The organism is Microcoleus sp. LAD1_D5 (assembly GCF_036702115.1).
GTDB lineage: Bacteria > Cyanobacteriota > Cyanobacteriia > Cyanobacteriales > Microcoleaceae > Microcoleus.
Genome location: NZ_JAUBSA010000008.1, coordinates 64558 through 122228 on the forward strand (window position 1 = coordinate 64558; position 57671 = coordinate 122228).

Genomic DNA, 57671 nt, shown 5'->3' on the forward strand with positions numbered 1-57671 from the left:
GATCCAGCCTCGGTGCCACCGGTGCGAGTAACGTTAATCGTCGCCACGCCGCCTTCAGCCACCGTGTAATTTGGTTGAGCGAACTGGAAGATACTTGGAGATGTCGGCGTCGGCGCCGGAGTTGGCGTCGGCGTCGGCGTTGGTGTCGGCGTCGGAGTCGGCGTCACATCAATGCCTTGATATTGAATACTCCGCACTAGGTAGTCGGAACTATCGCTTTTGGGGGAGGTGCTAGTGGCGTAGGCAGGGGTGGGGCTATCGTAGGCTTTGGCGGAGAACCGCAGTTCGTCAAAAGCAACGCTAGTGGAATTTGCTTGTATCTGGAATGTGAAATTGCCATCGGCACTATCGCCAATGAAAGTCACTCCATCTGAAGACACACCGATCGGTTTTTCAGGGGTAGGAGGGGTGAGGCGAGCGATCGTAAAATTGCTGGCCGATACCTCCGTCCCATTATTAAAGAGTTTCAGCAAACCAACTTCATTGCCTTGATCGTTCACTGTAGAACTTGATTTGGGAAGTAATCCACTGAGGCCGATCGTGGCGCTAGTGATGTCTTTGTTATCTGCCCATTTCACCTTCAGCGCTTGAGATAGATTGGTGTTGGGGTCATAGTTGATTTCCGCCCGCAATTTATTGACATCGGTAAACCAACCACTATAAGAGCCTAGGACACCAATACCACCGGTACCGCCGTAGCTCAACCCGCTTTTAGGGGTTTCGTTCGTTGCTAACGTGAGGTTGCTGATGGGAGTAGGGTTAGTGTAGTTCATTTCAAAGCCATCAAAAGCTATCCCAGACAGTTGGATGCCTTGATTCTGGGCGGCAGTAGGCCATTGTGCGATCAGGTCACTAATGCTGCTGTAATTAGTGTCTTGACCCAAAGAACCAGTGATTGAAGTAGCCATAGCTTATGTGTTAATGATGAGTAATTAAGGATTAGAAGTGACTGAAAACGAGAGGTTGGGCTTTCTTGTAGCGATCGGTCACTGCAAGAAAAATTTCCTCATACCTGCAAGTAAATCAAGTAAAAATGCTTGCCCCATAAGCATCTGAAAGCATTATTGCCCCCGATCGAATGTTGAGTGTAAATAATTACACCTACTTAGACCTATTTACATAGAGATGTTTAACTTTCATCATCAATAAGTTTTATCCGGAAAAAGTGCGATCTTTTTTTCAGCCCTATAAAAAGCGGGTTTTCCACATCTGTAGAGGAGAGCTTAAATCCCACATTCCGGGCCCCCCAAGAGGCAGCTTTCAGTGATTCAGCGGGCAAAAGTGAATCAGGAGAGACACTTATGAGTAAAAATACTCAGAACTTTAGATGTCTAAGCATCACCCTGTTGGGAATTTCTAAAAATTGAGGTTCGGGCGTAAGTTAAATCTGATGCCATTAAAAAAGCGATCGGTAAAAAACCAAGTTTATTGGTGATCCGTAATGTGATTGACGATCACTACAAGATGTCAAATGGGTTCTATACTACTGCCCGAGTGACAAAACAGGGTTAATCTGACTAAAGCAGGAATTATGCACTTACCCTCTGATTTGTCAGCGGCAACTCTACAATAAACTCAGTTCCTTCGCCCACCTGACTGACGCAGCTCAGCTTGCCACCGTGAGCTTGAACAATTACCTGATAGCACACTGAAAGTCCCAAACCAGTGCCTTTTCCCACAGGTTTAGTAGTAAAAAATGGGTCAAAAATCTTGTCTTGAATTTCTGCAGGAATTCCAGTTCCGGTGTCGCGGACAGAGATTGTTACCCAGTCCGGCTCGCTTTGCCAACTGCGGATGGTTAATTCCCCCGGTTTGCTCGTTGACTGGAGCGCATCTAAAGCATTGTCAATCAAATTATAAAATACTTGGTTGATTTGACTGGCATGACATTTTACTGGCGGCAAACTGCCGTATTGCTTGTCTATTTTGATATGGGTTTTTAGCTTATTTTGCAGCATCAAGAAACTGCTTTCTAAACCTTCATTCAAATCTACTGGTTTTAATTCAGCGTGGTCTAAACGAGAAAAATTTCGCAGCGTCATCACGATCGAGCGAATCCTCCCGCTTCCTTCCCGCATTGAATTGAGCAGTTTACCAAAGTCTTCTCGAATGTAATCGAGTTCTAGTTCTTCATTGATTCTGACAATTGCCTCCGCTGCTTCGGGGCAGGCATTCCCGACCAGTTCTAGAGCTTCGTTCAAGGCTTTAAAATATTCTTGAGCGTGAAACAAGTTAGCGTGGATGAAATTGTTGGCGTTGTTAATTTCGTGAGCAATTCCCGCTACCATTTGCCCCAAACCTGACATTTTTTCGCTTTGAATCAATTGCTGTTGCGCGGATCGCAATTCTTCTAACGCAGCCTGCAACTGCTGGGTTTGAGCTTGAGATTTTACCGCAGCATCTTGGACTTGGCTGTAAAGTTCTGCTTGCTGAATGGCGATCGCCATTTGGTTGGCTATCTGGGAGAGCAACTCCATTTCTTGCCACTGCCAATTGCGGGTATCCCGGCACTCGTGAGCAATCAGCAAACCCCACAGCCTACCGGGAAATTTAGGATTATAGCTTGCCGCTGTTTCGGGGGAACTTTCTTCAGTTCTCGATGTAACAATCGGCACGATCAGATTAGCTTTTACCTGCAAACGGTCTAAGAAATCAACGTGACAAGGCTCTAAACCAGCATTAAAAATATCATTAATGGCTTTGACTCGCCCTTGCTGGTAAAGATCGGCGTAATCTCCCCGGAAACACTTATCCGCCCCCATATCTCCTAAAATTGAAGGCCAAGGGATCACCATATCTTCAACAACAACTTTTCCTTGCCAGTTGTCTTGAAACTGATAAATGATTACTCGATCGCACTGCAACATTTGGCGGACTTCCCTCACCGCTGTTTGTAGGATAGTTTCCAGATCGAGGGTACTGCGAATTTGGTTGCCGATCAGCCGCAGCAGCGATTCTCGTTCGGCTTGGCGCCTGGTTTTGCTATAGAGTTTGGCTTGATTGATTGCGATCGCCAATTGCGATCCTACCCCTTCTAAAAGCTGTCTTTCCCAATCAGTCCATTCCCGTTCGCGATCGCACTGATGCAAGCCAATTATGCCATTCACTTCACCTTGATAGCGAGTAGCTACTGCCAGCATTGACTTAATCTCCAAAGCTTCGGCAATTTTTCGGGTTTGTGGGTTCAATCCCGGAAAATCGAGAAACTTCGTCACTGCTAGGGAATCTTGTTGAGACACGACTGCAGCCAAATGCGGGTTGTCAGTCATCGGTACTTTCATTCCCAGTTGGATCGGATAGTCCCCCGCGTTGTACTCTCCGCGCGTAACTAAAGTTTTTTCTGTATTTGATTCTTTGACTAAAATGCTCACGCGGCTGCACTGTAATGCTTGCCCCAGCAATCTGCAGGCCGATGTCAAAATTTCTTCTATGTCAAGTGTACTGCGAATTTCGTTATTAATTTGGTTCAGCAAGTTTGATAACTGAACTTGCTGCTGCATCTGCACGATTAGGGCTTTTTGTTGGTCTACTTCCGGCAGCGAAAGACTTTCTTCCTGCCTCCAGTTTTCAGATTCAGGCAACCGCGAAGTTACTCTTTGCCAGGGGTTTTCGTGTTCTTGTATTTTTAAAGACATATTTACTCAGGAGTTGTACAGTATTTTGATTGAGTCTGGTTTTTTAAACCTATGCTTACCCCGCCAACAGCCCCATCGCAGCTACCAGGACTTTTGGAATATCTTAAGACATTATAAAGGATGCCGCCTGAGCAAAGCAATTATTTGCTTTACAAATATTTATATTTATCAAGTATGCGCTCGGCAGGGGAGAATACTAATTGGCGCGCCCCATGGAACTTGGTCAGATGTCAAATAGAGTTAACCGCCCAGTTAAGCGAACAAAATGAATCTAAAATCTATCTTTAGTTCAATGTTTGCGCGCGCTCGATCAACATGGAAAACTCAATTACCAACAATTTTCGTTCGCCAGCAACCAGCGACAACATGACTTCGGGATGGAAAGGTAAAGGCCAGATTAAAATAGCTTTGGCGATCGGCAATTCCCGGCTGCACTGGGGATTATTTGTGGGCAAAACCCTGGAGAAAACATGGGATACACAGCATCTCAATGCTGATACTGTTTCCCCGCTCTCCGAGCAGGAAAAGGCCGAATATTTGGTGCAAACAGTAATGAGGTCGATCGAGGAAGTATCTTCTCAAAATCTCCTTTGTCTTCCTGCTACTCCCGCTTTTTCTAATCCTCACACACTTTCTTTAGTGCCACTGCCTCTAATTTTGGCCTCAGTAGTTACCCAGCAAACAGCAATTTGGCAGAGTTATCCTGATGTCCGAATTATTACTTTAGACCAGTTGCCGATCGGGGGACTCTATCCTACCCTGGGAATTGACAGAGCTTTGGCTGTACTGGGCGCTGGCAACCAATTGGGTTGGCCAGTTTTACTTATAGATGCTGGTACAGCTTTAACATTTACTGGGGCTGATGTCAATAGGTATTTAGTTGGGGGCGCCATCTTACCAGGTTTGGGTTTGCAGTTATCGTCGCTAGGTAAAAAAACTGCTGCATTGCCTTTAATCAGTTTACCACAAAATTTGCCGCACCGCTGGGCGCAAGACACTGCTGGGGCAATTCAAAGCGGAGTTGTGTATGCGACGGTGGCAGGAGTTAGGGATTTTATTGAAGATTGGCGGTGTTTGTTTCCTGATAGCAAAATTGCTGTCACGGGGGGCGATCGCGCTATGCTTTTAAAATACCTCACCGCCGCCTTTCCTGATACAGCAGCCGACTTAATTGACGCACCAGAGGCTATTTTTTGGGGAATGAGTTATGAGTTATGAGTTATGAGTTATGAGTTATGGGGATTGGTAATGGGGAATTATTCAGGAGCATCTCATATTTGTAAAAACACTTCTTCTAGCTCCTTCCTTCTTCGTCTTTCCTTCGGTCTCAAAACTCCAATTTCTAGCTGGGCTGCAAAAGTGAGATGCTCCCAATTATTCTTCCTTCTGCCCTCTTTCTTCTTCCTTACCAATTACCAATTCACTTAGCAAACTCGCGAATATACTTAGCAACAACATCCGGGACTTCCTGTGGCAAATTGCTTTCCCCTGGACTAACCAATTGCAGTTCGGCATTAGGAGCTAGAGCAGCATATGATTGACACAGAGACGAAACTGCAGGGGTATCTTCAGAACCGTGCAACAGCAAAACAGGCGCTTTCAGCAAAGGCAAATTCTCATCAACTAACTCCGCTGTAATTTCAGCCCGCCGCCGCCGGAACAGCAACTGCACCGCAACTGGGGAGTGAATCAACTGCTGTCTGAAATTTAGCAGTCCGTCAATCTTGTTTTGACTACCCAGCAACTTAGCAATTGGATAGATCGATCGCAACAACCAAAAAGCGAGGGGTGGTTGGCCAATTAGCCAGCTAGCCGTCTGCCACCGCCCCCGCCGGTTGCCAACCTTGACGCCTTCTGGGGCCAACAAAACCAAACCTTGAACTCGATCGGGATATTTGATAGCATAGCTGGTGGCCACCCAACCCCCCAGAGAGTGAGCGATTAAATAAACCTCTCGCAACTTCAAAGTATCGAGGTATTGGGCGAGACATTCTACTTCCAGGTCGATCGAATAATGAAGATTCCGGCGTTCCGAGTCGCCAAACCCCAGCAAATCCGGTGCGAAGCAGTGGTAGTAGGGGCTCAAATGTTCGATCGTCCTCAGCCACTGACTGCTGTCCTGCCAAGAACCGTGCAAAAATACTAAATTCGGGCCTTGACCGACTTCGTGCCAGAAGATTTGCCCTACAGAGAGTTTTACCCGAGAATTGCGTAGCGGTGAGTACATCCGGTTAAATATTTAGTAATAAAAAGATGATTAATTTAATCTTCAGAGATTGTGAATTAAAGTAGGAAAACATTAAAAATTAATTTCACAGTCATCACAGACAATTTTTGACGGCGAGGTAATTTCCGACTTTTCTCACATTTGGATGCCCCGCCGATTTACGCCAAAGTTGTCAGGCCTTGAAAATAGTCCTGTAAGTGTTGGTCGTTATCGTGGCTGAGGGCGCCCTCCGGCAGTGATTCGGGCAAAAAAGCCTGAACCTCGCTGACTTCAAGCGTATCCTGAACTTGCATATTGCCCTGCACCTCTGCAGCGACCACGATACAAATCGAGTGTAGGCGAGGGTCTCGATCAGCAGCCGAATAAACACCCACCAAGCGGCGGATTTTGACTAAATCGAGTCCTGTTTCCTCTGCTAATTCCCGCCGCACAGTTGTCGGAATATCCTCTCCCCAATCCACCATACCTCCAGGCAGTGCCCAGCGACCGTTGTCGCGGCGGCGAATTAACACAATTCGCCCGTCAGGCAATACAGGAATCACCGCAGTACCAGTCACGGGATGTCGAAAAATCAGTCCCAGCACAGTTTGTACAATTTGCCACAATCGACGCATAAACTCAAAAGCTTGTTTAGGATATAGTAATTTCAGGCCTCCTAGCTTGCAGCTCCGGAGTCTTAATTTTTAATTTTTGATTCACGCTAGAGGTCTGGCAAGTCTGCTAGGATTTCCGCCGCGTGAGTTTCTGGTTTGACTTTCCGATAAACCTTTTCAATCCTACCATCAGGGTCGATCGCGAAGGTCGATCGAGTAATTCCCATAAATTCTTTTCCCATAAATTTTTTGAGTCCGTAACAGCCGTAGGCGGTAGCAACTTCGGCGTTTGAGTCGCACAGCAAGGGAAAAGGCAGTTGATATTTAGCTGCAAACTTGGCGTGGGACCGGGCCCCGTCTGTGCTGACGCCCAGGACTGAAATATTGCGCGACTCGTAGTCTGAGTGAATATCGCGAAAGCCGCAAGCTTCTTTGGTACAGCCTGGGGTATTGTCCCGAGGATAAAAGTAAAGTACAACTCGCCGCCCTCGAAAATCTGCAAGGCTGACGACATTGCCTTGCGCGTCGGGCAGGCTGAAGACAGGAGCTACGTCACCGGGATAAATCGTCATTTGTCGTATTTTGTCAATAGTTTATAGAAATATTCGACAAGAGCGAAAACATTGCGTCCCATCGGGCCCGCATTGCCAGCGACTTGAATCCCGGTGTTCTTTTTTCTGGGTCTTGTACCGTGTGTGCTATGATCGTCATCGGTCTAAAATTGAGTATAACTAGACAACGTAAAAACTTAACTGGATTAGTTGAGTACGTAGTCACACCTAACGGTGTTGCGGTTTAGGAAAGCTAAATTTGAAGAAAACCTAACTACATAAAGAGAAGTGATCGAGTACGGTATGGCATACCGGAATTTACGCTTGGGGAGAGGACACCTATACTTGGGCGGGAGCAATCCTGTCTCCAGTAAGTGGCTTCGGTGAACCAAGAATCTTAGTCACCAAGAGTGCACAGAGTGTCAAACTTAAGAATCCGCGGGCGTGAAAGCCCGGGGACTGTCAATGTTTATTAGTGAGGTCAGAATGGCTAAGCGCCGCAATCTCAAGAAAGAGAAGGCACAACGAAATCAAGCATACGCTCGCAAGTTTCGCAAGCGGAGAAATCAAGATATGTTCTCCAACAAGAGAAGACGATTTGACGGCGGCAACGGCGGTGGCATGGGCGCCATGAGTGGCGGCGGCAGAGACAAAGATATGGCTGCTGCTGAAGATTAAGTGCTGAGGCTATCTGCCGAAGTTAGAACCAGAGTGGAAAACACGATCGTTCTTTCGTAGAGATAGCCAGCCGGAATTTGTCCAATAATTCAACGATGTTTAGGCGAGTCGATCGCGCGCAGCGATAAGTGATTTTCTCACTTGTTCAAACCCGGTACCCCCGTAACTATTGCGAGCCGCCACCACTTGCTGAGGTGCGATCGCGCTGTAAATGTCTGTCTCAAAGGCTGGGTGCAAGTCTTTCCACTCCTCAAGTGTCAAATCTTTGAGGAGTTTGCCCCTCGAAAGGCAAGTTTTGACAACTTTGCCGACAAGATTGTAAGCTTCCCGGAAGGGAACGCCTTTGGTGGCCAAGTAGTCTGCTACGTCTGTAGCGTTAGAAAAGTCTTCCGTAACTGCCACGGCGAGGCGATCGCCATTAAACTCGATTCCTTCGCGCAACAAAATTGTCATTGCTTCCAAGCAACCCTGTACCGTTCTGACGGTATCAAACAAAGCCTCTTTATCTTCTTGCAAATCTTTGTTGTAGGCCAAAGGAAGTCCCTTCACTACTACCAACAAGGCTTGCAAGTTACCGAACACCCGCCCCGCTTTGCCCCGCACCAACTCCGGCACGTCGGGATTTTTTTTCTGGGGCATGATGCTAGATCCCGTAGCGCAGCTATCTTTGAGCGTAATAAATCCAAATTCGTGAGAAGACCACAAAATCATTTCTTCTGACAAGCGGCTCAGGTGTACCATAATCAAGCTCGCGGCGGCGAGAAATTCGATCGCAAAATCTCGATCACTCACTCCATCTAAGCTATTAGCATAAACATTGTCAAACTGCAATAGTTCGGCCGTATAATGTCGGTCAATTGGGAAAGTCGTCCCCGCCAGCGCGCCACAACCCAAAGGCGAAACATTCACCCGCTTGGAGATATCGCCGAGACGTTCCCAATCGCGATCAGTCATTTCAAAATAAGCTAACAGGTAATGAGCCAAACTAATCGGCTGAGCGCGCTGCAAGTGCGTGTAACCGGGGATTAAAGTTTCCACGTTACGATCGGCAAGATCGAGCAAAACCCCTTGAAATTCCCGCAATTGCTCGCGAATTTCTGCTATGCGATCGCGCAAATACAAGCGAGTATCAGTGCCGGCTTGATCGTTGCGCGATCGGGCCGTGTGCAACTTTTTCCCAGCATCACCCACAATCTCCGTCAGCCGCTTCTCTACTGCGAAGTGAACGTCTTCTGCATCAACTCCCGGAACAAAAAGTCCTTGGCGGTATTCGCGGCGGATCTGTTCCAAACCATTGACTAACTGTTCGCCTTCTGCTGCGGAAATAATCCCCGTTTTGGCCAGCATTTTAGCGTGAGCGACAGAACCCGTCAAGTCATACTCAATCAATTCAATATCGAAGCCAATACTAGCATTGAATCGGGCGATCGCCGGGTGCAGCGCCGATTCAAATCTTTGACTCCAAGTTTTTTGTTGTGTTGTCATTGCTCAAGCTAAAACTAGATTATATCTCTGTTGCAGAAGTCTATAAAAACCGATTTGTAGCAAAGACTTTAGTCCTTCCTCCGGTTTGTAGTCAGGACTTTAATCCTCCATTCCCAATTCGGCAAGAAAAAACTCAACTCCTGACTACAAACTTTTTATACATCTTTTGACCACAAAAAACTGAAGTCTGGACTACAAAATTGTGAAACTTTTGCTGCATCAGAAAGAAGTGAAGTTTGGGCTACAAACCTTTTAAATCCGTTACCGATAGCTTTTTCGACAAGAACTCTAACGAAAAATCCCTTTAAAGAACCAGCCAACAAAAATACCTATAAAAAAAGCTCCTATTTGACCAGTCGAAACAAAATTGTTCCAAGCTTTCTGGAAATTAGTAAAAATGTCGTAACTTTGACCCAAAAGCACCGTACTCAAATGAGATTTCAAAACTACCACGTGAGCGACATCGTTCCAAGTAATCGAACTGGTTAATCCAGCAGTAATTTCCGGCATTAAATTAACTATCATGGTGATTTTCTCCTGCTAAAGGTGTTACCCTAAGTACAACCAGTGTCATGTCATCTTCGTTACGATTGCCGATGCCGATAAACTGGTGTACGCGATCGAACAAATAATCCAAAATTTCTTCAGACTGCTGATAATTTTGACAGGCCCACTGAAAAGCCGAGGTCAAGTTATCCTCATCAAACCGATCGCCCCTTTGATTAGAAGCATCGGTAAATCCGTCTGTGTAATAAATAATAGTATCTCCTGGCTGCAATTGCACTTGGGCTTCTTGGTAATGCGAATCAGCATCCAGGCCAATTAACATTCCCTCCAAAGTATCGAGCTGAACAATCGAATTAGTTGCAGCTTGCCACAGCAAAGGCGGGTGGTGAGCTGCATTGCTGTAAGACAAAACGCGAGTTTTCGGGTCATACTCCGAATAAAACAGAGTCACAAAACGGTGGGAATTTTCCAAATCCGCGTGCATAACCCTGTTTAAATGTTGCAAAATTCTCGACGGCGAGTGGCGGTTCAACACCTCCGCCCGCAGCATACCCCGTGTCATCGTCATCAACAGGCCAGCCGGTACTCCCTTGCCCATCACGTCGCCGATCACAATGCTCCAGCGGCCCTTGTCGATTTTGGACTTGAGATTTTTCATTAGGGAGGGGGGGTTTTCCCCCTCATTCTCCTTGCCAATCGGGTCATAGTCAGCGGGAATAAAATCATAATAATCTCCGCCGACTCTGCTAGCAGTTTGGCAGCGGGCGGCCACGTCAAGGCCGGGAATTTTCGGACAACTGCGGGGTTGCAGCCGCAATTGAATTTCCGCCCCGATTTCTAACTCTCTGTCTAAGCGGTCTTTTTCCGCCAACTTAACAGTAAGTTCGTCTTTGCAAATAGCCACAGCGGTTTGATCCGCCACCAACCGAACTAATTTCTGTCTGCTGGGAGTCCAGAGATATTGCGGATCACTGCTAAAAACATAAAGCCGCCCGCGTTCCAAATTGTTGACTAAAATTGGCGCCCCAAACAAATGAACATCCGGGCCCAAATAACGACCGACTTGCAAGTCTAGACTAGAAGTTTGCCCAGAGGTTTCCGAAAACGATCCAGCAGTAGCGCCCGCACCTGCTGTAGCTTGCCTGGTGGCTATTTCCAGCGCTTTTCGCATATCTTGGCACTGCCGTCCTTCCTGACAATGCAACTGCTGGAACCTGACTTGACCGTTGGGTTTGAACAGCACTAAAGCTCCCCCGTCGGCGTCCGTAACGCGAGTCGCCACCAAAGGAACCAACTCCAAAAATTGGTTGAGATTGTTAAAACTTCGCAGGGCAAATCCCAGCGAACCCAACATATCTTGAACGTTGTGCTGATATCGGTGCAAACGCGCCACCAGTTCTTTGAGGGCAAATACTGGCGTCGCGTCGGTGGAATTGCGACCCGAAGGGCGGTCAGCAGGTTGAGGTGAGGGGCGAGGCAAAGGCACAGCAGTCATTTTAAATTTGTGATTTTCGATCTTAGACGGAGTTAATGATTGAGGACTTACGGGCCACTTGAACAGAAACCCGTTTTTTTTTCGAGCAAGTAGTTTGGTTTGATCGAGTAAGTTGGGCACTAGGACATTAGTATCAACTTAAGTCTAAAATTCTTCAGAAATCTCGTTTATAGCTGAGTCTAGATACCCCCCAAATCCACGCCGCTTGCTTTACTTGGGGGGGCCCAAGAGCGCAGCGGCTTCCCTTAAGAACGGGGACTTTAACCATTTGCTGTCGCCCTTCTTAAGGGGAGGGCCACGGGGATCGGGAAGACTGTGCAATCAGACAGCAGACTGATACTAAATTTGAGCTTAATTTGACACACTACTGGCGCTTTGAACCGAACCCAGAAAGAAAAGAGCGAAGGTATTGTTTGTAGGTATTTAGTTTTCACTCGCCACCCGTGGCGGCGCAAGTCCTGCGATGGTAGTTTGAGGTTAAGGATTTGAGAGTTTAAAGCTCTGTATCCGCCTCCAAAAATCGGGACGGCTACAGACGCCTCATCCATCTAAAATCTAAAATCTAAAATCTAAAATCGAGTAGGGCTTCCACAAATTCGTAACTAGAAAACGGGCGCAAGTCTTCGATGCTTTCCCCGACTCCAATAAAGCGGATTGGCAGACCAAGTTGCTGCACTACTGCTAGGGCAACACCACCTTTAGCAGAACCGTCGAGTTTTGTCAATACTACTCCGCTTAATTTTGCCGATTCTGCGAACACTTCTGCCTGTCGCAAACCATTTTGACCCAGTGTGGCATCCAAGACCAGTAGAGATTCTACGGTAGCGCCTGGGGCTTTTTTATCTACAATGCGACGGATTTTACTTAATTCGTCCATCAGATTTTTTTTGTTTTGCAGGCGGCCTGCGGTGTCTACGATCAGCAGTTCTGTGCCTCGGGCGCTAGCGGCGGCGATCGCATCAAACACGACAGCAGCCGGATCGGTATTTTTCCCTGGGTTGGCAATAATTTCGACCCCACTGCGGGAACCCCAAACTTTCACCTGTTCGACGGCGGCGGCGCGGAAAGTGTCGGCAGCAGCAATCAGGGTTTTGTAACCGGATTTTTGGGCAATATGGGCTAGTTTGCCGATCGTCGTAGTTTTGCCCGCACCGTTGACTCCTACAATTAACCAGATGTTGAATGTCTCTTTTTCCGGGGCAAATGTCAGGCTGTAGGCGGGATTGCCGGCGGCGGTTTCGGCACAGGGAGCGTCTAGAATGTCGCGCAGGATGGTTTTCAGGTAAGCCAGAGCCTGTTCTGGCGGCAGCACTTCTTGTGTGAGTCTTTCTTGGAGGCGACTGATAATGATGTCGGTGGCTGCGACTCCGACATCGGCTTGCAGGAGCAAAGTCTCAATTTCGGCTACCGCGTCTTGATTGAGCGGCCCTTGACCAACGATCGCCTTTAGTCGATTAATTAAGCTGCGACGAGTTCTTTCTAAGCCTTTCCGCAGTTTTTGCAGCCAAGTGATTTCTTCAACGGATACTTGGTCTGGGCGGCGACCTTGACTGGCTAAGATTTCTGAGGACCACAGGAAGCCTTCGTCAAAGGCGAAACCGGGAATTTCTTCGATAATTGCCGCTCTCTCGGCGGCGGCTGCAATTACTTCTGGTTCTTCAATTGCGGTTTCTTTGAGGCGTTCGATGCGATCCATGCGATCGGCCTGAGCTCTGGCCCAAAACGGCAGGGCTTCCGCTGCTTCGCCGTCGGATGCCAGTGATTCGGTTTCTACAACCTCAGTTGCAGGTTCGGCAATTTCTATATTTTCTGCTGTAACTTCTAATTGTTGAGCTATAGGTGCAGTGTCGATCGCCCCGGCTGTGGGTTGCAGAGTTTCTGGAATTTCTGCTGGGTTGGCTGCATCGAGTTCTGAAACCTCGGTTGCTTCAACTGTTGCTGGTGCTGCAACTTCTGGAACTTCTGCAACAGTTGGTGCTGTGGATGCGGGTTCAAGTTCGATCGGCTCGGTAGCTTCAATAGTCGCCGGTTCTGCAACTTCTGCAACTGTCGCGATTTCTGCTTCGGCTGCTGGAACATCGGGCGCTGCTGTCTCGGAAACTTCTGTTTCGGGTTTTTGCTGTTTTTGAATATTTTTGTAAGCAGCTTTTGCCCAATTGAGATAATCTTCGGCTACAGCAGGAGAACCTTGCTCTGTTGTATCTGTTTGAGGCTCAACCGGTGCGGATTTTGCCGACTCATCTTGCGGCTGTTCGGGGGTTGCCTCTGTTTCAGAAGATTTGCTTTCGCTGTACTGGCGACGAAACCAATTAAATACCATAGGAAATTGGGAATATAGTTATTAGTCCTTAGTTTAGAGCGGATTGCGGATTGCGGATTGCGGATTGCTAATGACTCTGGGTACGGTTCGCGCCCCGGCCTGCACCCTCCGGGTAAGGTGTCCACCAAGCACCCGGAGGACTGATGACTAAGGGCTACGGACTAACAACTTCTGCGTTGATTTTATCGACTACTCGGCGGAGGACTCCGTTGATGAAGCGATGTCCTTCGTCGCCGCTGTAGCGTTTTGCGAGTTGGACGGCTTCGTTGACGCTGACTTGTTCGGGTAAGCCGAGATATAGCATTTCGGCGATCGCGATTCTCATGATATCTCGATCAATCCGGGCCAACCGTTCTATTTGCCAGTCTACGAGGGCTTCTGAGAGCAATTCGTCAATTTGAGGGCGGTTGGCGCTGACTTTCGTCAGGATTTGCAAAGCATAGGTGCGGACATCTTGCTGGTTGGCTAGCTGGATCAGTTCTGGAAACTCCATTGCTGAACCGAGACGGTTGATGGCGGTTTGGGTGAGTTCGACTGCTTCCCGCACCATTGCTCTAGCACTTTGTATATCGGCAGCGCGGATTTCGCTCGCCAGCAGTTTGTCGCTACTCCGCTGCACTTCAGATGCTGCTGCTTCTAGGGATTCTTGAACTTCTGCTGTCAGGGTACGGATGGCGGCGAGGAGAACATCTTGCAGTTTCTTGGCTTCTAAGAGTTCTGGATTCGCCGGCAGTTGGCTGATGCCGAGGAGTGCGAGTTCGCGTGCTGTTTCGCGGGCTTTTTTCATAGTTTTTAGATAGGAATTGAGAATTTAGGAAGTTTTTCGATCGCGCGCGGACTTGAACTTGAGCAGAAAACTCGACTAAAAGCGGTACAAGACCAGCCGTCTGACTTGCCAGTGGCGGGTAGTTTACAGATACTTCGCTGTCAAACCCAAGATTTATGCTCGAAACCGGGTTTCTGAGTATAGCCTTTCTCGGTTTGGGCTGGTTTTGTCGAAATATTATCTGCTATGGGCAAAGTTTACACGGTCTTACGGGCCACTAAAGATGTCTTGGTTCAATCTTCTTCGACGGGGACAGCCTGGTATCTTGATTCGGATACTAAGGGTTCGAGTGTTTTACCCTTGGTGTTTTCCGGGGTTAGTGCAACTGAGTTGTTGGGGTTGACGATGCCGCCGGAGATGATGACTTTAAAGGCATCTTCGATCGACATTGACAAATTGACTAAATCTGCTTCCGGCACTATAGCGTACCATCCGGTGGTGGGGTTGGGAGTGGTGGGGATGAAAATGCCGATGGGGGTTTCGCCGGACAGGTGAGGCGGAATATCGTTACTCTCGATCGTACCGGTCACAAATGCTAAAGTCCAGATTCCCCGCCGGGGATATTCCACTAACACCACGCGGCGAAATTTATCGTTTGAGTTGAGGATGGTTCCCAGCAGTTGTTTGAGGGTTTTGTAAACCGAACCGGCTAGGGGAATTGCCTGCAACAGCCGTTCGCCAAAGTCTAGTAGCCACTTGCCAAAAATGTTGCGGGCCATTAAACCGATGACTAAAATGCTCAGCAGGGGTACAGCCAACCCTACTAACAGATTTAGCAGATTCACCAAAATCGGGTGGAGTCCGTCAAAAGGGTTGATCTGCTTGGGAATTTTGGTGAGAAAATTGATGACCCAACTGGCGACGGTAATTGTCAGCCAGATGGTGGTAGCTAAGGGTATCACTACCAGTAGACCTGCGATCAGGTCGTTTTTTAAGTCTTGTTTGATGCGTTGGAGCACGGCGGGTCAAATCTCCTCGTAACTGGTTGCCAATAACCTGAATAAACCTGAGACTAAAGCAACTGCACGGGCTTTACTGGAAGTCACCATAGACCATCGTCTTCAATTCTGCTAAACCCTACCCTTTCTGACGGGGAAGAGTTAAGGCTCGCCGGTGCTGTACCTCTATTTTAAAGAATTATTGCAAGTTGGCGCTTGATTTTAATATATGCGGGCTGTGCAGCAGCTCACCGTATTGTATATTTTAAGACACTTTGGCGCGGGATAAATCAATAAGCCGATCGCTCAGAGGCTGCCTGGGAGTCCAGGTGTAGCGAGTCCAGGGGAAATTTTCTGTGATTGGTGTAGGAATTTAATTGGTCGATCGAGCTTTCTCAGATTTTATGCTCGGTGGCACTTCGTTTTACCGAATTCACAGGAATCTCTGCAGGTTGAGTGCAGTGCCTATCCAAAAATAAATCTTTGGATAGATGCAGTATGACTTTTGTTAGTATATATATTTTTTTTGATGGTCTACAGCGCTCAACAAGGCAACAGTTGCCTACCATGCAAGTGTGGCATGTTAGGCAACTCCGGCAAAAAGTAAAGCAGACAGACCAGCAACTTTGACTTATTTTGACAGGATTAATCGATATTCAGGAAATAAGGGCAGAATTCACGCGAATTCGAGTTTGAGAGGAGCGGCAAAGCAATATAGAATTAACTCGGACATCACTACAAAAAAATAATCTGCCAAACGAGGTAGCAGTATTTAGTAGAAGCGAGATAAATTACTATATAGCTAGGTGTTTCTAGTCAGAAGCGCGAAACTATTTGTTCGACAGGGTATAGCTAAACTGCTGAACAGAAGCAAGATTCCAGCCGTGCTTATTCCTTGGAAGCAGACGAAAGTGAAGGAAAAACAAGCGTACTAACCAATCAATTCAGAGCGGTAATTTACCTCGTGGCAAGCAGCAATAGACTTGATTAGAAGTTAGGATTGAGATGTGAATGCTCCACTCAGGAAAACACTTAATTTTTACATTTTTTTAGGCGATTCAAACGCAAGACTTTTTTGGGATTCACTTAACCAGCCGCAGCCCGATCGAATTTGGTGTCCGATAATTAATATTTAAGTAAAAGGAATTTTTGTGAAAACGCTCAGTATCCTCTTAGTAGAAGACAGTCCCCTAGATGCCGAACTGATTGAGGCATATCTAATGGATGGCGGACTCCAATTTTCTCTGGTGTGTGTGGAAAATCGAGAAGACTTTGCCACGGCGCTGGAAAAACAACGTTTTGACATTATTTTGGCAGATTATATGCTGCCTTGTTTTAACGGGATAGCTGCACTGGAAATCGCCCACACTACTTGTCCGGGAGTGCCGTTTATTTTTGTTTCGGCTACTTTGGGCGAGGAAGTGGCGATCGAAACTTTGAAAAGTGGCGCTACTGATTATGTTCTCAAACGCCGTTTGATGCGCCTGGTGCCGTCGATTCAGCGGGCCCTGCGGGAAGTTCAAGAACGGAACGATCGCAAGCTTGCCGAAGCACAGCAGCAGGAAAGTGAAGCTCGATTTCGGATTATGGCAGATACCGCGCCGGTGATGATTTGGATGTCGGACACTGACCAACTTGGCGATTACTTTAACAAAGTTTGGCTGGAGTTTACCGGTAGAACTTTGGCGCAAGAAATGGGCACGGGTTGGATGGAAAACTTGCACCCAGATGACTTGCCAGAATGTCTGGATATTTACCAAAAAGCCTTCGATGCTGGCAGCGAGTACCGGATTGAATGCCGTCTGAGACGCTATGACGGGGAATACCGCTGGGTTTTGGGTACGGGCGTACCCCGGTACAGGCCCGATAGCACTTTTGCAGGTTACATCGGTTCTTACATCGATATTAGCGATCGAAAACTGGCAGAACAAGAACGCGCTGCCGCTTTGTCCCGCGAACAAGCAGCGAGGTTGGAAGCAGAAGAAACAGCTAAAGCGCTGCAATCGGCAAACGATCGAATTACTAACATTCTCGAAAGCATTACTGATGCTTTTATCGCGGTAGATTTAAATTGGAACTATACCTATGTCAACTACCAAGCTATTGAGCTGTTAGGTCGAGCAAAAGCAGAACTGATTGGAAAAAAAATTTGGGATATATTTCCCTGGGCGGTCGATTTACCGTTTTACGAAATGGCGGCCAAAGCATTAGCAGAAAAGGTAACGATCGAGTATGAAGAATTCGTACCGTTATGGAATAAGTGGTTGAAGATCCGTTTTTATCCTTCCGATTCGGGTTTGTCGGCTTACATCCAAGACGTTAGCGATCGCAAGCAAGCAGAAGCTGCACTCAAAGCTAGCGAAGAAAAGCTGAAAATGTTGGCAGAAGCTAACTTGATAGGAATTATCTTCGGGGATGTTAACGGCGGCATCATGGAGGCTAACGACGAATTTTTGCGGATGGTTGGCTACAGACGGGAACAGTTGCAGCGCGGGGAATTAAACTGCATTGACATTACGCCGCCGGAGTACCGGTCTCTCGACGAAAAGGGGATTGCAGAGGCACAAGCAACGGGAGTTTGCACTCCCTACGAAAAGGAATACCGGAGGCAAGACGGCAGCCGGATTCCGGTGCTGATCGGATATGTTTTGCTGGGGGAAAAGCGTCAAGAATTTGTGGCTTTTATTCTCGATTTGACGGTTGGCAAGGAGTTGGAAAGAGAACTACACGATCGAGCCCAGGAATTGGCGCGGGCGAACCGGATTAAAGACGAGTTTCTGGGAACTTTGTCCCACGAATTGCGGACGCCGCTGAATGCGATGCTGGGATGGGCGCAACTGCTGCGAAACCGCAAGTTTGACGAAAAAACGACTGTTCGGGCTCTGGAAACGATCGACCGCAATACACGATCGCTGGCAACTCTGATCGAGGATTTGTTGGACGTGTCGCAGATTATTACCGGGAAACTGTCGCTGAATTTGCGGTGGGTGGATGTGATTTCGACTGTTGAGGCTGCGATAAAGACTCTCGTACCCGCGATTGGGGCAAAAAATATTGAAGTGGTGACGGATTTCGACCCAACTGTGGGGCGGATTTTTGCCGATTCTGGTCGCTTGCAGCAGGTAGCCTGGAATTTGCTGTCGAATGCGATTAAGTTTACTCCCGATGGCGGACAGGTAAAGGTGGAGGTGCGAAAGATGGAGAGGACTTTGGCCCATGAGGAATCCGCTTGCTGTAAAAATTTGTCGCCCGCTAGTGTGGAAATTGAGGTTAGCGACACGGGACAAGGGATTTCAGAAGAGTTTTTGCCGCACGTTTTCGAGCGGTTCAGCCAAGCTGACAGCTCTATAAGGCGATCGTACAACGGATTGGGTTTGGGTCTGGCCCTAGTGCGGCATTTTGTGGAAATGCACGGGGGGACTGTGCAAGCGGAATCGGCCGGGAAGGGAAAAGGAGCGAGGTTTTTAGTGAGATTGCCAATTCAACAGCATCATTGCGACGGCGGATTTTCTGTTGCCGCACTCGGGGAGTTTGCGATTCCTCAAAGCAAGGCGCGAGTCCCTGTAAAGGAGTCTTTTGTCAGCAGCAATCTTTCTGGAGTGCGGGTATTGGTGGTAGATATCGACGCGGATTCCCTCGATTTTGCCTGTACCGTGCTCGAAGATTGCGGGGCCGAGGTGGAGACTGCTAGCTCTGGAATGGGTGCCTTGGAGGCGATTGAAAGGCTGAATCCAGATGTGTTGGCGATCGATATTGAGATGCAGGCCCCTGATGGAGAGGCTTTGCTGCGGCAAGTGCGATCGCGGATGGTGGACAGGGAAATTCCGGCGTTGGCGTTCACGGCGGTTGGTAGGGTAGATGAACGGGTACGGGCGCTGCAACAAGGTTTTCAAATTTACGTGCCCAAGCCGATCGAGCCTGCTGAGTTGGTAGCGGTGGTGGCAAGTTTGGTGGCGCGATCGAACGATTTTAGATTTTAGATTTTAGATTTAATGCGTTTGCAAACTTGAAGGACAGATGTCCTAACTACAAACTAATTTTCTTGCATTCGAGCGATCGTAGCATCCGGTAAGAGTTTCCCAAAAGAATGCAACTGTTGATAAGTTCCAAACCCCGATAATCCTCAGTAGTTCCACTTCTTCGATTCTTTAATCTAAAATCTTTAATCTAAAATCTAAAATTGTATGAGGTGCAGGGACGATCGCCTTTAACAGTATATCCTCAAATATCAAGTTCAGAAAATCTGTTGTTCATTAGGTCTGAGTTTTAATTACAATTAAACCTAATTTGTCAAGCCCCAAAAGTTATAAATTTAATTTAAGTCAAAGTTTGTAGCTTTCGATCACAGGTGCAGGGAAGATAGCCCTTAACAGTATATCCTCAAATATCAAGTTCAGCAAATCGGTGCTTCACTTGAAAAATACCGTGCCGCGGTCAATGCTTATAGCACTCCTCTATTTCCCGCCCAGCAAGGATTTTGTGTCGCTCTTTGATTTTTCCAGGCGGCCAGGTTCCAACTATCAACGACTAGATACCAATTGCACCCGGCCGGCATCCATTTCATCCATTAATAACTCTAAAGCCTCATAATCAATATCCGATATGTACCCCAAACGGGTGAGCTCGTAGTTGATTTCGTTTTCAATGTCAGGCGTTAACTGCTTAATGTAGAGGGCTTTTTCTACAAGATGACGAATAGCATAGGTTGCTTGCATAGTAGCTCGGAGAACGTCCGTACAATTTAATTATTATCTGAACAGTCGATCGCGCGCGTGATCTAAATCAGAACTAACAAGTGATTTCAATTACATTATTCAGTTTTATCTAACAGCCAGGGGATAGTCGATCTCAATTTTTAGAATTCTCAAGACTCAACCTGCTGGCATAAATAAAAAATAGTATAGTACCTTACGTTTCCTACCCAAATCTTACGCAAAATTTCATAAAAAAGAGTCAATAAATAAAGATTCAGTAAAACTACTGAAAAAACTGGTCGATTTCCCTCAAAGCAAGTTAGCCTCAGAGTTATCAAGTAGGTTTAGGCTTACACCTGTCCAGCACAGTAGTTGAAAATACGTAGCAACCATAGGTTTGACATATGCAGACACTTCTTGCCCATAAACCAATTACGGTGATTCGACCCCTAGACCACCTGAATGCAGCCACCTCCGGAGAATTCGGACGGCAACTAATTACAGCAATTGCAGCCCCCGGAGTGGTAGCGGTACTCGTAGATTTGGGCGCAGTAAAATTTATTGACAGTGCCGGTTTGATGGCATTGGTTTCGGGCCTTAAGCAGGCGAAAAAAATGGGGCGCAGGTTTAGTATTTGCTCGCTATCCCCCGGAATTGCGATGATTCTGGAACTCAGCCAACTCGATCGAGTGTTTGAGATATTTGAAAATGTCGATAGCTTTGAAGCCGAAAACTCCTGCGTAAACCAGCACTGGTAGAGGTGCCTCCTCGGCGAAAACAAGCAACAAAACCCAGTAAATTCGGTTAAATGCCCGAAAAGACAGAGGACTGTCGTTGGCGTGTTGGCAGATTTTAAGGTAGGCTGCTTAAGAGTCGCAAATATGAGAGCGAGTCGAGCCGTGGCAGTAAAAGTCGAAGAATTACTTACAGCAGACATTAATCAGCCTGCTCGTTATCTGGGAAACGAATTGGGGGCTGCACACAAGCCTTGGGACGCGGCTTCTGTGCGCTGGGTGCTCACTTACCCAGAAGTGTATGAAGTTGGTGCTTCCAATCTGGGACACATCATCCTTTACAACATTTTGAACGCAGGGCCGAGACAGTTGTGCGATCGAGCTTATTTGCCCGCACCAGACTTGGCAGCAAAACTGCGATCGACCAAAACTCCCCTGTTTGCAGTAGAATCAAGGCGATCACTCACAGAATTTGATATTCTAGGCTTCAGCCTCAGCTACGAACTCGGAGCCACAAACATTCTGGAAATGCTGGATTTAGCCGGCATTCCCCTAACTTGGCAAGAAAGAGCGACCAATCGCCAAAACGGTCAAATGCCACTGATTTTTGCTGGCGGGCAAACAGCAACTTCCAATCCCGAACCCTACGCTGACTTTTTTGACTTCATCGCTTTGGGAGATGGAGAAGAATTGCTCCCAGAAATTGGCTTGATTTTGGCAGAAGGCAAAACAAATAATTTGAGCCGAGAAGCATTGCTGCTGGATTTAGCGCAAATTCCCGGTGTCTACGTCCCGCAATTCTACGATATGGCGGCCGACGGTTCTGTTCATCCCAACCGCCCGCAAGTTCCAGAACGAATTCTGCGCCGCGTGGCAACTCCGATACCAGCTTATTCGATCGGCCTGGTTCCCTACGTCCAGACAGTACACGACAGACTGACAGTAGAAATCCGCCGGGGATGCACCCGCGGCTGTCGCTTCTGTCAGCCGGGAATGCTGACTCGCCCCGCGCGCGATGTCGAACCACAGCAAGTCGTAGAGGCGATGGAACAGGGAATGCAAGCCACCGGGCACAGCGAGTTTTCCCTGCTTTCCCTCAGTTGTTCCGATTATCTGGCACTCCCCGCAGTCGGGATGGAAATCAAAAATCGCCTGAAAGATAAAAATATTTCTCTGTCTCTACCCAGTCAGCGGGTTGACAGATTTGACGATAATATTGCCGACATTCTCGGCGGTACGCGACAAGGTGGTTTGACTTTTGCGCCGGAAGCTGGTACTCAGCGGATGCGGGACATCGTTAACAAAGGTTTGACAAACGAAGAATTGCTTCGGGGTGTCAAAACTGCAGTTGATCGGGGCTGGGATAAAATCAAGCTGTATTTTATGATCGGTTTGCCTGGGGAAACAGATTTTGATGTTCTGGGCATCGCCGAAACAGTCCGCTGGCTGCACCGGGAATGCAGGCTCGATGGCCGACGGGGACTGAATTTTAACTTGACAATTTCTAATTTTACGCCTAAGCCTCACACTCCTTTTCAGTGGCACTCGGTTTCTACTGCTGAGTTTTCCCGCAAGCAAAAACTTCTGAAGGGAGAATTTCGGGGAATGCGGGGCGTCAAAGTCAATTACACTGATGTGCGGATTTCGGCAATGGAGGATTTTGTCGGACGGGGCGATCGACGTTTGGCTGCTGTAGTCCGCCGCGCTTGGGAACTTGGCGCGGGTATGGATGCGTGGTGGGAAAGCTTGGATCAGGCTTACAAAGCTTGGACTCAGGCGATCGATGAATCGGGCCTTACCTGGAAATACCGCCAAGTCGAAAGCGGCGAGTGGAATCTTTTTGACAAGGAAGAAGGAAGAAGGAAGAAGGAAGAAAGAAGTTCGGCAACGGATTCTGTAACGGATGTAACGGATGTAACGGATGTCAGTCCGATGTCCGTCGGAAGAAGGGAGAAGGAAGAAGGAAGAAGGAAGAAGGAAGAAGGAAGAGAAATCAAGGAAGATTTTCCCAATTCTCCGGATCTCCCCCTCTCCCCCTCCCCCACTCTCCCTCTCTCTCTCGATCAAGCCCTGCCTTGGGATCACTTAGATACGGGTATCGACAAAAACTGGCTGAAAATTGACTTGCAAAAGGCTTTAGAAGCAGCGACGGTTCCCGACTGTTCCTTTGAAGGCTGTTCGCGCTGCGGGGTGTGTGGCACCGATTTCGGACACAATGTGGTTGTGGATGCGCTGCCAATTCCAGAGTTTGCTGGGGAGTTCGTGCCGAATACGGAGCGGAAACAGCGTTTGCGGGTTTGGTTCGGGAAGGTGGGCGATATGGCTTTGGTTGGTCATTTGGATTTGATCCGATTGTTCGATCGAGTAGTCCGCAGAGCCGATTTGCCGATTTCGTTTACCGGCGGGTTTCACCCGAACCCTCGGATTTCTCTGGCAAATGCTCTACCTCTGGGCGTTACCAGCACTGGGGAAATTGCCGACTTTGAGCTCACTGAGTCGATCGATATTGAGAGTTTTCGGGAAAAGTTGGTGGCTAAGCTGCCGGAAAATATTCCGATTTACAAGGTTGAGTCGATCGATCTCAAGGCTCCTTCTGCCAGTCAGTTGTTAGAAGCAGCGGAGTACGTGGTTACTGTAGCTGTAGGGGGTTCGTTGACAGAAAATGGCGAATTAGACCATGAAAATTCTGCTCCTGTCTCCCTGGCTCCTCATGCCAACTGGGAAGCTTGGGTCAAGACGATCGTCGAAACCGAGGCTTTTTGGCGGGTGCATACTACTAAGTCGGGAAAGACTCAGGATGTCAATTTGCGCGATCGACTGCACAAACTAGAACTTGTAGAGCAGAAACCCGACAGCAGCACCTCTGCTAGGAGTGCTACATCCGAAGGTAGAGCCGTCTTGCGCTTTACGGGCAGTTGTCGCAGCGACGGTAACTTGCTCAAGCCAGAACATATTGTGTTCATGCTCGAACAAGTCAGCCAGCAGGAAATTCAGCTTCTACAGGTAGAGCGTAGTCAGCTAATCCTGGGTTATGGTTAAAATAGGGAAGCCGTGGTGGAATATTTCACCTTCGGCTCTCGATCGGGATGTGTCGTTTCACGCTATAATCGCTTGTTATGGAAGCCGCGGTGGCTCGAGCGCTTTAGTCGCTCGCCGCCCTCGTCAACCAGCAACGCGGGCTGGGTGCAAATTGCTTCTGTTCAAGACTTCAAGCCTTTTTGTTGTACATTCACGGGCTAAATCTAGCGCCAAACCTGCAGGAGCGGGGTCTGAACCAAATTTAGCGATTAATTTCGATCGATCGACTGGTTGTCGGTGGTCGGCTTATTCAAAAATCTCACGGTTCAAACCGCAGAGCGGGTATTCAACAATAGATGTTTTTGGCGGGTCAAAAAATGGAGATAAGCCCCCGACTTAAGTCGTGAAGAACCAAAAATTTTAGATTTTAGATTAAAGTTCCAGCTCCCAGATTCATCTATGGAGTAAATCTAAAATCTAAAACCTAAAATCTAAAATCGACTGACCCGTCAAAAAACGGAGATAAGCCCCCGACTTAATTCGTGGAGAACCAAAAATTTTAGATTTTAGACTTTAGTTCAATCTCCCAGATTCATCTGTGGAGTAAATCTAAAATCTAAAATTTAAAATCTAAAATTGACTGACCCGTCAAAAAACGGAGATAAGCCCCCGACTTAATTCGTGGAGAACCAAAATTTTAGATTTTAGACTTTAGTTCAATCTCTAAGATTTATCTGTGGAGTAAATCTAAAATCTAAAATCTAAAATCTAAAATCGACTGACAAGGTTTTAGGGTTGGCAGGGGCGGAGGTTGCAGTCGAATGCCAAACTGGGGTGTGTTGAGTGCGATCGCGCAAGAATTCAACAAAAGTCTAGGCGCTTTCACTCCTACCTACTTTCGCTCAAAACCAGCCCTCAACCACCACGCAAGCGGAGTTATCAGTTCGTAGTGTTAAGTTGTGTGTTAAGAAATTGGTACGGTGTCAATGAATTTATTCGCGCTCGTTCAAAGGAAGAGTTGTAAGTGTTGAATTTTGAGTATTGATTTGGCAATTCTCAACTCAAATCTCAATACGGCTAACTCGATAAAAGCCTCCTTATTTCTATCTCTCAGATTTATCTGCTGAGCATAACTCATAACTCTGTACGGGCGGGTTTAACTACTTTATCTGTAACAGTTAACAGTGAACAGCCAACAGTTAACAGTGAACGGTCAACAGTTAACTTTTCTTCCACCCTGCACCAACTCACAGCTAATAACTCTTCAAGCTACTACTAATTACAGTCTAAGTCAGAGGCACTATGAGTGCGTAAGTGTCTCTAACTTGCTGCCAGTTTTTTGAGGAAATTGAATGACAAAGCAGATAGTTATAGCAGAGCAGCATCGCATTGCTGCCGTCTTTTCAGAAGATCAAATCCAAGAACTTGTGGTAGCCACAGGCAGCCACCAAGTCAGTGACATTTACTTGGGAATTGTTGAAAATGTACTCCCTGGGATAGATGCGGCCTTCGTCAATATTGGCGATCCAGAACGTAACGGGTTTATGCACGTCACAGACCTCGGCCCGCTGCGCCTTAAACGCTCGGCAGGAGCAATTACAGAACTCCTGACCCCCCAGCAGAAAGTGGTGGTACAGGTAATGAAAGAACCGACGGGCAGCAAAGGCCCCCGGCTGACAGGCAACATTACCCTGCCGGGCCGCTATTTGGTACTGATGCCCTACGGCAGGGGAGTCAATCTCTCGCGGCGGATCAAGTCCGAAGCCGAGCGCAACCGCCTCAGAGCCCTGGCTATTTTGGTGAAACCGGCCGGGATGGGGCTGCTGGTACGCACTGAAGCTGAAGGGATGACCGAAGAAGCGATCATGGAAGATTTGGAAGTCCTCCAAAAACAGTGGGAAGCCGTTCAACTTGAAGGCGGTACTTCGCGGGCGCCAGCACTGCTCAACCGGGATGACGATTTTATCCAGCGGGTGCTGCGAGATATGTTCAGCGGTGACGTGAATCGGATTGTGGTGGACTCGCAAAATGGAATTAAGCGGGTGAAGCAGCAGTTGATGAGCTGGAACGGCGGTAAACTTCCTGCGGGAGTTTTGATCGACCACCACCGAGAGCGCGCCTCGATTTTAGAATTTTTCCGGGTAAACGCTGCGATTCGAGAAGCCCTCAGACCGAGGGTGGATTTGCCTTCGGGCGGTTATGTGATTATCGAGCCGACTGAGGCGCTGACGGTGATCGATGTCAACTCTGGCTCGTTTACTCGATCGGCCACGGCTCGGGAAACGGTACTCTGGACAAATTGCGAAGCAGCAACGGAAATTGCTAGACAACTGCGGTTACGCAATATTGCCGGGGTGATTATTGTTGACTTTATCGACATGGAATCCCGCCGCGATCAGTTGCAGGTGCTGGAACATTTCAATAAAGCTCTCAAAGCTGACAAAGCTCGGCCGCAAATCGCTCAACTGTCGGAATTGGGACTGGTAGAACTCACTCGCAAGCGCCAAGGTCAAAATATTTACGAGTTGTTTGGCCACAGTTGCCCTACTTGCAGCGGGCTGGGTCATCTGGTGCAACTCCCCGGAGAAGAAGACTTCGCCGCAGCGGTGCGGGAATCGGGCGATCGCACTGTTGCTACGTCGAACCGCGTTTTGTTGAATTTGCCCGAAGGATTGGAACGCCGCAGCTTGACGCCTGTGGCGGCTGCAACTCCTGCCCCGGTGCGGGAAGAACGCCCCCCCGAACCGGCTCGGGCTGCTTGGGAACCTCCGAGCGAAAGTTTGGATTTTGAGACGGGCAGCAATGCCTCGCCTTTGGACTTGCTCAACCATCCCAGCTATCAGGATTTGGGGAACGGAACCAGACGGCGCCGCCGCCGCCGGATTGGCGAAGAGCCTTTTGCCCTCCCGGTGGAGGAGGAACCGGTACGCAGCAAGTTGCGGCTGCCGAATACTTCGAGCGCGCCTGTAGCGGATACGCGCTCTGAGTATCTGGCACCCCCCGGCATCCGGGCGGCTTCGGAGGGCTTCGGGCTGGTGAATATGGCGACTGTTGGCAGGCGCGAGGATTTCGATCGGGTGCGTCCGGCTAAGTCTGAGTTGATGAAGCCGATGGTGGAGCCTCCGGAGGTGATTTCGGTGGAAATGACGGCGGAGGAGCAGGATGTTTATGCTCTGATGGGGGTTTCTCCTTTGGTGCTTACTGATCGCAGCGTGAAAAATCCTAAGAATGCGATCGTTTCGGTGACTCTCCCCGGAGTGGCCCCGAACAAGCCGCCTTTCGAGCAGCTCGAATTTGAGTTTGAAGCGACGACGCCTGCACAGAATGTTGAGGAACGAGATTATTATCCAGAAATGTCGGTAGTTGAGCCTGTATTTTCTGAGGATGATGATGATCAGGATGATGATGAGGCCCAAATTTATGCCGAGAGTTTGATCGACGAAACTGATGATTTTGATCAGATTGAGGAACCCAACGATGTGATGGACGAATCCTATGAACTGATCGAACTCAATGAGCCGATCGAACTCAATGAGCCGATCGAATCCCATGAGCCGATCGAACTCAATGAGCCGATCGAATCCCATGAGCCGATCGAATCAAGCGAACCCGAGGAGCCTGCTATCAACCGCCGCCGGCGCCGCCGCTCATCTGCCCTTTTGGATGAATAGTTATGAAAGAAGAGGGAAGAGAGAAGAGCGAAGAAAGAAGAAGGAAGAAGGAAGAAGTAGAAATTTTTACTCTCTTCCCATCTTTCCATCTTCCCCTTTCCTCCTCTCCCTCGAACGCTCTGGTAATTGCGGGTGTGGATGAAGTTGGACGAGGCGCTTTGTTCGGGCCGGTGGTGGCTGCAGCCTGCATTTTGCCCGACGAAGTTCTCGATGAATTAGCAAGTTGCGGGGTGCGCGACAGCAAGCAGTTGAGTGCCACAGCCCGGAGTCGGTTAGCTGTGAAAATCCGGGCTGTGGCGGTTGACTGTCAAATTGGTGTGGCTTCGGTGCGGGAGATCGATCGCCTCAATATTTTGCAGGCTTCTTTGTTGGCGATGAAACGGGCAATTTTGAAGTTGAAGGTGACACCGGATTTGTGTTTGGTTGACGGGAATCAAAGAATTCCCAATTTGGCGATCAAGCAAGAGACGATGATTAAGGGTGATGCGCGATCGATTCAGATTGCTGCTGCTAGTATTGTGGCGAAAGTTTGGCGCGATGAATTAATAGTAAGTTTGGCTGTTAAGTATCCTGAATATGACTTGACAAATAACAAAGGATACGGTACGGCTAAACATAAATTGGCTTTGGAACGCTGCGGTGTATCTGTCTTTCACCGACAATCTTTTAGTCCTTGTCAAAAATAGTTAATTGTATCTCACATCTTGCACCATTCTCAACTAGCCCTTGCATTTTCTCCCAAAATGTAAAAGAAAGGGCGTAGAAACCATCAGGTAGGTCAATGTTAACCATTTTTAAACAGTAAGTGCCAGTATTATTAGTCGCTTTCTCAATCATTACCAATGGTCAGTGCGGGCAGTAATTCGAGTTGTGATAAAGGCCAGGGTTTCAGCAATACAGAACATAAGCAAAACTTCTCTATGTATGGCTCCATACCCACGGCACCTTACCGCTTTAGTCAGAGCGAGTTTTATGAGGACTTTAGTCCTCACTAGAAACCGCGACTCGTGATTCCGATGCGATCGCCCCGATCGCACTTTAGGATTGTTTGATCGGTTGTTCGATCGGCAATTCTATGATAAACTCCGCTCCGTGGCCGAGTGCAGATACGCAGCTCAGTTTGCCACCGTGTTCTTGGACAACTTTGTAGGAAATGGAGAGGCCTAAACCGGTGCCTTTGTCGGCGGGTTTGGTGGTAAAAAAAGCCTCGAATAACTGCTGGGAAACTTCTTCTGGCATACCTGGCCCGTTGTCAGAAATCCTAATTACAGCATTGGAGTTTTGGACTTCTGTCCTAATTTTAATCTTGCTGCGGTTAGCTTTGACTTCGGCAACTGAACGCCCTTCGTTGTATTCCTCGATCGCGTCGATCGCATTTCCGATCAAATTCATAAATACCTGATTGACTTTCCCGGCATAACACTCAACCAAAGGCAAATTTCCATAGTCCTTAATTACCGCAATTTCGGGATAGTTACCTCTGGCTTTCAAACGGCTTTGCAGAATCAGCAACGTTCCTTCAATCCCTTCGTGTAGGTTAACTTTGCTCATTTGAGAATCGTCTTTGCGGGAGAAATTTCTGAGAGATCGCACGATTTCCCGAATGCGATCGGCCCCTACTTGCATCGAAGACATCGCTTTCGGCAAATCTTCTAGCAGAAACTCTAATTCGATATCCTTAATTTGATTTTGAATTGCTGCCGGCGGCTGCGGGCAGTGCTGCTGGTACATATCGAGCAAATTCAGCAAATCTTCCGTGTAGTGGCCGACGTGAACGAGATTGCCGCAGACGCTGCTAACAGGATTGTTAATTTCGTGAGCAACACCGGCTACCATTTGACCGAGAGTAGACATTTTTTCAGTATGAATTAATAAGGCTTGAGTTTGCTGCAACTCGTGCAAAGTATTTTCAAGCTGAAGTTTTTGTTGGGTTAACTCTGTTTGCGATCGCCGCAAAGCTTCTTCACTGCGTTTCTGCTCAGAAATATCAGTAATTAACCCTTCCAAAGCTAGCAATTCTCCAGAGTCGGAAAACACTCCCAAACCTTGCTCCCAAACCCATTTTAATTCGCCATTTTTAGAAGTAATTCGGTAATTTAGCTGATAGGGTCGATTTTCTTGCAAGGCAACTTGCACGGCATTCCACAAATTATCGCGATCGTCCGGGTGAGTCAATTCCGATATAGAAATTTGCCGAGTGCCGATAAATTCTTCAGGAGAATAGCCGGCTAACTGATAGCAACCTTCGCTGACAAACTCCATACTGCGATCAGCATCGTTGCGAAAACGGTAGGCCATTCCCGGCAAATTGCTCATCAGCGTCGCCAAGGCCCGCTGGCTTTCCCGTAGGGCTTCTTCGGCGTGTTTGCGATCGGTAATATCCGTCATCACCGCCAGCATACAGAGTTCGCCGTCCAAATTAATCAATTCCGCTGACAGCAAACACACCACCACCGATCCCGACTTCATCCGAAACTCGCACTCTTGATTGCGAACAACACCTTGTTCGTGCAAACTTCGCCTAAAATTAACTCGGTCTTCAGGCCTTACCCAAATATTTAACCCCGGTACTGTATTCCAGGTCGTTTCTTCTAAATCGTAACCCGTCATCAACAGAAAACTATCATTAACTTCAATAAAACGACCCTCAGCAAAAGTAGTAATAATCATCGGATCCGGACTTGAGCGAAAAGCCTTAGAAAACTTTTCTTCCGACAATCTCAACTTTTTAATGGCCTCTTCCAACTGACTTGTCCGCTCTTTAACCCGGCATTCCAATACCTCGTTAGCCTGCTTCAGGGCCTCCTCAGCCTGCACCCGCTCAGTGATATCGCGCACCACGCCTTGCAGCCCCATTTTGCCGCCAATATCCATAGAAGTTAGCAGCACTTCTGCCGGAAACTCAGAACCATCTAAACGGCAGTGTCGCCAGTCAAAACGGCAATTTCCCAATCGCAGAGCCGTATTAATTCGCTCTTGAGAAAGACTCATAGAATCTTGTCCGTCCGCTTGCAACGGCGGGCTGAATTCCGAAGGATGCTTGCCGCAAAACTCCGATTCAGTGCTGCATCCAAATAATTTTAAAGTAGCCGGATTGCAATCCAAACACCCCTCTTCGTCTAGCAGCATTACCGCATCTGTCGTCGATTCGTACAAACTGCGAAACTTTTTTTCAGAGGCCTGCAAAGAAGCAATCAACTGCATTTTTTCTTCTGCCGCTTGCTTTTGCTTGGTAATGTCCTGCATTACTTGAGAAAATCCCTGCAACTTTCCCCTTTCATCGCGCAAAGGAGTAACAATAATATTCGCCCAAAATCGCGATCCGTCTTTGCGAAGCCGCCAGCCTTCATTTTCGTATCTACCTTCTGCCACCGCCTGGAGTAATTTTTCTTGGGGCTTGCCGATTTCAATATCTTCTTTCGTGAAAAAACACTCTGAATTATTTCCGACTATTTCATGAGCTCTGTATCCAAAAATGCGTTCTGCACCAGAATTCCAGCTAGCTACATACCCATCCGTATCTAACATAAATATAGCGTAATCCTTAACGCCTTCAATTATTAAGCGTAAGCGTTCTTCGCTTTCTCGAAGTCCCGATTCTGCTTGCTTACGCTGGGTGATATCTTCTACAAAACCTTCGTAGTAGAGCAATTTCCCCGCCTCATCGCAGACAGCCCGTGCATTTTCAGCGATCCAAATTATTGTTCCGTCTCGGCGATAAATCTGCGACTCAAAATCCGACACCACGCCCTGTTCTTGCAAAGCATAAACAAACTGATCGCGCCGATCGGGATTGACGTAAAGCTGATCGCTGATATCAGTCAGACAGCCCATCAATTCTTCGGCGGAATTATATCCGTAGATGCGAGCCAAAGCTGGGTTAGCGCTGATGTAGCGACCGGATTGGGTTGTTTGAAAAATACCCGACACAGCATTTTCAAACATACTATAATATTTTGCTTCCATTTGGTGCAGTGCCTCCGCGACATTCAGGCATTCTATCGCTTTATTTCCTAATTTTTGATTTCCCACTTGTGAATACCCTGCCCTTGTGTGTGAGTTGAATATTTTGGTCTGCCGCCTGTTAAATTTGAGCGGTTAGTTAGGCTGAAAGATGGGGTGTCGCAGCCGGATACGAGTGTGTTTATTCATCTGTTCTAATGGGGTGTTAGTGGTTAGTAGTTGCTGCTGAAAGTTTAGTTTATCCGGTATTTATTTGAGGCTTGACTGGCTGTTACGATCGCATTGGCATATCGATCGGCCTGCGGTGCAGGTGTTAGAGCAAAACCTGCTCCTTGAAATCTCCCTGAATATATTAGCAGTTGAATACCCTGAAATAAGTTAGTAGCAAGGATGTTGTTACAATAAAAGGCAGCGACTTCTACAACCGCAAAAGCCTATTTTTAGGATTTGGGTGAGAGTACGATCGACTATTACGCGAGGCAACAAACCCGCCTGCAAGAGCTAAAAGCTCGCTCTCCTTGCTGTCAGTCGATTTTAGATTTTAGATTTTAGATTAAAGTTGACTCCACAGATGAATCTGCGACTCTCCTAATGTCTAAAATTTTTGCTTTCCACAACTCCTGTCGGAAACTTTTATCGGTCTTTGGGTGCTCTGAGTTACTGTTAAGTATTATTGCTGATAGATAATACAGCAGACTTCTGGCAGTTGTACGATTTGGGGTTTCTATGTAAAGTTGGCACAACAATAGGGTAATTGTTGTATCAAAAAATTCATATTCTGCTGCTGCGGGCAGAAAAATTCTGTAGCGGTGCTGGCATTTGGGCAAAAATCTGGATCCGGGCGTGCAAAATTTGGTCGGCAAGTCTGGTAAAATCCCGATCGATTCTCGGTTTGGCCGCAAAGCTCGATCAAGCTAAATTTGACTAGAACGAACTAATAAATGACAGATTCTCCTCTCCTAGCAACGCCAGAGTTATCCCCTCCTTCAACCCAGACGGCGGATTCTCCTGTGTGGTCAGCCCTCCTGCAACAACTATTAGACAGACAATCTCTCTCACGCGCCCAAGCAGCCGACTTGATGCAGGGATGGCTGGCAGAAGCTATTCCCCCCGTCCTCTCAGGAGCAATTTTAGCGGCCATCCAAGCCAAAGGCATCTCTGCCCAAGAATTGGTAGGAATGGCTCAGGTATTGGATTCTCAGTCGCTTGCAGGTGAGTCGGAGAGCGTTTTCAATTCCCAATCTCCAATCTCCAATCTCAAATTAATTGATACTTGTGGCACCGGCGGCGACGGCGCTTCCACGTTTAACATTTCCACTGCTGTCGCTTTTGTGGCCGCCGCCGGCAAAGTTCGAGTCGCGAAACACGGAAATCGCTCCGCATCAAGCAAAGTGGGTTCTGCTGACGTGTTGGAAGCACTCGGAGTCAACCTCAACGCCGATGCCGCGAAGGTAAAAGCTGCGGTAGACGCAGTAGGCATCACCTTTTTATTTGCGCCTGGGTGGCATCCCGCACTTAAGGCTGTAGCGTCGCTCCGGCGCACTTTGAAGGTGCGGACTGTTTTTAACCTTTTAGGGCCCCTTGTCAATCCTATGCGCCCTACAGGGCAGGTAATTGGGGTGTTCGATCCTAGTCTGGTATCAACTATTGCTCAAGCTTTGGGCGAGTTGGGGACTGAGTTAGCTGTAGTCGTTCACGGTAGAGAAAAATTGGACGAGGCGGGTTTGGGAGATGTGACTGATTTGGCGGTTTTGTCGGATGGCAAAGTGGAACTCACTACTTTAGACCCCCAAAAGGTAGGATTGACACCAAGTGCGATCGGCTCGTTAAAAGGCGGAAATGTTGAGGAAAACGCCGAGATTTTGCGGAACGTTTTGCAAGGCAAAGGTACGCCCGCACAAATGGATGTTGTAGCTTTGAATGCCTCTTTGGCTTTTCAGGTGGGAGGTGCAATTCCTATGGGTTCCCACGCAGCAGGAGTTACTATGGCGAAGGAGATTTTATTGAGCGGTGAATCTTGGTTGAAGTTGCAGCAGTTGATCGAGTTTTTGAAATGAAGGAAGAGGGAAGTTCGGCAACGGATTTTGTAACGGATGTAACGGATGGAAGAAGGGTGAAGGAAGAAGGAATTTTTTGTTTTAACTAACCAACAAGAAAAATTATTGAATTTTCAATTTTTCTTTACTTCTTCCCTCGGACTTCTTCGTTTTTTTTAAGAGCGCGATCGAAATTCAATCACATCTTGCTTAATCGTTATGTCTTTATTACCAAAAAAATCGTGACCCAATAGTCCGATATCTAGGGACGGCGAGACTGCGACAACTACATTGTTAACTGCCAGACCACCTGCTTCCATAGAAGTCAAACGACCGAGGGGAAAAGTAGCCACTCCGTTGGGAGTTTGTGCTTGCACCGAACCCTGGAGAACAACGCCCAAGGCTTTAGCCATTGCTGGTGTAATTACTGTGCCGCTGGCTCCAGAATCTACCATCATCTCGAACTTTTGTTTGCCGTTAAATGTGACTTCTATGACCGGGATATTAGCCTCTCGGCGTTTGATTTTTGCCTGAAATACTCCCGACTTCGCGGAGGGCGAAGTAGCGGGATTCAATGCTTCGGGGAGAAAACCGCAGACTGATTGGCTGAGGTTAAGGGTTCGGCCTGACGAGCTCCGCATGAAGCATCCCTCACTTTCTTGAGCCACTGCTCGCGAGGAGTTGGCAACAGTCCCTACTAAAATTGAACTGCTCACAGAAATAACTGTTGTTACAACCAGTAACGGTTTGCACAGTTTTTGAGAGTTCTGTAGAGGCTTGTATAAGTTTGAGAGTAAAGGCAAGGGAAATTTACTAGCCATAGTTTCGTTAAACGCTGTAGCTCGATCGTAACAGCGACAACTGCCTTTTGGTATAGATTTAGACTTTGGGCCCTTCTAAGCTGCTGGCAGATAAATTTATGGCCCAGGGGGAGATGAAGAATTTGCACTTGTTGCTGCTTTTTGATTACCTGTGGCATAAGTGCCTCCGGCATGGGGCTTCCGGCATAAGTGCCTTGCTTTTCCGAACCCTGGCACAAATTAAAATAATATCTGTATATTGCCGACTAGCATCAAATCGCTGGCAGTGGTAAGAATTAAACCAAACGAAAGTAATTAAGGATGCCATGTCACTTTCAACTGCACAACCCGCTCTCCTAGTCTTGGCTGACGGTACTGCTTACCGCGGCTGGTCGTTTGGCGCTGACGCCACCGTCGTTGGCGAGGTAGTATTTAATACGGGAATGACGGGCTACCAAGAAGTATTGACCGATCCCAGCTATTGCGGTCAAATTGTAACTTTTACTTATCCAGAATTGGGCAACACCGGGGTAAATCTCGAAGACGAAGAATCCTCGCGCCCGCAAGTTCGAGGTGCGATCGCCCGCAACGTCTGCAGCCGCCCCAGCAACTGGCGCTGCTCGCAATCTCTGCAAGACTACCTAAAACAGTACGATATCCCCGGAATTTACGGGATCGACACCCGCGCCCTCACTCGCAAAATTCGCACGGTGGGAGCGATCAACGGTGGCATTTCGACCACGATTCTCGACCAGGCGGAACTTTTGGAGCAAGTACAAGATGCCCCCAGCATGGACGGGCTGAATCTGGTCCAGGAAGTCACCACTCGTGAGGTTTACGAGTGGTCTGAAGCCACGGACTCGGTTTGGGAGTTCAGTCCCACAGTCAAACCTGCTAACGGCAAAATGTGGACGGTGGTAGCGCTAGACTTTGGGATCAAGCGCAACATCCTGCGGCGTTTGGCGAGTTACGGGTGTCGGGTCATCGTTGTCCCCGCTGACACGTCGCCGGAGGAAATCCTCAAATACAACCCGGACGGCATTTTTCTGTCCAACGGCCCTGGAGATCCGGCGGCGGTAACGGAAGGGATCGCGACTGCGAAAGCTTTGTTAAAGTCGGACAAACCCGTATTCGGCATCTGCATGGGACACCAAATTTTGGGACTTTCCTTGGGTGCAGAAACTTTTAAACTTAAGTTCGGCCATCGGGGATTGAATCATCCAGCGGGTTTAACTGAGCAAATAGAAATTACTAGCCAAAATCATGGTTTTGCGATCGACCCCGATTCCCTAGCCCCCGAAGTAGAGATTACTCATCTCAATTTGAACGATCGCACCGTAGCCGGATTGAAGCATAAAACTCTGCCACTGTTCTCAGTGCAGTACCACCCAGAAGCCAGTCCGGGCCCGCACGACGCCGATTATTTATTCGATCGATTCGTGCAGTCAATGCGAGACAATCAGAAAGTAGCCAGCAGTAAGTAGTCAGCAGTCAGCAGTCAGCAGTCATTAGTCAGTAGTCCTCAGAGGCTGTTTGTGTCGATCGCTTCTGACTAAGGACTAATGACTAATGACTAATAACTAAAAAACTGTAGACAAAAGACCAAAAAACTCCTATAATGAAGCCTCGACTTTAAGCCATATCTAGCTAGGAGGGTGTCATTTCTGAGTCATTGACCCTGACCGTTAGCCTCAGAGGCACTCGCGAAGTCAGGAATAACTGTCAGTTATTTCGCCTGACGGGCCTGCTGGACGCTTTTTCTGAGGCCACTTTTCGGAAGGTAATAAGCAAATGTATTGACGAGGGCCCAAAACACGTAATTTTGGACTTGTCTCAGATAGACTTTGTGGATAGTTCAGGCTTGGGCGCACTTGTGCAACTTGTCAAAAAAGCCCAAACCTTGGAAGGGACATTGCAAATTGTCTCAAATCCCCGCGTAACTCAGACTGTTAAACTGGTTCGCTTAGAGAAATTTTTGTCTTTGCAGCCTTCGGTTGATGAGGCGGTAAAAAACGTCAAGGATGCTTGACGCCAAAGTGGATTAAATTAGCTATCCGGTTCTCAATGCTGGATAGCAAATTTTTATTTTTGTGCTGGTAAAACAATACCAATTTTCCCAGAATCTGCGACACGCGCCAGCCGCTATTTCCCCGATGCTTAGAGTTTCGGTGGAGGGGCAGTAAAATATGTGTGGCAAATACGCGGAAAAATGGTATAAAAATTAGAGCATCCCGATTTGGTAAAAAGCCTTTTTTAGGAGTGCGATCGTCGCGCCAAGCTTTGCCTATATATCTCGCTTCGTGATCTGACAGCGAACACTCCTGGGAAAGCTATAATTACTGAAGTAGCGAAAGACGCAATAAGTAAGTGACTAGAAAAACCAAGCTGTGCGGAAGTTTTATTTAAAAAAGTATGTCGCCGATCGCAGATGACGGGCTCAAACTGAGTCTGACGGATATCAGTTTAAATCGAGTGCATCCTGCGAGGGCTACACCAGCAGAAATAGAAAGAATTTCGCCCGCAGCCTGGGCCTATTTGGGAGATGCAGTGTACGAACTCTACGTTCGCAGTTCGTACTTAGTCCCACCCAGAAGATTGCAAGCTTATCACGAATTGGTGGTGGGGCAAGTACGAGCCGAAACTCAAGCGCGTCACTTGCGATCGCTCTCTCCTTACTTGAACAGTACAGAATTAGCAATTGTCAAGCGCGGCCGCAATGCTGCAGCGGGCCGTTCTAAGCGAGCAGATCCAGAGATATACCAACAAGCCAGCAGCTTAGAAACCTTGGTCGGATATTTGTATCTCACCGATCCCGAAAGATTGACCGAACTTCTGGCACTTTTAGATCTTGAGACTTAAAGGATTTAGCAGTTAAGAGTTGGGAATGGGGAGGGATTAATTAACCATCCTGGCACGGCTAACATAAAACCGCAAAAATCTCGATCGGCAAAACAGGATTTATCAGTTATTAACTAGCAATTTGAACACAGCAAAATCCTTGCTCCCTCCCTAGAATATCTGAAATCTCAAAGCCCCAAGATTGCTCCCTCAATCAAGAATCTTAAATCTACAATCTACAATCCATTAACCTTCAGCCAAAACGTTTTGACCACCAGAAACCAATGAGAAAATTTACCAGACCAAACTCCTCGCGCTCAAATTCCGACAGCAAGCCATTCAAAAGCGAAGGCCGCCGTCAGGACTCACAACCATCCTCTCCCCGCTTTGAACGCAAGCCCCGTCCCGACACTCGCGGAGTAGACGCGCCTCAAAAGCGATCGACCTTCGCCCCGCAATCGCGAGAAATGCCCGTGAGAGCAATTTTCAAACGGAGAGTTGATGCCGACGGCCAACCGGAAATTCGCAGAAATAATCATTTCAAAGACAGAGACAGCAGCCCGCAGGAATCCCGCGGCAATTATTACCAAGACAGAGACAGAGATAGCAGCCCGCAGCCGGCCCGCAACAATTTCCGAGACAGAGACAGAGATAGCAGCCCGCAGCCGGTCCGCAACAATTTCCGAGACAGAGACAGAGACAGAGACAGAGACAGCAGCCCGCAGCCGGCCCGCAACAATTTCCGAGACAGAGACAGAGACAGCAGCCCGCAGCCGGCCCGCAACAATTTCCGAGACAGAAACAGAGACAGCAGCCCACAGGAATCCAGGGGCAATTATTACAAAGACAGAGATAAAGACAATAGCCCGCAGGAATTCCGGGGCAACCATTTCAGAGACAGAGACAAAGACAGAGACACTCGCCCTGTTGACACTGCCTCAAATACAGTCGTGCAACCAGACGCAGACACAGACGACATGATTTACGGCCGCCATGCGGTGCAAGCAGCTTTAGAAACAAACCAAGTCCTCAACCGGATCTGGGTTGTGCCGCACCTGCGCTACGATCCCCGCTTTCATAGCTTGCTAACCGAAGCCAAAGCCAACGGCAGCATCATTGACGAAGTTGACGATTTGCGCCTCGACTACATCACGCGCAAAGCAAACCACCAAGGCGTAGCCGCTCAAGTATCAGCCTACGAATACCTGGATTTGAGCGAACTGATCGCAAAGGCTAAGTCGGCTTGCGAAGATCCAGTAATTGTGGTAGCAGAAGGACTCAACGACCCGCACAATCTAGGGGCGATTATTCGCACCGCAGAAGCATTGGGAGCTCAGGGCATGGTGATTCCGCAGCGGCGGGCTGTTGGGATTACCTCGGCAGTGAGAAAAGTGGCAGCAGGGGCATTGGAAAGCCTGCCAGTGGCGAGGGTTGTCAATCTTAACCGGGCGCTGGAAGAATTAAAAGAGGCTGGATTCTGGATTTATGGCACTGCAGCAGGCGTGGGTGACTCGGTAGAGACAGTCAAGTTCTCTGGGCCTACTGTTTTAGTGGTGGGCGGTGAAGCTGACGGTTTGAGCCTTTTGATACAGCGCGGATGTGACGGATTAGTTTCAATTCCTTTAAGGGGCCATACTCCTAGCCTGAATGTCTCCGTAGCAACGGGGATGGCTTTATACGAAATTTACCGCCAGCGTGGGCCCAAAAAGTTTCATGTACACGGATCGTAAAGGTGGTTGAAAAAAAGAGTACAACAGAGTAGTTTATTGTGAATGCCACCCAGAATGGAGTGGCACCACACCCTGAACAAGTAAGGATAGCCGATCGACTGTCGTTACTTGTTCAGGCGAAAGTAGAAGGGGTATTGCCCCTACGTTCAAACAGGAATTCGACACAAATCTATATTAGATATCAGCTTTAAATAGGTTTGGATCGGTTCTTGGTAGCAGTCAGCCACGTGTAAATAACAAAAGCCTAGGCGTGTTCGCAGCACCCTGAAAACACCATCAAATACATTAGAAAAGCAGATGAAAGAATTCTTGATTAGCTTGCTCAACTTCTTCGGATTGGCTTGGTGGGTAGAAGTTAAAACTTCAGCGCCGCGGTGCATTTACTATTTTGGCCCGTTCTTAACCGATGGAGAGGCGGAAGCTGCAAAAGCAGGATATGTAGAAGACATAGAAAATGAAGGGGCAGAAGGTGTTAGTGTTTCGATTCACCGCTGCAAACCAATTACTTTGACTGTTGCAGAAGATTTGGGAAAGCTTGGTGATGGAGGGCTGTGGCCGGTTTTGAGCGGTCAGTAGAAGCAGAGGAAATTTTGATTTTCGAGTTTTGAGTTTTAGGTGGTAAATCCAAAACTCTTCACTGTTGGGTGATAAATTGCTTGTGACAAACTCAAAACTCAACACTAGCAATTACCAACTGCTTGAGGGAAATTCTCAATCCAACAATCGATGTCTGCGAGTACCCGATCGGGAATTTCCCAGGGGAACAAGTGGGCTGTATTTGGATAGCACTGCCACTGACAATCGTGGAGGTGGCGGGCGGTTTCTAAACTAGAAGCTGAGGTGATGTGCCGATCGGCCTCTCCGGCCAACGCCAAGCAGGGACATCTAATGTCGCCCAGGTGGATCAGTCGATCGTATCCAGCCCTCAGAGCGGTATTTAACGCATTGGTGGCCGTGTTGGAAGTCTTGAGGTAGGCGGGGGTACCTGCCTGTGCTAAGTAGCGGTAAGGGGTGGGGTTATGCTGCTGTATCAAGTAGCGAAAGAGCGATCGCCTCGCAAAAGTATCAATATTCCACTGCCAACCGGGTATCGCCCAATTGATAATTCCGGCTAAACCGGTGTAAAGGTTATCTTGCCAAGAGATGGGAGGGTGGCTTCCTCGCGGTTTGGCTGCGGATGCCAGTAGAATCAAACCGGTGACTCGTTGGGGATATTTCATGGCTAATTCCAGGGCTAAAATCCCTCCCAAAGACCATCCGATAACCAAACATTTATCGACTGCCAATCGGTCTAAAAGTGCTTCTAAATCGAGGAGGTGGTCGGTCATTTCAAAGAAAGTTGAGGTGCGGCTGTTGCCGTATCCGCGCAAGTCTGGGGCGATCGTTTGGAAGCGTTTTGATAGGTGTTCTGTAAATACCGACATACAATCGCCGGAACCTGGATGGCCGTGCAAGCAGAGAATCGGAAACCCTTTGCCTTTGACGGAAACACTGAGTTGTTGATGCGGCATTTTCTGATTGCTCGATCGAGGGAATTAAATAAAATTGGCCAATTTTCAAACTTATCAAAAATTATTAAAGTTTAATAAATGTTCTTCACCGAATTACTAGATTTAAATTTAATTATAACTCCTTATCCTTACTATGCAACACTACCGAGAATTAAATCAATCAAAAAGGAGTTCAATCGCACTTTAAACCAGCCGCTGCCGCTGTCGGATACTTGACGGGAACAAAAGCGAGGCCGAACTGCTCTTTTGGACACTCTACAATATGCACTAAATCGCTGGGAGGATTTTTGCGATCGCCATTGTTCGGGGATTCAAACTGAATGGTTCCTGTTGCTCCATAAGCCCTAAAATTGGGTTCGGAAATAGTTTTTTGCATTCCTTCACGACTGGGTTTTGGCTGCATCTCCAATGCTTTTATGAGTGCGCGCGCTGCATCGTAAGCTAAAGCTGTACGGGTATTTACCTCTCCTCCCCACAGCGATCGAGTGGATTGAGGAAATTTTTTATTAGGACTGTTTAACGGATGCCAGCCGACAGAAAAGACTAATTTCTTAAAATGGTGTTGCTGCGATGCAAGTTCTAAAGTTTGCGGCCGCATCAGCGTCCAGGCCCCGACAATCCAATTGCGATCGCGGTTAAGTTTCATTATTTCAACAGCGTTGTTTAGGGAGTTCGTAACTTGAGCGTCTGGAACTAACGCGATCGCAGTTTCTCCCTTTGCCTCGATTTCCTTTATTGCTCTTTGAGCGTTAAAGTCTTTTTTAGATAAATCGAAATCGCGAATCTTGGCGATTGTTCCTCTTCTGCTGTCTTGAAAATCTTTGGTAAATTCTTGCCTAAAATACGCGCCGAAAGGACTGGCCGGATTGTATAAAACTACTGCTTTTTTTTGACTTTTTTCGCTCAGGTACTCCGCTAAATTTTTAGCCATTAACTTGCTCGTATAGGGAGTCCGAAAAAAATATTTTCTAGGATATTCTGTCAGTTCTTCCGTGGAAGTTCCGGGAGACATTAAAACCAGGTTATTTCGATTGTAAATATCTACAGCGTGCATCGTCATGTCGCTGTTATTGTGACCGATAACCGCTAAAATATCTGGTTGCTTCACCAGTGATTTGGCTCTTTCTTCAGCCTCTGACTTGCTATTGGCATCGTCAGCAATAACTACTTTTAGTCCTTTGCGGTTAATGGCTTTACCTTGTAAAAAACCTTGACCTGGAAAGTCCTTACTGCTAAAATCGACTAAGCCTAAATTCACTTCAGTTTGCGCTTGAGCTACGCCTCGCAGAACTTCTTTTGCCTGGTCTGCAAGCATAGCAGAACTGTCTGGATTTCTCCGACGAATGGGAAGGGCAACAGCAATTGTGTAAGAAGAAACATTTCTCGCCTCTAGAAAGGCATTATTCATGTAAATTAAAGTTTCTGGATCTTTGCCGTCTTCTTTATTCCACGATTCTTTGAATAAATTAAAAGCTGACTGAGACTTTGAATATGCAAATTCGTCCACTCCTTTTTGTTTGAACCGAGGACTAGAACTTGTAAAGAGAATTTCTTCTCCCGCACTTAAGCCATCTCCGAAGACTAAGCGAGTTTTTGATGAGAAAAGGCTGTAATAAATCGCGATCACTCCTCCGGCCGCAACGAGGGCGATCGCGGACAGCCGGACTCTCAATTTTTGGGAGAACAAGCCGAAAGCCTGTGAAACAGTTTGATTATCGGTTGTGGAACAGAGCTCTTCTGACAGACAAGATGGCTGTGGCACAGTTTGATTATTTGTTGTGGCACAGGCAAGATAGCTGTTCCCAATATTGGTGTCGGAGCCCAATTCCACTGAAGGCAGTTGAACGGGCGACGGTGAGTGCAATGCTGTTACCGATCGCAAATCCTGCAAAACATCAGCAGCGGAGTGATAGCGATCGCAGTATGGAAAGCGTACCATTCTGTTTAAAACTCCTCTCAAACTGTCGCTAATCTGCGGGAGCTCTCTATCGGGTGTCGAGTAGTGCCATAGAAGTTCGCAACTCTGGGGATCTCGCGGCAGATTGTTAGGATGTACATGTGTGAGCGCTTGGACTGCGATCGCCCCGATAGCGTAGATATCGTTGTAGGGCTGAGGGTTCCAGGGCATCAACAGTTGTTCGGCTGGCATATAACCGCGGATGCCAATTGCCTGCGTTGTTGTGATCTCGCCTGAATGGGTAACACCCAAGGTGCTGATTTCTCTAACTGCCCCAAAATCTATCAACACAATCGAACCGTCGCACGAACGTTTGATTAAGTTGCCAGGATGAATGTCTCGGTGAACCATTCCCTGTCCGTGGACGAACTCTATAACGGAGAGAATTTCCTGCAACAAGACAATTACTTGTTTTTCCGTCCATCGCGTACCTGTAGTTAATTCCTCGCTCAGCGACTGTCCATAAATGTATTCTAGGATTAAGTAAAATTTTCCATTTTCCTCAAAGCTATCTATTAAGTTTGGAATGCGCGGGTGCTGCTGACCAAGGCGGTGCAAAGCTTCTGCTTCTATTTCAAATTGAGCGTTTGCCCTCTGCAAAACCTCCGGAACTGTAGATTGAGGGTGTCGAATTTCCTTGACGACACAAGGAGAATTGTTGGGTTGGTCTTGATCGTTAGCCGTATAGGTTCTGGCAAACCCTCCCTCCCCTAATAGAGCGATAATTTGATAGCGAGCACGCAAAATATCCCCTGGATACAGGCACATAGATTTTTTACAATTTTTCACATTTTTAAAAGCTGGGATCCTTACTAATGTAATCGGCAATTTTAGAAATAGACTGGCGCATTTGTAGCTCGCCGCTGCGGCTGTCAATCACAGTAATCACATAGGCCTCGTCGTCAATGCTCATCGCTAAAGTTGTGCCTAGTACGCGGGAATTTTGGCCGGTTTTTTCGCCCAACCACTGAGCTTTGGTTCCTTGTAACGCGGCAAATCCCAAAGCATGATCGTACTGCCGGTTGAGAGTTTCTATTAATAGTTTAGCACCGGGTGTTTCGCCGTTGTAAATTTGCACCATCATTTCGGTGAGTTCGTTAGCAGTCAGGCGGTTGCGACCCGAACCGGGGTTGGAGGGCATAATTCTTTCGCCCATTAATTTGAAGTTGACGCGGGTGACTTCGTAGCCGCTATTATCTAAATATTGATTGATGTAATCCGAACCCAAATAATCTATCAGTTGATTGGTGGCGATATTGCTGCTGCGATAGATCATTTCTTCTAACAGTAGCTGTAGCGGGTAAGTGCGATTGGACCTAATCTTTGCCGATGCGTCTTCGGTGAAATTACCGCGATTGACGAATACTTCCTGGTTTAGACTAATTTTTTCTTTTTCGACTTTTTGCATCAGGGCGACAGCAATCGGCAATTTAATTAAGCTGGCCGGACTGACAGGAGGTACATCGCCCCGGAGGTTTACGCATTCTCTAGAAAGGTTGCAAATGCCGATCGAAGCTTGAGCCGACAAACCGCTTTCCCGGGCAAGCGCACCCAAAAAATCAGATTTTGCTTGCTGCACTTGAAAGGTTGCTGCTGTTAAATTTTCCCGGTATTCTTGAGTTTTTGAGGCAGTGAGCGAAGCTAAAAATGAATTTTGAGGAACTTCCTGCAAGTTGTTGAGGGCCTGATGCCATAAAAATTGAGTTTGCTGCGAAGATGCGATCGACTGATTTGGCTGCCGTTTAGTTTCTACAGCTCGGTTGGCTAAACGGACTGCTTGCTGTAAGTCGTCCTTAGCCCTCTGTTCTACTAATATTTGAGCTTCCACCGCTTGCAACTGCTGTAGCAGTTGTTCTTGAGGATTGGCTGCGAAGGGAACTAAGCCGGAGAGGATGGTTGGTTCTGGCGAGGGAGAGGAGGGTTGTTCTAATTCGGTGATCAGCCGATCGCGAATTTTGTAGAGTTCGTCTAAGGAACGCGGGTTAGATGATTGAGAGAATGAACTTGCGATGGTTAACATCTGAACCAGTCCGATGCCGGCTACTACTGCCGCCATCTTGTTGGCGATCGACAAAAAACACCTTATATTTCGCATATTTAACATCCTCAACACCACCACATTCAATATAAGCAGCTATTGTTACATCAGTCAAACGGTTTGAGATTGTAGATGGGAGATTTTAGATTGAAGAACAAATCTAAAATCTAAAATCTAAAATCTAAAATCTAAAATGGTTTTGATCGCGCCAATGTGGCAAAATAACCAAAATAAAGGGAGCGATCGCACCAAAGCAATCAACCCCCTTTAAATATTGCGAACTATCTACTTTTTGCGCCGCCGTCGCCAGTCGGCACCCAACCGCTTGAGGTAATCCCAGCCGCGTTGGGGCCAGACATGATCGCTACCGATTTTTTCGGCAATCCAGCGAGCTACTTTGGGGCCTGTCCAGTCTCCGCCGTCGGGGGCCGGGCCTTGCAGCGCTTGTCGCAGTTCTTCTTGCTCTTCAGGATTCAGCAAGGATTTCGCAGGAGGGGGCTGGCGGTCTCCGCTGCGATTTCTCACAGAGTTAGGCCCTTCTCGGTTGTAGCGCTGGACAATTTCTTTGGCATAGTCGTAGTTGAGGCCTACGACTTGGGCTGCTTGTTTGATAGTCCAATTTCTGGAAACTAACAGCAGCAAGTGCCAGCGGCGCGACTCTGTGGTGTTTTGTGCCTGCCGGTAGCGAATTTTGAGTTCCTCTGCCGTCAGGTGGGATTCTAAGTGAGCTTTAGGTGGCATTCCTCCAACGGGGCATCGGGAACTTCTTACCATATATCTTTGGTTTTGGGGATAATTCCGGATGAAATTATTTTCCTGGGGATCGTTGGGGCAAATAAGTAGCTTTTTTTACCCCAGATGCACGCAGCTAGTCACACTTGAGGAAGGACTGCTGGTTTTTTGCAAGTGCGCGCAACAGGAGGCGTCCGCGTGGCGGTGAGCGTTTCGAGCTTTTTTGTGAACCCCAGATTTCTGACAGGCTTTTTGACCTCTGGCACAATGGGCGCGGATGGGAAAAGGTCGATCACTATTTTCTTCGATCGCGCAGCCGGCATTAATTCACTCGGATGACTGATAACTTTCAGTCATTTTTGACTAAAAAAGTGAGCTTCATAATCGGGTTATAATTATTAGGGAAGGTGCAGCCCTAGTCTAATATTTTCTTTATCATAATTTTCTATTTTCAGTTTATTTTTTTCTAAATAGTCAGGAGACGAGTAATCTCGTCCAAAATTAGCTTCAGATGCTTCAATATATGTTTTTAACAATAAATTATATCTAACAAGAATGGTAATTATTTGTCAGAAAGTATTAAAATATTTTCTGAAAAACTTTCCAAAACAAAGCAGTCACAATAAGGAATTAGTTTATTTCTTATGCCTTTTTTTATACCATAAATCCTGGGTTGCGTTGAAGAGAATCTGGCTTCTCATATTTTATAATTTAGATGACAGAATTGGGAATGACTAATTTCCTAATGATTGTGATTGTGCATACACATTCTTGGACACCGAACCTAATTATGTAGGGGCCGCATTGCACACCTTACCCCTTACTCATATAAATGTCGCGTCTAACCACTATTTGCATCAGTCGTGATACAGTTGCATTCTTGGTTTGTTAAAAGATTAGGTAAAAAACTCTATCGCTATTTTTTGTCCGGTGCAATTTTGGGAACTTAATCTATTGTATCTAAAATGACCGATCGCGCGTTAGCGGAACCCTCTTTGAGGCTCGAACTTTCGCCACAAAAATAGCGGACTTTGCCTTCGGGCTGTAAGCAGGTACAATTGCCAGCTATATTAACTGTATTGTCTCAAAGTAGAAATGATAAAGGTACGAGCATGGCATCCATCCGCGAGTTGCACCGACAACTGGTCAATAAAGAACGCTCTGCTGTGGAAATTACTCAAGAAACATTAGACCGAATTACCCAGCTAGAGCCGAAGTTGAAAAGCTTTCTGTGCGTGACGGCAGACAGCGCATTGGCGCAGGCCCATAAAGTGGATGCCCAAATCGCAGCCGGAGAGCAAATTGGCCTGTTGGCCGGCATCCCGATCGCCGTTAAAGATAATATGTGTACCGAGGGCGTTCCCACAACCTGCGCCTCTCGGATTTTGGAGAATTTTGTGCCTCCCTACGATGCAACCGTCGTCTCCAAACTCCAAGCAGCCGGTGCGGTGATTGTGGGTAAGGCGAATATGGACGAGTTTGCAATGGGGAGCTCGACGGAAACTTCTGCCTATCAAGTTACCGCGAATCCTTGGGACTTGGAGCGTGTGCCCGGAGGGTCTTCTGGCGGTTCTGCCGCAGCAGTGGCCGCTGGAGAATGCGTCGTGAGTTTGGGTTCGGATACTGGGGGCTCAATCCGCCAACCTGCTGCTTTTTGCGGGTTGGTGGGGCTGAAACCCACTTATGGGTTGGTTTCTCGCTACGGTTTGGTGGCCTATGCTTCTTCTCTCGATCAAATCGGGCCCTTTGGCCGGACTGTTGAGGATTCGGCGATTTTGTTGGGGGCGATCGCCGGTTACGATCCGAGAGATTCCACGAGTCTTAATGTCCCAATTCCTGACTACGCTCAAGCTTTAAGACCCAGTTTGCGACCGAAGGGTCAGATTAGAATTGGTGTAATTAAAGAAACTTTTGGTGTAGGGCTCGACTCTGGGGTTAAAGACGCTGTTACTAAGGCGATCGAGCAATTTCAACAATTGGGCGCAGAAATTCAAGTCATTTCTTGTCCCCGCTTCCGCTACGGTTTGCCCACTTACTACATCATTGCTCCCTCGGAAGCTTCGGCAAATTTGGCGCGATATGATGGAGTCAAGTATGGTTTCCGGTCTCCCGACTCCGATAATCTTTTGGATATGTATGCCAAAACTCGCTCTCAAGGGTTCGGTGCGGAAGTTAAACGCCGGATTGCGATCGGCACTTACGTATTGTCGGCTGGATATTACGATGCCTATTATCTAAAAGCTCAAAAAGTTCGGACTTTGATTAAAGAAGACTTTGAAAAAGCTTTTTCTCAAGTTGATGTTTTAGTCTGTCCCACAGCTCCTACTACCGCATTTAAGGCAGGCGAAAAATTCAATGACCCCCTGAGTATGTATTTGTCAGATTTGATGACTATTCCCGTGAATCTTGCTGGTTTGCCAGCTTTGAGTTTGCCCTGCGGATTTGATGATAAAGGACTGCCCGTGGGTATACAACTGATTGGTAATGTTTTGCAAGAATCTCGGTTGTTTCAAGTGGCTCACGCTTACGAACAGTCTACGAATTGGCACTTACACCACCCGGAATTGGATTAATTTTTGAAACTCGGCGGAATGCTGCGGCGGAAGTTAGTAATCGATCTTGGCTAATTGTCTGAATTAATCATTTGCCATTAGCTTTTGAGCGATCTCTAATTTCCCGCGTGCTCTATCTATGAACAAGTTGCTAGTATTCCTTTTGTCTAAATCGCTAATAGCTTTTGGGATAGTTTTGGCCGTTGCTTATTCTGCTGCTTGTGTATTCCTATTTGTAGCGCAAGGTAAGTTTATCTTTTTTCCTGCGCGAGCGATCGAAACTACGCCCGATGATTTTCAGTTGAAATATCAAGATGTTTGGCTGCCAATTTCAACTAAAACAGGCGCGGTGGAAAGCGTGCACGGGTGGTGGATTCCTGCCTCGGAAAATCCCCCCAGCCCCCCCTTAGCAAGGGGTGGAGCAAGAAAGGGGGAGTCGTTTCTGGCTACGCCGCACAGTGACAAACGGGCCATCGCTGCGGTTCCCGCCCTTAACAAGGGGGGGTTAGGGGGGGTAGTTTTGTACCTGCACGGCAATGCTTCAAATGTGGGAGCAAATGTCGAACACGCTTATCGATTTCATCGATTAGGTTTGTCGGTATTTGTGATGGATTATCGTGGTTATGGCAAAAGCCAGGGCGATTTTCCGAGTGAATCTCAGGTTTATGAGGATGCTCAACTTGCTTGGGATTATTTGGTGAACCAGCGGGGGATTAACCCGAATCAAATTTATATCTACGGTCATTCTTTGGGAGGGGCGATCGCGATCGATCTAGCCGTGCGTCACCCGGAGGCGGCCGGGTTAATTGTAGAGGGCTCTTTTACTTCGACGCGGGCGATGGTGGAGTTCCAAAAAGGCTTGTTTTGGATGTTTCCGATCGATTTTTTGCTGACACAGCGGTTTGATTCTCTTTCAAAAGTCGATCGCCTGCAAATGCCTGTGCTGTTTATTCACGGGGCTGCTGACAATGTAGTTCCAGTGGAAATGAGCAAAAAAATGTTTGAGGCAGCACCTGAGCCCAAACAGCTTTACATAGTTCCTGATGGAGGTCACACTAATGTGGCACATATCGGGGGCGCAGAATATCTGCAAATATTGAGCCAATTTTTAGGTTCTTCAAAGTAGATAAAAGCTCTTGGCGGTAACAGGTTAAGTGTGATATCTGTACCGCCTACTCGCACTTCTAACAGTACATATTAAACAAAGTAGTGATGACGATTATACTGCTTAGTAGAACCTTAATACATTCAGCCACCAGTCATTCAAAGCATAGCAGTAATTGCAGTAATTGTTCGTGCTTATAACTTGTTCTTTCTTAACTTCGCAGCCTCGCCGAGAGGTTTTTTTGTCCGGCATCCGGGCGCCGCAGAGATTGGCATCTGTGAGATTAGCTTTGTTCAATCTCGCATCCCTCAAGTCGGCAGATCTAAGGTCGGCACCGCTGAGATTTGCACCGCTTAAATCGGCTTCTTGGAGGTCGGCACCGATGAGATTTGCACCGCTTAAATCAGCATTTCTCAGGTCGGTTCTATTTAGTTTGGCGGCGCTCAAATTACTGCATTTTAAGTTAGCCAACTGGAGGGATGCGCCTCGCAGAAAACTCTCGCTGAGGTTGGCATTTTCTAAGTTGGCTCCCCTGATGTCGGCCCTGCTCATGTCGGCTTTGCTGAGGTCGGCGTCAGCCAAAAAGGCGTTTCTCATGTTGGCGTGGTTTAAATTAGCTTCCATTAAATCAGCTGCAGTCAAGTCGGCATCAACTAAGTCGGCCCTGCTGAGAGTGGCGCGGCTCAAGGAAGCGCCAAACAAATCTGCACGGCTCAAGGAAGCGCCAAATAAGTCGCATCCGGGACATCCTCTGGTTTCTAGCAGCCGCTTGACTAGAGACAGATTTTGAGCTTGCAAGGGAAGTGCGGCGCAAAATGGGAGTAGCATTATCGCTGCAGTCAGAATTTTCAGTTTGATTTTGGTCATAGTCTTGGTAAGTCCTGTAACTGCCTTTCATCACCGATTTGTCTGCTGGACTTACGTGCGGGGGACCAAAAACCCGGTTTCCTCGTTAATTCCTCGCTGTCAAACCCAATATTCTAAGCAGAAACTGGGTTTTTTGCGTAAGTCCTAGTCTAGTAGATGGACGCGACTCGACTGCGTAAGGTTCGATCGCGCTCACCGATATTACTTACGCCTTGGGGATGAAAGCCCGCACATCAAGGCTCCCTGGCAGCGAACGGCGATCGGCCGGAGGCGCTAAATGCCAGGGATTCTGGATCTGGCGACGGCTGCGGCAAGTGGCAGACTCCGACAACGGATAAGTATTTGTAATCGATGCAGTTGGATTTTGCTGCCGAGGGCGATCGTTCTCCGTACAGGCGATCGGTAAATAAGCCAATTGGCTTAGACTCTTAAGACATATTGCTGATGCGCTGCCTTCTATAAAAAAGATAGCATTTTTGTGTGATCCCCGAAATAATACCGAGCAAGCAAGTATAAAAAAGATACCGGGTGTCTCGGCGGGTGGGAAAATTGGGTACAGCTAATACTTTCAGACGAGGAAAATAGATGTCTAACAGCATAGATCAACTTGCAGAAGGCGGCAGGGGGATCAAACTCATGTGGCAGATTGCAGACGAGCTCAGTTACACCCGGACTCTCGACAATCGAAATTGTTTGTCGCTGACCAAAACTTACGAAGTAGAAGGTCGCAATCGATCCCAAAATATAAAAAAGGCTAGTGTTTTAGATGGGTTAATGAATTTATTAAACACCTGGGATTGGCAGACTGAAACAGAGCAGGAAGAAGAGCTGCATGAAACTTGTGTTCAACATCTTAGCCTGCAAGTCAACACAGATGTGAATGCTTTAACTCAAGTTTTTTGGTGGTTTGAGCAGTTGAAAGATTTATCGCTCCCCAATGAGGTTTGGTGGAAGTTTCAGTTGGCATTGGCTGAAGGTTTCACTAATGCAGTTCGCCACGCTCACAAAAATCTGCCAGTAGAAACTCCTGTTCAACTGGAAATTAGGGTATTTAAAGGACGGTTGGAACTCAAAGTTTGGGATTGCGGCCCGTGTTTTGATTTTGATGCTAAGCTGAAGGAAATTCTGGCAGCCGATAGAAATAACGGCTTGGATTTAGAAGTTTTGAACGATGCTTGCTTGATGCCGAGCAGACAGAAAGGTTTGGCACCGTCTCTATTTCTAATTGCTGGGTAGCTTTGGAGAGAGGGACAATTAACCGACTGGCACGGTTAAAAATGGGTTATGCTAAAAACGGTGTTAGGGGAAAAGTTACGGGTTTTGTCTCTGCTTGGGTGAGGGGTTTTGAATACTGCCGACCTGCTGCGGCTTAGTTTAAGAGCTATGGTCTTGAGTGACTCTATAGCAGTTCGATAGAAAGGGACGCATCTGTCTAATTAAATATTAAAAACTAAACATCAAAATTTAAAAATTATTCACACTAATTTTTGAGCTTTTAATTTATCATAGTATCTGGTCGCTCACCAATTACTAATGATTTCCAAAGAAACTTTATTTGTTCTGTCTTTATTTCCCTACTTGGGATTTCTCTGGTTTTTGACTCGATCGGGAAAAACACCCCGTTTAGCTCTGATGGGATTTTACGGCACTCTCGTTTTTGTGGCGGTGACGATTCCCGCCGCGATTTACGCAAAAGTTGTTTACAACGAGTCACTAGCCAATGTCGATTGGCTGCACGGTTCTGCAGAAGTATTCTTAACAATTGCCAATATTTTATTAGTTTTAGGCTTTAGAGAAGCGGTGATTAAAGCCAAAGAATCCTCGCCAGAATAAACTTGAGAGGGTAGTTGGGATTAATGCGAAACTTTCATTTAGCTAGCGTCTGTTTAATTGGGCGAGATAATTGAGATACTGGTGAATGCGATCGGTGTCAGTGTCAAGTAAACGACTGGCCCAAGAATGGACATTAAGTTGCGATCGCATTTCTCGAAACACCGCAGCATCCCCGCGATTCTCTAGAGGAAAAACCCAAGCATCAAATCCAGCCGACTTGAGACGGCTAACAGTTCCCTCGCCATCTTGCACCCACAATTGAGGGTTAATGCGAAGGGGTTGACAGGAATATTCACCGACAACAATTCCCCCCACCGACACGCTAGCATCTTGTCCCCGATTGGAAAGTTCTTGCAAAATAGCTTTCAGGGAATTAAGTTTTTTCCCGTCTTGTACTTGCTGCGGTGTCAGCTTAACAATCACCATTTCTAAAACTTCCACAGGTTTTGTCGATCGTACAACGTTGACTGGTTCCGCCGGCCAAGAGTTGTTTATTTCCGGTTCCGCCCTCTCTATTTCCTCTGTAACCTGTACTGTTTCAACCGGCTTTGCAGTGTCTACAATTATCTGAATTTCCTCCCCATCTTTCTCAATTTTTCCACTAATCTGTAAGATAGCATTCTCTACAATGTAAGGTTTCACTTGTTCATAAGCCTTGGGGAACACAACAGCTTTTATTTGATGTGTCAAATCTTCTAATTGCAAAATTGCCATCGCATCGCCTTTTTTGGTCACTACAAGTTTGATAGCGCTGAGCATGACAATAACTGATACTTTACCCTTTTTATCTGCTAACTGTTCGAGAGTCACTACATCGGGGTCTGGGTTTACTTGCAGGAGAAACTTTAGGGGATGTTCTGATACATAAAAGCCCAGCAATTCTTTTTCTAAACGCAATTTATCCTGTTTGTCCAAATCTTTTACAGGCTTTGATTTGGGAGCAGAGTCATAGGTACTTGCCGACTTTCCGAAGCTCGTACCCAACAAATCAAATAGATTGCCTTGGCCACTTTCTCGATCTCTTTTGCGGTCTTGCGCCCATTTAATGACCCCTTCCAGGTCGTTTATTAATTGATTACGGTTGGTGTCAATTTTGTCAAAAGCACCGCATTGAATTAAAGCTTCTAGAGCGCGGCGGTTGACAGAATGGAGATTTACGCGATCGCACAAATCAGCCAGCGATTTAAACTTACCCCCTTCCTGCCGCGCCGCCAAAATATTTTCAATTGCTCCCTCCCCCACATTTTTTACCGCCGAAACCCCAAACAAAATTTTATCTTTTGCACATCCAGTCATCTGTTTAGGCAGCGGTGTAAAAGTAAGTTCAGAGCTATTAACATCTGGGGGATCAACATCAATACCCAGCTTGAGACAATTGGCAATATATTTCTGTACTTTCTCCTGATCGCCCCTGTTAGCAGTCAGCAGTGCAGCCATGTATTCTAGAGGATAATTTGCCTTTAAATAGGCAGTTTGATAAGTGATATAGGCATAAGCCATTGAATGGGATTTATTAAAACAATATTCCGCGAATTGCAGCATCTGCGCGAACAACTTTTCAGCAATTCTTTGGCTAACTCCATTCTTAGTTGCCCCGTCGATAAACGTTTCCTTTTGCTTCTGCATTTCATCAGCTTTCTTCTTGCCCATTGCGCGCCGCAGCAAGTCAGCTTGACCCAAAGAATAGCCCGCCAAATCTTGAGCCATCCGCATAATTTGCTCTTGAAAGCACAGCGTTCCGTAAGTCTCTTTTAAAATTGGCTCTAATAGGGGATGATCGTACTCAACTGTTTTACCGTGCTTGCAGTCAATAAACTGAGGAATCAAACCTGCATCCAGCGGGCCGGGTCGGTAAAGTGCCAAAATAGAAGAAATATCATCCAGACAGGAAGGTTTTAGTTTTTTCACTACATCCAGCATTCCAGAGGATTCTAACTGAAAAATACCTTCTAAATCTCCCCTTTCTAAAAGTCTATAAGTTTTATCTACATCATCCGGTAACTTTTTGATTCTGCCAAAAGTCTCTTGAGCTCTTCGCTCAATATCAGAAGGTAGCATTTCTGGATCAACAATTAGATTTTGGGTTTGCTTGATATAATCAACAGTTTTTTGGAGAGTTGTCAAATTTTTCAATCCCAAAAAATCCATTTTCAGAAGACCTAGTGCTTCCAAATCTTCCATATAATACTGCGTAATCACAGCACCGTCGTTATTCTTTTGTAGCGGTACAATTTCATCTAGCGGGTCTGAAGAAATCACTACACCAGCCGCATGAACACCAAAGGTTTTGTTGGTTCCTTCAATCCGAATTGCCATGTCAATCCACTGACGAACAGGGACTTCTGTACCTGTCTCTTCATTGATGCAAATTGTATTTTCGTAGTTGTCTTTAAATTCCTGTGCAGGTGTTTCACCGGAAATCATCACTTTAAGTTTTTCCGGTTTTCCCCGCGATACGGGAATTAATTTAGCCATCTCGTCTGCTTTTTTGTAGGGAATGCCTAACACTCTGGCAACATCTTTCAAAACAGCTTTTGATGTCATTCTGTTGAAAGTAATAATTTGCGCTACGCGCTCTTCGCCATACTTTTCAGTAACGTATTTAATCATATCGTCCCGTCTTTCTATGCAGAAATCGCTATCGATATCTGGCATTGATTTGCGTTCGGGATTGAGGAATCGCTCGAATAGCAGTCCGTGATGTACGGGGTCAATATTGGTAATTTTTAAGACGTAGGCAACTAAAGAACCTGCGGCGGAACCGCGTCCTGGCCCTACGGGAATGTGGTTGTCCCTGGCATATTTCATGTAGTCCCAAACTACTAAAAAGTAGGTGGAAAAACCCATCTGCTGAATCATTTTTAGTTCGTATTCCAGCCGTTCTTTGTATACGGCGGGAATTTCATTGCGGCTTCTAGCTCTGAGGCGTTCTAAGAGTCCTTTCCATGATATTTCTTCGACATAAGTGTCGGCCGTGTGTTCTGGGGGAATTGGATAGTTGGGAATGCGGGATTCCCCCATGATGTCGTAAGATTTTATTTTATTTGCGACTTCTAAAGTGGTGTCGATCGCCTCTTTGATTGTTTCATCATCCAAATGGTCTCGAAACAGTTGCGCCATCTCCATAGCAGACTTAAGATATTCAGTACCGCTGTAGCGCATCCGCTTGTCTTCTTCAATCAGTTTGTTTGTGTTAATGCACAGCAAAGCATCGTGTGCTTCTACGTCGTTGCAGGAAATATAGTGAGAATCATTGGTGGCAATTATTTTAATGTTGAGTTCGCGGGCAATTTTGACAATTTCAACATTAACCATTCGGTCTTCTGGGGAACCGTGGTCTTGAATTTCTATATAGTAATCTTCCCCAAATACTTCTTTATACCATGTGGCTACTTCACGGGCAGCATCTAGCTTGTTTTGCAGAATCATTTGGGGAACTTCCCCACCCAAACAAGCACTGGTGACAATTAAACCTTCGGAGTATTGTTTGAGCAGTTCCTTGTTGATGCAAGGTCGGGCAAAAATACCTCTTTCCGGCATTCCTTTTAAATGGGAAATTGTGGTTAGTTTGACGAGGTTTTTATAACCTTGGGTATTTTTAGCTAAAACAACTTGATGGTATTTTCTTCTACCTCGAACTTTTACTTCTATGTCGCCGTTGACGACATACATTTCATTGCCAATAATCGGCTTGATATTTTTATTTCGGCAAACTTTGATTAGCTCGATCGCCCCGTACATCACCCCGTGGTCTGTAAGGGCGATCGCGGGCATCCCCAATTCCACCGCCCGTTCTGCGAGCTGTTGTAGCTGAGAAGCCCCATCTAGTAAGCTATAATCGCTGTGAATGTGCAAACCAACAAAGGACATAGGGATTTAAAATATAAGATTTGAGAATTTAGATTTTACACCATCGGCGTGTCAAAGGGTAAAATAAAAAACAAAGCTTTATATCACTCTTGAGCTGGTTTGTGCTGGGGCTTCTAAAAGTGCAAAAGATGAGGTTGTTGCGGTATTAATGGTGGAATGGGTAAATTATTCTCCCTGGCGATCGAATTTTTACAAATTTGCTTGTTTCAAATAACCTTCCAAATCTTTAATCCGTTCTTGCGTCACTCTGGCCCTGCAATAACCGTAGGTAGAAGCAGCCAAAGAACCGCCTTCAAACTGTCCTTTTGCATAATCACAATTTTCATCTCGAAATTTAATCCAAGTACGCTGTGCCACCGTCAATCTCTGCTTTTGTCTACTGCTGATTTTTGCTTGCAGTTGCTGATAGACTTGATTGAGCTTTCGGTCGGCTGCCTGAAACTCTTGACTGGAACAGACATTCATCTCTACCGTGGTTTGAGGACTTTTGCAGTTAGGCTGTTGGGCGACTTGTACGGGAATGTTACTGGCTTGGCTGGGAAGCAAAAATCCCGCTGTCAACAAAAGCAAACTTGCCGCAAATTTTACCCCAATAGTGCTATTTTTCACTTAGTTTCTCCTGTTTTTAATCTTTAATTTTCTCTGCTGGCTGAACCGATCGCCAAATCCACCAAGCCGCCGCCCATAGAGTAAAATTGCCGAAGAGAGTCATCGCCGCTTGCAGGGTAACGATCCATTCTAGGGCGGGAGAGTTGTCAAAATAGTGCCATGTACAGGCACACATAGCACTGACGAGAGCGGGCAGCATTCCGGCGGAAAGGGCCCACCAAGCTCGGTTTTGAGTGACTTCGCCGTAAGTCCAAATTAACCAGATGGCGGCAATCCACTCGACGACGCTAGAGACGTGAATAATCCAGGTGGGAATTGACAAAGCGTGCATTTTTTGTATTTTGAACGAAGATGAAAGATTTATCGATCGGGACTTACGCAACTGTCATATTAAAGTATGATGCGTCATACAATTTGAGATTAGCGATTTGAGATTTTATTAGATTTGCGATTTGACCTGACTGATGACGTAAAGCGTTGAAGCTTGCTGAGAGTAGCATTTTTTTGGGTAGTAGTATTATCAAATTTCAAATCTCAAAAAAATCTAAAATCCAAAATCTAAAATAGTTAGATTCCCCATCACAAACAAAGAAAAGAGTAGAAATGCGAGCAATTTTGTGCGGCTATTACGGTAAAGGCAACGGCGGCGACGAGGCGCTGTTGGCATCGCTACTGCAAATGTTACCAGATGAGGTGACGCCGATCGTCCTGTCTGGCAATCCTGTCGAGACAAATCAGCGGTACGGGGTAGCTGCGCGCGATCGCATGAATGCCTTTCAAGTTCTCGAAACACTCCGCACATCCGACGCCCTAATCTGGGGCGGCGGCAGTTTAATCCAAGACGCTACTAGCATTGCGAGCCCTTTCTATTATGGCGGTTTGATGGGATTAGCGCAGCGGATGGGCTTAAAAACTATTGCTTGGGCTCAGGGAATTGGGCCTTTGAAGCGCGAAATGACTCGCAAGTTATCTCAGCGCTGTTTTGCTGGATGCACCGCAGTCAGCGTGCGGGATAAAGGTTCAGCTACTTTACTTGCAGATTGGCAAATTCCCTTTACTTTAGCGCCCGATCCCGTGTGGGCTTTGGAGAATTCTCCCGTGTCGGGTTTGTGGGATTTACCTGCGCCCAGAGTGGCTGTTTGTTTGCGTTCTCACTCTACACTAACTCCCGCCCGTTTGTCAATCTTAACTCAAGCTTTAGTTGACTTTCAAAAAGCAACTCGCACCTTAATTTTGCTGCTGCCTTTTCAAGCGTCTCACGACTTAGAAATTGCCCAACATTTGCACGAAGCCCTGCCGAAAAGAAGCTGCATCCTCAGTTTAGACGACCCCAGAAAGTTGAAAGGAGTGTTCCGGGGAGTCGAAATGGCGATCGGGATGCGCTACCACAGTTTAATTATGGCAGCATCCGAAGAATGTCGCTGTTTTGCCCTCAGCTACGATCCCAAAGTCAGCCAGTTAATGGAAGAGCTAGAAATGCCGGGATACTTATTATCAGAATTGCCAGACGATCCTTATTTAATCAGCAAAACCTGGATCGAACACTATGCTAACGGCGACGCCTTATCGCCAGACAGGATAAAATTCATAGTAGAGCGATCGCTCTTTCATCGCGAAGTATTGCGAGCCGCGCTCCAGTAATCTCATTCAGAGGTGAAATACAATGACAGTCAGTACAGCCGACTTAAAAATTACCTGGGAAAAATTGCCAGATGATTTCATTTTAGAGGAGCAACTTCTGCAAAATATCGACCAGCCCTTACTCGCTGCCGCCTTGCGAGAAATCTTAGAAATCGCGGGGCTAATTTTGGAGGGAACATTAGTTGCCCCTAATATGGGGATTTGTGCCACCTTAGAT

42 protein-coding genes and 1 pseudogene (1 of these 43 running past the window's edge) are annotated in these 57671 nt (G+C 47.0%); 20 read left to right on the forward strand and 23 right to left on the reverse strand.

Features of this window, described 5'->3' with window-relative positions; all coding sequences use genetic code 11:
- Together QUA70_RS06080 and QUA70_RS06085 are read right to left on the reverse strand one after the other, a co-directional pair.
- Window positions 1-908, reverse strand: a pseudogene (locus tag QUA70_RS06080) (hypothetical protein); the annotation flags it as partial.
- Between the two features lie 621 nt (window positions 909-1529).
- A complete protein-coding gene (locus QUA70_RS06085) occupies window positions 1530-3635 on the reverse strand; it encodes a GAF domain-containing protein (protein ID WP_333345588.1) in 2106 nt (701 codons plus the stop codon).
- A 315-nt stretch (window positions 3636-3950) separates the two neighbouring features.
- Between QUA70_RS06085 and QUA70_RS06090 the strand changes: the two genes are divergently transcribed.
- Window positions 3951-4853, forward strand: a complete 903-nt coding sequence (locus QUA70_RS06090; protein WP_333345590.1) for a pantothenate kinase — start codon at window positions 3951-3953, stop codon at window positions 4851-4853.
- Window positions 4854-5055: 202 nt separating this feature from the next.
- On the opposite strand, the gene QUA70_RS06095 is transcribed toward QUA70_RS06090, so the two are convergent.
- From QUA70_RS06095 to bcp, 3 genes are all read right to left on the reverse strand, one after another.
- Window positions 5056-5862, reverse strand: a complete 807-nt coding sequence (locus QUA70_RS06095; RefSeq protein ID WP_333345592.1) for an alpha/beta hydrolase — start codon at window positions 5860-5862, stop codon at window positions 5056-5058.
- A 158-nt stretch (window positions 5863-6020) separates the two neighbouring features.
- Window positions 6021-6476 (reverse strand): NUDIX hydrolase, encoded by a 456-nt coding sequence (locus QUA70_RS06100; RefSeq protein WP_333327407.1) that lies wholly within the window; start codon window positions 6474-6476, stop codon window positions 6021-6023.
- Between the two features lie 86 nt (window positions 6477-6562).
- A complete protein-coding gene (gene bcp, locus QUA70_RS06105; RefSeq protein WP_333327410.1) occupies window positions 6563-7027 on the reverse strand; it encodes a thioredoxin-dependent thiol peroxidase in 465 nt (154 codons plus the stop codon).
- Window positions 7028-7492: 465 nt separating this feature from the next.
- On the opposite strand from bcp, the gene QUA70_RS06110 reads away from it, so the two are divergent.
- On the forward strand, window positions 7493-7684 hold the full coding sequence (locus tag QUA70_RS06110) for a hypothetical protein (protein WP_190738786.1): 192 nt from the start codon (window positions 7493-7495) through the stop codon (window positions 7682-7684).
- Between the two features lie 99 nt (window positions 7685-7783).
- Here the strand turns inward: QUA70_RS06110 and argH are convergent, their stop codons facing one another.
- The 6 genes from argH to QUA70_RS06140 all read right to left on the reverse strand — a co-directional run bounded on the left by argH (window position 7784) and on the right by QUA70_RS06140 (window position 15276).
- Entirely contained in the window at window positions 7784-9169 is a 1386-nt protein-coding gene (gene argH, locus QUA70_RS06115; protein ID WP_333345595.1) for an argininosuccinate lyase, read from the reverse strand.
- Window positions 9170-9457: 288 nt separating this feature from the next.
- Window positions 9458-9694 carry a hypothetical protein gene (locus QUA70_RS06120; protein WP_333327416.1) on the reverse strand — a complete coding sequence of 79 codons (237 nt, stop codon included), beginning with the start codon at window positions 9692-9694 and terminating at the stop codon, window positions 9458-9460.
- On the reverse strand, window positions 9684-11171 hold the full coding sequence (locus QUA70_RS06125) for a PP2C family protein-serine/threonine phosphatase (protein ID WP_333327419.1): 1488 nt from the start codon (window positions 11169-11171) through the stop codon (window positions 9684-9686). The genes QUA70_RS06120 and QUA70_RS06125 overlap by 11 nt, the downstream gene beginning before the upstream one ends.
- A gap of 562 nt (window positions 11172-11733) precedes the next feature.
- Window positions 11734-13491 (reverse strand): signal recognition particle-docking protein FtsY, encoded by a 1758-nt coding sequence (ftsY, locus tag QUA70_RS06130; protein WP_333345597.1) that lies wholly within the window; start codon window positions 13489-13491, stop codon window positions 11734-11736.
- A 154-nt stretch (window positions 13492-13645) separates the two neighbouring features.
- Entirely contained in the window at window positions 13646-14278 is a 633-nt protein-coding gene (gene nusB, locus QUA70_RS06135; protein ID WP_333327425.1) for a transcription antitermination factor NusB, read from the reverse strand.
- A 272-nt stretch (window positions 14279-14550) separates the two neighbouring features.
- Complete coding sequence (locus QUA70_RS06140) at window positions 14551-15276, reverse strand: DUF502 domain-containing protein (RefSeq protein WP_333327429.1); 726 nt, start codon at window positions 15274-15276, stop codon at window positions 14551-14553.
- A 1130-nt stretch (window positions 15277-16406) separates the two neighbouring features.
- Between QUA70_RS06140 and QUA70_RS06145 the strand changes: the two genes are divergently transcribed.
- A complete protein-coding gene (locus tag QUA70_RS06145; protein ID WP_333345599.1) occupies window positions 16407-19235 on the forward strand; it encodes a PAS domain S-box protein in 2829 nt (942 codons plus the stop codon).
- Between the two features lie 540 nt (window positions 19236-19775).
- Here the strand turns inward: QUA70_RS06145 and QUA70_RS06150 are convergent.
- On the reverse strand, window positions 19776-19970 hold the full coding sequence (locus tag QUA70_RS06150; protein WP_193975465.1) for a hypothetical protein: 195 nt from the start codon (window positions 19968-19970) through the stop codon (window positions 19776-19778).
- A gap of 383 nt (window positions 19971-20353) precedes the next feature.
- Between QUA70_RS06150 and QUA70_RS06155 the strand changes: the two genes are divergently transcribed.
- The 5 genes from QUA70_RS06155 (at window position 20354) to QUA70_RS06175 (ending at window position 28058) form a co-directional block, all read left to right on the forward strand.
- On the forward strand, window positions 20354-20707 hold the full coding sequence (locus QUA70_RS06155; protein WP_333345601.1) for an STAS domain-containing protein: 354 nt from the start codon (window positions 20354-20356) through the stop codon (window positions 20705-20707).
- Window positions 20708-20848: 141 nt separating this feature from the next.
- Entirely contained in the window at window positions 20849-23722 is a 2874-nt protein-coding gene (locus QUA70_RS06160; protein ID WP_333345659.1) for a TIGR03960 family B12-binding radical SAM protein, read from the forward strand.
- An 800-nt stretch (window positions 23723-24522) separates the two neighbouring features.
- On the forward strand, window positions 24523-24651 hold the full coding sequence (locus QUA70_RS06165) for a hypothetical protein (RefSeq protein ID WP_333327438.1): 129 nt from the start codon (window positions 24523-24525) through the stop codon (window positions 24649-24651).
- Window positions 24652-25053: 402 nt separating this feature from the next.
- Window positions 25054-27372: an Rne/Rng family ribonuclease gene (locus QUA70_RS06170; RefSeq protein ID WP_333327441.1), complete on the forward strand. Its 2319-nt coding sequence runs from the start codon at window positions 25054-25056 to the stop codon at window positions 27370-27372.
- 2 nt (window positions 27373-27374) lie between these two features.
- Window positions 27375-28058, forward strand: a complete 684-nt coding sequence (locus QUA70_RS06175) for a ribonuclease HII (protein WP_333345603.1) — start codon at window positions 27375-27377, stop codon at window positions 28056-28058.
- A gap of 352 nt (window positions 28059-28410) precedes the next feature.
- Here the strand turns inward: QUA70_RS06175 and QUA70_RS06180 are convergent, their stop codons facing one another.
- Complete coding sequence (locus tag QUA70_RS06180) at window positions 28411-31404, reverse strand: PAS domain S-box protein (RefSeq protein ID WP_333327446.1); 2994 nt, start codon at window positions 31402-31404, stop codon at window positions 28411-28413.
- Window positions 31405-32276: 872 nt separating this feature from the next.
- Between QUA70_RS06180 and trpD the strand changes: the two genes are divergently transcribed.
- Window positions 32277-33392: an anthranilate phosphoribosyltransferase gene (gene trpD, locus QUA70_RS06185; RefSeq protein ID WP_333327449.1), complete on the forward strand. Its 1116-nt coding sequence runs from the start codon at window positions 32277-32279 to the stop codon at window positions 33390-33392.
- Window positions 33393-33547: 155 nt separating this feature from the next.
- Here trpD and QUA70_RS06190 read toward each other — a convergent pair whose 3' ends face one another.
- A complete protein-coding gene (locus QUA70_RS06190) occupies window positions 33548-34087 on the reverse strand; it encodes a retropepsin-like aspartic protease (RefSeq protein ID WP_333327452.1) in 540 nt (179 codons plus the stop codon).
- A 410-nt stretch (window positions 34088-34497) separates the two neighbouring features.
- Here QUA70_RS06190 and carA point away from each other — a divergent pair, with 410 nt between their 5' ends.
- The 5 genes from carA (at window position 34498) to QUA70_RS06215 (ending at window position 39315) form a co-directional block, all read left to right on the forward strand.
- Complete coding sequence (gene carA / locus QUA70_RS06195) at window positions 34498-35655, forward strand: glutamine-hydrolyzing carbamoyl-phosphate synthase small subunit (protein WP_333327455.1); 1158 nt, start codon at window positions 34498-34500, stop codon at window positions 35653-35655.
- Between the two features lie 188 nt (window positions 35656-35843).
- Entirely contained in the window at window positions 35844-36200 is a 357-nt protein-coding gene (locus QUA70_RS06200) for an STAS domain-containing protein (protein ID WP_015176627.1), read from the forward strand.
- A 383-nt stretch (window positions 36201-36583) separates the two neighbouring features.
- A complete protein-coding gene (locus QUA70_RS06205; protein ID WP_015176626.1) occupies window positions 36584-37030 on the forward strand; it encodes a Mini-ribonuclease 3 in 447 nt (148 codons plus the stop codon).
- Window positions 37031-37293: 263 nt separating this feature from the next.
- Entirely contained in the window at window positions 37294-38739 is a 1446-nt protein-coding gene (gene rlmB, locus QUA70_RS06210) for a 23S rRNA (guanosine(2251)-2'-O)-methyltransferase RlmB (RefSeq protein ID WP_333345607.1), read from the forward strand.
- A 297-nt stretch (window positions 38740-39036) separates the two neighbouring features.
- Window positions 39037-39315, forward strand: coding sequence for a DUF1816 domain-containing protein (locus QUA70_RS06215; RefSeq protein ID WP_333037226.1), 279 nt, complete (start codon window positions 39037-39039; stop codon window positions 39313-39315).
- A 104-nt stretch (window positions 39316-39419) separates the two neighbouring features.
- Here QUA70_RS06215 and QUA70_RS06220 read toward each other — a convergent pair whose 3' ends face one another.
- The 4 genes from QUA70_RS06220 to QUA70_RS06235 all read right to left on the reverse strand — a co-directional run bounded on the left by QUA70_RS06220 (window position 39420) and on the right by QUA70_RS06235 (window position 44986).
- A complete protein-coding gene (locus QUA70_RS06220; RefSeq protein ID WP_333345609.1) occupies window positions 39420-40250 on the reverse strand; it encodes an alpha/beta hydrolase in 831 nt (276 codons plus the stop codon).
- 172 nt (window positions 40251-40422) lie between these two features.
- Window positions 40423-42975 (reverse strand): bifunctional serine/threonine-protein kinase/ABC transporter substrate-binding protein, encoded by a 2553-nt coding sequence (locus tag QUA70_RS06225; protein WP_333327464.1) that lies wholly within the window; start codon window positions 42973-42975, stop codon window positions 40423-40425.
- Between the two features lie 25 nt (window positions 42976-43000).
- Window positions 43001-44302 carry a serine hydrolase gene (locus QUA70_RS06230; RefSeq protein WP_333327467.1) on the reverse strand — a complete coding sequence of 434 codons (1302 nt, stop codon included), beginning with the start codon at window positions 44300-44302 and terminating at the stop codon, window positions 43001-43003.
- A 228-nt stretch (window positions 44303-44530) separates the two neighbouring features.
- Window positions 44531-44986, reverse strand: coding sequence for a helix-turn-helix domain-containing protein (locus QUA70_RS06235; RefSeq protein WP_333044446.1), 456 nt, complete (start codon window positions 44984-44986; stop codon window positions 44531-44533).
- Window positions 44987-46089: 1103 nt separating this feature from the next.
- Between QUA70_RS06235 and gatA the strand changes: the two genes are divergently transcribed.
- Window positions 46090-47550: an Asp-tRNA(Asn)/Glu-tRNA(Gln) amidotransferase subunit GatA gene (gene gatA / locus QUA70_RS06240; protein ID WP_333327474.1), complete on the forward strand. Its 1461-nt coding sequence runs from the start codon at window positions 46090-46092 to the stop codon at window positions 47548-47550.
- Between the two features lie 118 nt (window positions 47551-47668).
- Window positions 47669-48655: an alpha/beta fold hydrolase gene (locus tag QUA70_RS06245; protein WP_333345612.1), complete on the forward strand. Its 987-nt coding sequence runs from the start codon at window positions 47669-47671 to the stop codon at window positions 48653-48655.
- A gap of 102 nt (window positions 48656-48757) precedes the next feature.
- On the opposite strand, the gene QUA70_RS06250 is transcribed toward QUA70_RS06245, so the two are convergent.
- Both QUA70_RS06250 and QUA70_RS06255 read right to left on the reverse strand, forming a co-directional pair.
- Window positions 48758-49501 (reverse strand): pentapeptide repeat-containing protein, encoded by a 744-nt coding sequence (locus tag QUA70_RS06250; RefSeq protein ID WP_333410339.1) that lies wholly within the window; start codon window positions 49499-49501, stop codon window positions 48758-48760.
- Window positions 49502-49706: 205 nt separating this feature from the next.
- Entirely contained in the window at window positions 49707-49916 is a 210-nt protein-coding gene (locus tag QUA70_RS06255) for a hypothetical protein (RefSeq protein WP_333345617.1), read from the reverse strand.
- A 170-nt stretch (window positions 49917-50086) separates the two neighbouring features.
- On the opposite strand from QUA70_RS06255, the gene QUA70_RS06260 reads away from it, so the two are divergent.
- Together QUA70_RS06260 and QUA70_RS06265 are read left to right on the forward strand one after the other, a co-directional pair.
- Window positions 50087-50737: an ATP-binding protein gene (locus QUA70_RS06260; RefSeq protein ID WP_333327484.1), complete on the forward strand. Its 651-nt coding sequence runs from the start codon at window positions 50087-50089 to the stop codon at window positions 50735-50737.
- Window positions 50738-51034: 297 nt separating this feature from the next.
- A complete protein-coding gene (locus tag QUA70_RS06265) occupies window positions 51035-51334 on the forward strand; it encodes a DUF3593 domain-containing protein (RefSeq protein ID WP_333327487.1) in 300 nt (99 codons plus the stop codon).
- Between the two features lie 42 nt (window positions 51335-51376).
- Here the strand turns inward: QUA70_RS06265 and QUA70_RS06270 are convergent, their stop codons facing one another.
- The 3 genes from QUA70_RS06270 to QUA70_RS06280 all read right to left on the reverse strand — a co-directional run bounded on the left by QUA70_RS06270 (window position 51377) and on the right by QUA70_RS06280 (window position 56144).
- Window positions 51377-55204, reverse strand: coding sequence for a DNA polymerase III subunit alpha (locus tag QUA70_RS06270; protein WP_333345620.1), 3828 nt, complete (start codon window positions 55202-55204; stop codon window positions 51377-51379).
- 189 nt (window positions 55205-55393) lie between these two features.
- On the reverse strand, window positions 55394-55813 hold the full coding sequence (locus QUA70_RS06275) for a lysozyme inhibitor LprI family protein (RefSeq protein WP_333327493.1): 420 nt from the start codon (window positions 55811-55813) through the stop codon (window positions 55394-55396).
- A 16-nt stretch (window positions 55814-55829) separates the two neighbouring features.
- Window positions 55830-56144, reverse strand: coding sequence for a DUF2499 domain-containing protein (locus tag QUA70_RS06280; protein ID WP_333327494.1), 315 nt, complete (start codon window positions 56142-56144; stop codon window positions 55830-55832).
- A 272-nt stretch (window positions 56145-56416) separates the two neighbouring features.
- Between QUA70_RS06280 and csaB the strand changes: the two genes are divergently transcribed.
- Together csaB and QUA70_RS06290 are read left to right on the forward strand one after the other, a co-directional pair.
- Window positions 56417-57454, forward strand: a complete 1038-nt coding sequence (gene csaB / locus QUA70_RS06285; protein ID WP_333345622.1) for a polysaccharide pyruvyl transferase CsaB — start codon at window positions 56417-56419, stop codon at window positions 57452-57454.
- A 22-nt stretch (window positions 57455-57476) separates the two neighbouring features.
- On the forward strand, window positions 57477-57671 hold the 5' end (the start) of the coding sequence (locus tag QUA70_RS06290; RefSeq protein ID WP_333345625.1) for a Uma2 family endonuclease. It continues 516 nt past the right edge of the window; only the first 195 of its 711 coding nucleotides appear in the window; the start codon lies at window positions 57477-57479; its stop codon lies beyond the right edge, outside the window.

What these genes read in the sequence shown, in the direction of transcription:
- QUA70_RS06170 (WP_333327441.1), top strand. Translation starts at nt 25,054, where the DNA reads ATGACAAAGCAGATAGTTATAGCAGAGCAGCATCGCATTGCTGCCGTC.
- QUA70_RS06230 (WP_333327467.1), bottom strand. Translation starts at nt 44,302, where the DNA reads ATGCGAAATATAAGGTGTTTTTTGTCGATCGCCAACAAGATGGCGGCA.
- QUA70_RS06280 (WP_333327494.1), bottom strand. Translation starts at nt 56,144, where the DNA reads ATGCACGCTTTGTCAATTCCCACCTGGATTATTCACGTCTCTAGCGTC.
- QUA70_RS06085 (WP_333345588.1), bottom strand. Translation starts at nt 3,635, where the DNA reads ATGTCTTTAAAAATACAAGAACACGAAAACCCCTGGCAAAGAGTAACT.
- argH (WP_333345595.1), bottom strand. Translation starts at nt 9,169, where the DNA reads ATGACAACACAACAAAAAACTTGGAGTCAAAGATTTGAATCGGCGCTG.
- QUA70_RS06225 (WP_333327464.1), bottom strand. Translation starts at nt 42,975, where the DNA reads ATGTGCCTGTATCCAGGGGATATTTTGCGTGCTCGCTATCAAATTATC.
- QUA70_RS06100 (WP_333327407.1), bottom strand. Translation starts at nt 6,476, where the DNA reads ATGCGTCGATTGTGGCAAATTGTACAAACTGTGCTGGGACTGATTTTT.
- QUA70_RS06095 (WP_333345592.1), bottom strand. Translation starts at nt 5,862, where the DNA reads ATGTACTCACCGCTACGCAATTCTCGGGTAAAACTCTCTGTAGGGCAA.
- QUA70_RS06260 (WP_333327484.1), top strand. Translation starts at nt 50,087, where the DNA reads ATGTCTAACAGCATAGATCAACTTGCAGAAGGCGGCAGGGGGATCAAA.
- QUA70_RS06125 (WP_333327419.1), bottom strand. Translation starts at nt 11,171, where the DNA reads ATGACTGCTGTGCCTTTGCCTCGCCCCTCACCTCAACCTGCTGACCGC.
- nusB (WP_333327425.1), bottom strand. Translation starts at nt 14,278, where the DNA reads ATGAAAAAAGCCCGCGAAACAGCACGCGAACTCGCACTCCTCGGCATC.
- carA (WP_333327455.1), top strand. Translation starts at nt 34,498, where the DNA reads ATGTCACTTTCAACTGCACAACCCGCTCTCCTAGTCTTGGCTGACGGT.
- QUA70_RS06090 (WP_333345590.1), top strand. Translation starts at nt 3,951, where the DNA reads ATGGAAAACTCAATTACCAACAATTTTCGTTCGCCAGCAACCAGCGAC.
- QUA70_RS06220 (WP_333345609.1), bottom strand. Translation starts at nt 40,250, where the DNA reads ATGCCGCATCAACAACTCAGTGTTTCCGTCAAAGGCAAAGGGTTTCCG.
- QUA70_RS06265 (WP_333327487.1), top strand. Translation starts at nt 51,035, where the DNA reads ATGATTTCCAAAGAAACTTTATTTGTTCTGTCTTTATTTCCCTACTTG.
- QUA70_RS06120 (WP_333327416.1), bottom strand. Translation starts at nt 9,694, where the DNA reads ATGATAGTTAATTTAATGCCGGAAATTACTGCTGGATTAACCAGTTCG.
- QUA70_RS06175 (WP_333345603.1), top strand. Translation starts at nt 27,375, where the DNA reads ATGAAAGAAGAGGGAAGAGAGAAGAGCGAAGAAAGAAGAAGGAAGAAG.
- trpD (WP_333327449.1), top strand. Translation starts at nt 32,277, where the DNA reads ATGACAGATTCTCCTCTCCTAGCAACGCCAGAGTTATCCCCTCCTTCA.
- QUA70_RS06270 (WP_333345620.1), bottom strand. Translation starts at nt 55,204, where the DNA reads ATGTCCTTTGTTGGTTTGCACATTCACAGCGATTATAGCTTACTAGAT.
- csaB (WP_333345622.1), top strand. Translation starts at nt 56,417, where the DNA reads ATGCGAGCAATTTTGTGCGGCTATTACGGTAAAGGCAACGGCGGCGAC.
- QUA70_RS06165 (WP_333327438.1), top strand. Translation starts at nt 24,523, where the DNA reads ATGCCAAACTGGGGTGTGTTGAGTGCGATCGCGCAAGAATTCAACAAA.
- gatA (WP_333327474.1), top strand. Translation starts at nt 46,090, where the DNA reads ATGGCATCCATCCGCGAGTTGCACCGACAACTGGTCAATAAAGAACGC.
- QUA70_RS06235 (WP_333044446.1), bottom strand. Translation starts at nt 44,986, where the DNA reads ATGCCACCTAAAGCTCACTTAGAATCCCACCTGACGGCAGAGGAACTC.
- bcp (WP_333327410.1), bottom strand. Translation starts at nt 7,027, where the DNA reads ATGACGATTTATCCCGGTGACGTAGCTCCTGTCTTCAGCCTGCCCGAC.
- QUA70_RS06155 (WP_333345601.1), top strand. Translation starts at nt 20,354, where the DNA reads ATGCAGACACTTCTTGCCCATAAACCAATTACGGTGATTCGACCCCTA.
- rlmB (WP_333345607.1), top strand. Translation starts at nt 37,294, where the DNA reads ATGAGAAAATTTACCAGACCAAACTCCTCGCGCTCAAATTCCGACAGC.
- ftsY (WP_333345597.1), bottom strand. Translation starts at nt 13,491, where the DNA reads ATGGTATTTAATTGGTTTCGTCGCCAGTACAGCGAAAGCAAATCTTCT.
- QUA70_RS06245 (WP_333345612.1), top strand. Translation starts at nt 47,669, where the DNA reads ATGAACAAGTTGCTAGTATTCCTTTTGTCTAAATCGCTAATAGCTTTT.
- QUA70_RS06205 (WP_015176626.1), top strand. Translation starts at nt 36,584, where the DNA reads ATGTCGCCGATCGCAGATGACGGGCTCAAACTGAGTCTGACGGATATC.
- QUA70_RS06250 (WP_333410339.1), bottom strand. Translation starts at nt 49,501, where the DNA reads ATGACCAAAATCAAACTGAAAATTCTGACTGCAGCGATAATGCTACTC.
- QUA70_RS06110 (WP_190738786.1), top strand. Translation starts at nt 7,493, where the DNA reads ATGGCTAAGCGCCGCAATCTCAAGAAAGAGAAGGCACAACGAAATCAA.
- QUA70_RS06215 (WP_333037226.1), top strand. Translation starts at nt 39,037, where the DNA reads ATGAAAGAATTCTTGATTAGCTTGCTCAACTTCTTCGGATTGGCTTGG.
- QUA70_RS06150 (WP_193975465.1), bottom strand. Translation starts at nt 19,970, where the DNA reads ATGCAAGCAACCTATGCTATTCGTCATCTTGTAGAAAAAGCCCTCTAC.